This is a genomic window from Bacillus sp. FJAT-29814, from assembly GCF_001510715.1.
Lineage (GTDB): Bacteria > Bacillota > Bacilli > Bacillales > Cytobacillaceae > Neobacillus.
On record NZ_LMTJ01000004.1, the window covers coordinates 1 to 57,671 of the forward strand.

Here is a 57,671-nt window from a genome sequence, read left to right on the forward strand (position 1 = left end):
ACACCATTTATTAATAAATTTATTAATTGGTTGAAAAACATTATTGACACTTTTACACAAAAGAATGGACTTGACTCGTAGAGCTCTCCTACGTGACCGGTCGCTCTTTTTTTCGCACAAATTGGGCACGTAAAGCTCTCCTACGTGACCGGTTGCTCCTTTTTACAGCCAAATTGGGCACGTAGAACCCTCCTACGTGACCGGTTGCTTTCTTTTTTGCACAAATGGGGCACGTAGAACTCTCCTACGTGACCGGTTGCTTTTTTTAGTCATATTGGGAACCTATTAAAGAGAGCACCGGATAATATTTAATAATATGCGGGGGGCATTCCCCCGACTCTTGTCAAACCTGATAAAGGATAATGACACTAGCACTCTCTTAAAGTATCCTGATGCCCTCCCTTGCTTTTATTACCTCCAAAAAGCGTGCAGCATCTGGAACACCCACTTTTAACAAGTAGGTAAACCTTTTCGCTAATACTTTATGCACAGGAAATTATACTGCACCTCTATTTGAGGCACGAAAAGTATATCTCGATCCCTCCCTCTATGGAGATGGACCGAAATGGTATAATAGTACAAAATAACCACTAAACAGTGAGGTATGATAAATGAAGAAGTTGCGAATTCCTAATTGGGTCGTTTTTACTATCGTTGGTTCCATCATTTCCGTTGCCATTAGTTATGAAATCTACCATTTTAAAAGCACGACAAGTTTAGTAGAGTTTACCATCACGGTAGTGGGCCTCGTTGTTTCCTTTACGGCCTTCATTATTGCTATGAAAACCTATTTGTCCATTGATAGCGTCAATGTGCTAACCCAAATGGAAGGGAATGTGCTAGAAAACGAAAATTATGTTACCCCGTTTACCTATTTATTAAGGCAGTATGATATGGAAGATTCTAAAAGTGCCAGTGAAAAAGTGTACGAGCAATTAACAGAGCGGTTTGGAAGAAATTCAAAAACAGCGATTGAATTTGCTGCAAATTTACAATACTTTATCGATATCATCGTTTTCCTACCCTACCTATTTAACCAACGGGATGAAAACCGCGATGAAAATATTCAAAAAATGACCAAGCTGTTAAACTTAATTGATAAAAAAAGGGATGCACTTCTATCGATTAGTACAGGGAATTTACTTTTAATAGAGGAAACCGTCAAACTAATTAAGTCGATTGTTGACTATCAAAAACTGGAGCTGGCTGATACTTTCAACATCCTTGATGTACGGGGAACTTTGTTAAAAAACTCTGTTACGCAAACGGTCTATTTTAATTATTTAGGGTTATTTTACAACCAGAGAGCTTATTCCATTCTTCAGAAAAAGTTTGGGTTGGAGCAGACCGACTTCTTTTCCATAGAAGGAATTAAACAGGTAAAGCAGAAGCTTGATTTATTATCAAGCGAAGAAAAGGAATTATTTACGATGTATCTAAAGGAAGCCAAGGATTCTTTCAAAAAAGCAATGGAGCATAAGCATACTGACATGATGTGGGAAGGCTTTATCAAGTATAATGATGCCCGATCCACTTATTTATTGAAGCTTATATTAAAGAATGAAGAGATTGATTGGCTGTCGAATATGAATGAGGGCCTAATAGCCCGGAACCGATTGACGATCCTCGCCAAGGATATCCTGGCAAAAAAGGATTCGACCTATTTGCTAGAGGCTTTCACGTTCGAAAAATGTTTGGCCGGATTGGTTAAAATGAATCTCTTGATTGCAGAGGGCAAAGACATCACTGATAACTTTAATCAAATTAAGTACGAGGCCCCTTATTATAAAGGGATCCTTGAAGACCCTCTATTAAAAGAACCATACTCAGGCATATTTAACAAAGTCAATTCTTATCAAGAGGCAATCATCAACCATGTGACCTCAATTACTAGAGAAACAGCCTAGTCTAAAGGCATTGGCATTTTGCAAAAAAAGCACAGCTAGCAAGTTTGAGCTAGCTGTGCTTTGCTGTGACAGACGGGCTTCTGGTTTATCTCTCATGCCAGCGGAACCCTCGCCATGGTCTGTACCCTTCCCCCTTTGGTCCCGCCACCAAAATAGGCCCTCCTACCCTTTAAAACGCTTTCATAAATCTCTATAATATTCTGTAAATAATGTTTTACGCATGTTACTGATTCGATCAGGCAGGGCGGCACGTGTGAGAAGGACAGGCCTTTTCACTGTGTTCCCCCTGCCTTGTTGTTGTTGTTCCAGTTTTCACGAATCCCCACACTCCGCTTGAACAAGCTTTATGCTTTTTCAAAATACCTCACCTAGAACCTTGCACTCACGGAAAATGACTGAAAGGAGGCGTAAATAACCAATTCTATCTACTTATCAACTTCTATTGCAATGAAAAATTTAAAAAAGAGGTGGTATCCATGGCTAAAAAATTGTCTAAGGCTGTCCTGTCCGTATGTCTAGCAGCAGGTTTGGCCGCTCCCATCGATTTTCAAACAGCCAGTGCAGAGGAACCTGTAGTAAACTACAATCCTACCGTTTCCCCGATTCCGAAATACATGAAAACAACTGCACACGGCTTCCCGTTAAATCCGAAGGTGTCACTGGTCACCGAAAAAGGAACCGACCCAGCAGCAATCACCGAACTAAAGGAAGCATTAACAAAGGCCGGTGTCACCATGATTGTCGAGAGCGACATCACGAATCCATCACTGCAGGCACCGGTCATTATTTGGCTGGGCGAATTTTCCGATGAGGCAGAGGTCAAAACCATCACCGAGAAAACCGGCATCAAAGACCTCACTATAAACAATAAAGAAGGATATCTCATTACCTCCAAACAAGGCACCGAAGCAAAAAAGCATATTGTGATTTCCGGAAAAGATGATGCGGGCACCTATTACGGGACCCAGACCTTCCGGCAACTGATTGTGGAAAGACCTGGCACCGATTGGATTCCGGAGGTCGAGATCAAAGACTGGCCAACAATGCCAATCAGGGGAGCCATCGAGGGCTTTTACGGCGAGCCATGGTCACACGAGGATCGCCTCAGCCAATTGGAATTTTACGGGGACCATAAAATGAACAGCTATATTTATGCCCCGAAGGATGACCCGTACCACCGGGACAAGTGGCGCGATCCTTATCCTCAAGAGAAAATCGCTGAAATAGCAGAACTGGTGAAAACTGCCCATGATAACCACGTCACCTTTACGTTCGCCATATCACCGGGGAATACGATTACCTATTCCAGCGATAAGGACCTGCAGGCGTTAATCGACAAGGCTCAGGCGATGTGGGATGTCGGGGTCCGCTCGTTCGCTTTGTTCCTTGACGATATCGATCCGAATCTTCGCTCACCGGAAGACCGGGCAAAATTCGGAGGCGATGCTAACCCACCTGCCGCCGCCCAGGCTTACCTTTTGAATCGTTTTAATAGTGAATTTATTAAGAAGCACGAAGGGGCCGAACGGTTAATTACCGTGCCGACCGATTACTATCAAGCAGGCACCACCCCTTACCGGACAAGATTTGCCGCCCTCGTCCAGCCGGACATTGTCGTGCAATGGACAGGAATTGGCGTTGTCGCGCCGACGATCACAACCGCAGATGCAGATAGAATTCATGGCATTTTTAAGCATGACTTGTTAATCTGGGACAATTACCCGGTAAATGACTTTGACCGCAACCGCTTGTTCCTTGCACCGTTAACCGGAAGGGATGCAGGCCTGACACCGGAGCATGGCGTCATCGGGTTAACCGCCAATCCGATGAACGAGGCCGAGGCGTCGAAGATTCCGTTATTTACGGTTGCAGATTATACCTGGAATCCGGAAGCCTACAATCCAAATGATTCCATGCTTAGAGGGTTGAAGGAATTCGCCGGCGCCAAGGCGTTTGAACCATTAAAGGCGTTTGTTGACGCGTCTTATTCGACGAGTCTCAATGGCAACAAAGAGCCTTATTCGGAAAAATTGACCTCGCTAATCAAGGAGTTTTGGGCAACAACTGACAGCGGCGCAGGGCTGGAATCGGCCTCCGCCAACCTTTTACAAGAATTTCAGCAGCTGAAAAACATCCCGGCTGAGCTTCGCAAAACCGTGGATAATCAGAACTTTTTAGAAGAGGTCGACGGTTATTTACGAAAAATGGAACTGTATGGAGCTGCTGGTGAAAAAGCCGTCAACATGATTCTCGCTGAACAAAAACAGGATGAAGCGGCAGCTTCCGAGCTGAGAGCGGAGCTGAAAGCGACGATGAATCAGTTGAACCAGGTCCCGCAAAAACTAAGCTTGGGTGTTCTCAGCGCCTTCTTTGACCGGGCGCTCAATGGCGTTAATTTAGCGGAAGGGAAAATCGCAACAGCCTCCTCCTCTGAGGTAGACTGGCTGACACCTGATTTGGCGGTCGACGGGAACAACAATACCCGCTGGGCATCGCTTTACACGGACAATCAATGGCTCAGCGTCGACCTTGGGCAGACTTATACGATTAATAAAGTGGTTCTGAACTGGGAAGCTGCCTACGGAAAACAATATAAGATCCAAGTTTCACAGGACGGCAGCCAATGGACCGATGTCCATACGGAGTTAAATAGCAATGGCGGTACCGACGAAATCGACTTCCCAGCTACACAAGCCCGTCATGTCCGCATGCAAGGAATCAAACGGGCCACCAGCTGGGGCTACTCGCTATACGAAATGAAAGTATTTAACGTGCATCAATAAAAGGTGTCAAAGGGGCGGTTCCACTTCCACGAGAACCGGGAGGAATCCCTGGAAACTGCCTCATTAATCATTGATGAGGACAATACCGGCTGGGAGTCTCCATAAGGCGTTCAAGGAACAAAACCAGTTTGTATCCACGGAACCGCCTCCAAATGATAGAAAACCAAAACGCCGACTATAGCCGAGATCAAGATTGACAAGGAATAAGGAATGAAACAGGGAGCGGGACACTGCTTTGCAGGGACCCGTTCCTTTCTATTCCTTCTTAATCCCACCAAAAATACCAAACGGAACTAAAAATGATCCTATTTATTAATCATTGTAAACCTTGAATTAGAGCGGTCCGTGCCTTATCTTAACGGCAACTAAAAAAGGGAGGAGATTCTTATGAGTAAATGGAAAAGCAAATGGGGCTTGGCAGTTGCTTTAGCCGGGACCATCACAGTATCATCCGCTTTTGCGGCGCCTGCTTTCAAAGAGGCAGAAGAAACGAACCCGAATCCGGTCATTGCCCCGATTAAAACAGATGAACCTACCTCTTATCGAATCAATCAACTAGAAGATATCGCGATGTACTATTATTGGCATGGCGGCGACCTCAAGCAGGCGGAAGAAGAAATTTTTAAAGGGATTACCCTAAAAGGTAAATATGACGTGGTTGAGGCCGCGTATAATGAGGCCGTCAAACTGGACCCTCACGATGTCAATCTCAAATTCTCGCTGGCATCCACACAAATCATCCAGAAAAAAATCCCGGAAGCATTAGCAACCTACCAGCAAATTCTGAATTTGGACCCTGACAACTATAATGCACATCTGCTGTACGGAGTTTATTCAAAAGTAAATGGGGATGAGAAAGCGTATAAAACGGCCATCGCCAATTTAAAACGGCTCGACGCCCACAAAACCAATGAATACCTTGAAAAATTCGCCGCTACAGAATCGATTATGAAAACCACATTAAATACGGAAGTTCCAGAAAACCTGCCGCAGAGCAAGCATGCCATTGTGATTCTTGGATATGCACTAGCGGATGATGGAACGATGAGAGAGCCATTAATTGAACGTTTAAAGGTCGGTCTAGCCGCAGCCAACAAGTATCCAAATTCAAAAATCATTGTGACCGGCGGCGTGCCGAAGCAAGGCAATACTGAAGCAAAGTTAATGAAGGAGTGGCTCATTTCAAAGGGTATAGCGGAAGGAAGGATTTTGACAGAGGATAAATCAACAGACACCGTTGAAAATGCCCTCTTCTCTACAGCCATCCTTAAAAAAGAAGGTCTGAAGGATGTCACGCTGGTGACAAGCGCCAGCCATATGAGACGAGCACTTACCATCTTTACGGAAGCAAGCCAGTTTTACGATAAAATGAATGCAAAAAATAGCGACCGGTCATTCACGAATGTGGTTTACTTGGATTACTCATCGATCGAAGAAGCCCACAACGTAACCAAAGACGAAACTTTGGTCATTTACCGCGACTTAATGAGAGCCACCGGCGTTTGGCAATACCCGGACAAGCAGCGCTAAACCACTGATTATTCGGGTGATGATCATCTTTTAAAATGGAATAATCTTGTGTATAATGGATATATAGTAAAAAGAGAGAAGTGCTGTAACACTTCTCCCATGCAGCTTCTACCGTCAGGGTGGTAGTTGTCAGTGTTTAGTTTTTGTGCGAACCACCCTTTTGCTTGCGACGGCGTGAGGGTGGTTTCTTGTTTTCCAAGATGTTTTTCCGATAGAAAAATGCAGCAGTTTCCCGCACAATCCCCTTCAGAACTTCACGAATGAATTCAAGAACAGTTTCCATGATTATCACCTCCCTTCCCTAAAAATTTAGGAAAAGAAGATTGGACAACCAGGCCACCCTAACAATATTAAGCTGCAACTCTATTCTACCATTTATACATATCTTAAAATTCTATCAGTCTTCGACAAAATTTGAGTGGTGCTATAGGCACCGAGATACTCCTAGAACGGAGATTTTTTCAAGCACTGGGTCTAAAAAAAGCACAAGAAAACTATGAACCAATAACAAATTTAAAGACAAAAACAGAGAAGTGTGCAAACACTTTTCTGTTGCTGTCTCGACAATTGTTAAGCTTTCTCCCAAAACTCCCTAATCGCCTTTGTAATAATTTCTTGGTCATTTCGCAACATCCCATATAACTCATTCATTTTCTGAAGGATTTCTTCGGTATTCTTCCAGTCGTAGATTGGAAGTCTTTTGATAATAATCCTACCTACATTATTTGTATCTGTAGGATTATACTCGGTATTGTCTCTTAAAAATCTAACAAACTCTTTCCGCTGCTCTAAATGTTCATCTTTAAAGCGCCCGACTTCATACTTAAGGGAAATAGCCTCATCGTATCGGTCAAAGATTAGCGGGCACGGGTAATCAGAAAACCAATTTTCTAAGGTTAGGCCGTTAAAGTTTTGAATAAGATGATATTCTCTTGGATAACAAAACACCCCATTGATAACATCGTGCCGGTCTTTACGGTAAGTTAATTCGTGGTGCTGTTCAATAAACTGATAAAATGCCTTTTTAAAATAATCCACATCTCCATGCTGTTTGATATATTCAGAAATATCCTTATATTTTCGAACTAAATCATAAAGTTGTTTGCTTTCCGGTTCCTGCAAATCCATTTCTCTTTCCTTGCAGGAAACTATATAATCAATTTCTCTGCTATACTCACGATAAAGCTCTTCACATGCTACTTTATGGTCTGACTCTGTTACCGTCAACTCTCTTAAATTGCAAAGATAGTCATGGACAAAACTATATACCTTTTCACCCATTAGATCCTTTTTTAATGGGAGATAATCATCCAATAATTGATATAAATATAAATAGCTGTACGCAAAATAATAGTTTTCGGAAGGCTGATCTCCATTTAAAGTTAGATAAATAGGCAAGATTTCATAACCCGGAAAATCTCGAGTAATCGTCTCAAAATATATTTTTAATTGTTCTTCCCCCTCAGATGCGTTAATTTTATTTTCAATAATAACCACCATTTTATGGAGGTGCGAAATCAACACTAAATCAATGTATCTACCATCAATAGAATATTCCCTCTCTACCTCCAGATCATGAAAACTATTTAGAAAAATACTAGTTTCCGAAACATTAAACAGTTCTCTTCGATCAATATTTTCTTCGAGACTTAAAACTTCCAACACCATTTTCTTAAAAAGAAAATCCCCCAAATGATGATTTTCTTCAGGGTCCAACAGCCAGCCCAGCACATTGGAATGCCGAATCTCATAGTGTTTAAGTCTTAAAACCTTTAAAGGGTTAAACTCATTAATAGCAGCCCTCAGCTTTTCCAAGCGATAATTATTAATAACAAACCCCGTGATCATTCTCAAATCATCACTTATCAAATCTACTTCCCCACTTTCTGTTAATTTTAAAGATTATAAGCATTTTTTCCAAATACTCACAAATAAATCTTACCACATTTATCCACCTGATAATAATCTAAACTATTATTAATCTAGTACTATTTAAGCAATTCCCTAAGCTTAATCGGGACATGTTTCCGATAAACTTCCAGCGGACCATACTGCTTATCCAGTCCAGCTCCAGAAACAATCAAGACCTGTTTTACAAAACTCTGCAGCTCTTGAATATGCTCCATCATCCACTGCGTTCTTCTCTTCCCCTCAAACAGAGGAGGAGTAATAACAATCGGGATCATCTCTATATTTACAGCCTGAAGCTGTTGAACTAGGAGCAGTGCCAACTCTGCCTCCTCAATGGTATCAGGGCTGGTTTGCAACAGAACCTTTTCTACAGAGGCAAACTTTTCCCAAAAATCAATCGGATGAGTAATATTCTCCCCTGAAGTCACCGCCAAAACAGAATAATGGATATCATCAAGAATTGGTTCAAGGTAAGTTTGACACCTACTCCCCACTACCACCAAGAGCTTATCGCGATCCTTATCAACAGTTGTGATCTCGCATCTGCTAAGCATACGATTCAGTATTTCTTGAGTTGATAAAGGTTTACCTTCACCAACCATTTGCCGGCAACGGGGACATGGAACTTCCACTGGTGCGGGAAAAAACTCCCCCTCACTACCGCATTCATGGCACAGCATAGGATGAAGGGGATTTCCACTAGAATTGCAGACAACAAGTTGCTCGAAACCGGATTTACATTCAAAGCAGAAAAACATGCCGCTGCGGCAAGAAACTTCTTCAGGGACGACCTGGCCAAGCAACAGCTTTTGGTAGACAGAGCGCCAGGCTGCTCTGGGGTTCTGATGCTTCGCAGCAATTAATTCATCCTCGACTATTTCAACCAGCGACCTTTGTTTTCTGAGCCCGCCAGTTACCCATTCCCCGCACCAGCCACAAGCACATGGAAATGTCTTCTTTATTAACATGGGCTACTCTCTCCTTGTCTCTCCCGGCCCAATAAGCGATAACTCATAAAGTCCGTTTGCAAAGTTCTCAATCAACTCCAGCTGGACAATTTTTCCCCTCCAGACTGTTGGAATCGAGGAAATCCCATAATGAGCACCTGCCAATTGACCATAAATTGCTCCGGTCGTATCCGAGTCTTCCCCCAAATTTACGACCTTTAATAGTCCCTCTTTAAAATCATCCGTTAGATAAAAGGCCCAGAGTGCAGCCTCCAATGAACGTACGACATAACCGCTGCCAGTAATGATCGGTGGCTGCCGGTGCTTGAAGGAACCTTCTGCCACTTCTTTAATGTTAGGACTTAATGACCTTCCGATTTTACTTTCAACCAATTCTACAAATGTACGAGCTAGAAGGTGGTCTTTTTCCATTCCATTTGCCGCGCCAGCAATTAATGCCCCAAAGTAGAGGCAGGCATCTACCGCCTCCTCTGCTTGATGAGTGGTTTTTGAACTTTCTCCCGAATAGTAGATGGCTTGCTCCATATTGTCTGACCAAAGCAAAGGAACAGGCGCTAACCGCATGATCGACCCATTGCCAGCACTATAAGGATCCTTTGAACCGCTGTAGGGCTCCCCTGTCTTCAGAAACCTGGATAATGCATCCCTCGTTGCATTCCCAATATCAAAGCATTGATTTATACTGCTTAGATATCCCTCCGTAAACCAGCGAACATACCGCTGCATTTGGTCTTCCGGATTAAAACCTTTACCCGCGATTAAGCTATCGGCAAGACATAATGCCATCGAGGTGTCATCTGTCCATTCGCCCGGTTTTAAACGAAAGGGGCCGCCGCCATTCATATCAGTTACAGGTGCAAAGGTGCCGGGCGGGCTAAATTCCACAGCAGCGCCAACACAATCTCCTACAGCCAACCCGACAAGACTTCCTAAAAATCGGTCTCTTTTATTCATCTTGATCCCTCCATTAATTGTCCAGAAAATCTAACTCATCGTCTTCTTCTTCGACTTTAAATTCGTTTTCTAAACGTCTGCAAATCCTTGAAATATTTCCTCTTAGCACTAAATCAAAACGCTCCTCACTACTTACATCAGCGTTCAGGTAAACCACCCTTGAACCTTCCTTTTTGCATTCCAGCAATTGATTAAATGGGTACACCTGTAAGGACGTTCCAGCAACAATGATGAGGTCAGCCTTGCGAATAGCAGCATTCGCTCTGACCATACTCTTTACGGGGTCGCCAAAAAAGACAACATCCGGTCTGAGAATCCCGCCACACTCACATCGAGGAGCCTCCCCTTCTCTTAATACATGGACAAGAAGGTAGGATTTCCCGCATGCAGGACAATAGCATTCCCGTATATTCCCATGAAATTCGACTACATCGCTGCTCCCCGCTTTTTGATGCAAGCCATCCACATTTTGCGTGACGATAGTTACCTCCTTATCCAACTGCTCCAACCACCTGAAAAATCGGTGCCCCTGGTTGGGCTCAATTCCCTCAATCGCCGCCAGCAGGCTTTCGTGATTTTTAAAAGGCATGATTGAATTTAAGGTTTCTACTAATAGTTCATACATTCTTGCCCAGAACCGGACCGGATTGGCTTGAAATGCCAATTCATTGAGATCTTCTAATATGGAAGGGTCCTTTTCCCACATACCGGCAGCGGCCGTGCGGTAATCCGGTATTCCGCTCATCGTACTAATGCCGGCACCCGTCAGGACCGTTATTGCTTTCGCCTGTTCAATTAATTGTTTGAATATGTTTACCGAAGATTCGTCTATTTCACTATCTATCCGAATCTCTGATACAACATCTCTCGCCAGGCTTCTAACTGCATATTTTAATCCTTTTTTCAATTCGATCTTGGCTTGTTCCGACAATGGGGCATAAGGTGTTCCGTCTGGATGGTAGGCTGGAATTTTCCAAAAGTGACTGTCTAATGAGGGCAATTCGTCGATGGTATCGAGCAATCGGGTTGAAAAGTTTCCAGATTGACTTTTTGAGGCTATGGCATTCGTCGCTCCATTTTGAAAAATAAGGTTCCAGGCTTCATGGTAGGATACTCCTTTGATACCTTGTGTACGTGCATCTTTAATATAGTATCCGATTCCGCCCAATAGATTTCGGTAGCCTGGTGCGTCGATGACTCCTAAAATCTCATAGTAATTTTCAGAACTAGGGGCTACCCCAGCCACCCGCTGCCAGCCAGGTGTTGCTTGTTTTTCTTCCATGTATTCACATAAGATAAACTCGCCATATCGATTTTGATGCTTCATATCGATAATCTTGTATTTTCCTTCAAATCGCGAAACGATATCTCCTTCTCTTTTATAAAAATCTTCCTGCACCCATAATACTTTTCTTGGCATTTCATCACGCTCCTTTAGAAAAATCTTCCCCCTCAAAAAGGGGGATTAGCTTGCTTCTTCTATGTACCAGGCCAATGCTGACTTTTGAAAGTCAGTTAATGTATGGCTTAAATGATTTTCCTCTAAATAACGGTCCGTACATGACCTTAATTCATACTGAATGTCTTCAAATCTCCTACTAGTTGTTTGAATACCGACCAATTGAGCCTTATGTATCAGAGCAGGAAAGTACGCGATGGTGGTGAACATATCATTAAATAACATTAGCTCGAATCGGCTGGAATACAACCTTGGTCTAGGACTAAACCGATCTGGAGTTTTGTGAACATAATACTGTAAGCTGTTCCGTTTAATTTGCTTTAATAATTCAACAGTCCGTTCTTTATGGACAAGGGAAAAAAGATTTCTTAACCGTTTCTGTCCGCCCACTGTTCTTACTATACGTGTCAGATTATTCTCTATCCCCGGCAGCGGAATCGCCATTGGTGCGGCAAATGCATCTGGACCCTCACCAAATAAATAGTCGTGGACAAAACCAATGTTGCAATTTTCATCCTCGAGCGGCAGTTCCGCTATTTTTTGTTTTATAGAGTCCATCGTTGCAACTGCTTTATTTTCCAATTCTATTAATTTAGGTTCCTTTTGTAATTTTTGCGTATAAACCTGATAGGCTTTTTCAATCACTTCATAGTTATACATAATCATCCTCCATCTAAAGTCATGTTGTAGGTAATTTTTACTAAATATAATTATATATTACCATAAACTAGCAACCAATTTAGCGAAGTCTTTCCTCCGTTTTTCCACATCCTCAACGAAATCCCCCCTTGAAAACTTTATATAAAAATTATACTTACACCCAACGACCGAATAGGTCGTTCCAATTTTTTAAGATGAAATTAGTAAAAATAAGGAGGAATGTTATATGAGTTGTTGGGGGAAAAATCAACAAGTATGTGCAACCTGCAGATATTGGTGTGGAAGCCGTGATATCGACTTCACCGCCAGTCATTTTCATGCTTTACATTCTCAAGGGCTGTGCCAAGGACCTTTTGGCAGTTTTCGTGGAGTAGAAATGGGGGAAGGCTCCTCCTGCCAGGCTTGGGAGCCATTCCGTGATGATTCAACCACTCGCTATTAAGCAAGTGGTTGACTCTTCGCGTATAGTTCATACATCTTCGCTATCTTCTCGCTCACTCTTTGGCGCAATTCCAGAGGTGCCAGCACTTCCACATGCTCAGCTTGCTGTAGGATCCAAAACATGATTCCGTCATAGCCATTGACTTCAACCTCCACGTTCACCCAGCCTTCCCGTGACGAGGATGGCTGATGAAAGAGAGGAAAGGCGCGATACAAATATTCCAGAATCCCCTCTGCCACCTTTAGTTTTACAGTTTGAGGGGGGCCAGAAAACATCTGGAAAGAACGGTTAACTTGCCCCCCCACCTCTATATGCGGTTCCTCCAGCCGGAACCGCTGCGGGGTCACTTCCAAATCCTTGATTCGGTCAAACCTCCAGGGAACAGGCTCACTATACGGTGCATCCTTTTTCTTTGCCAGCAAATAAAAGAGTCCGTTATGAAAGGACAAACTGTAGGGAATCACTTCCCGGTGTTCTGATGTACCATGTTTTTCATAATGGAACGACAAGATCCGCTTGCGTAGAATCGCGTCATATACAGTTCTTATATAAGTAAGGCTTTCGTCCGTTGCAATTGGTTTATAATGAAAATGATAGCTGTGAAGAAACCTGCGGACCTGTCTTTGTTCCTCTTTAGATAGGAATGGAAGCAGCTTTTCTTCTATTGATTTGACTTCTTCTTTATTCAACCCCCTGGCAGCATATAAAATCAGCATAACGGCCAAAATCTCTGCTTTCGATAATGCTTCCCCCTCCAACGAGGAAAGTCGGTACACTTGATCAGCAGCGTCATAATCAACAGTTTGATCACTACTCGCAAAAAAGGTCCTCAGCTTTCTTATATCCCTGCCGATTTGTTCGTCTCCGATACGAAATTCCCTTGCTGCTTTTGATTTTACAATGTCTTCCCCCTGTAGAAGCCGTTTGTATAAAGAAAGCATTCGATGCTGGGGGTGGATTTTTCGATTTCTGGCTTCAATAATCATTTGGGTAAAACTTGGTTCGACATAGTCGGTATCGTAGGTGGTCCATCGATAGCTTTCCAACAATTTGATTGCACCTTCCCATTCCCGCTCTTCATCCGACTTTTCCAATAATGAACCATCCTGAAGATCATAAAGCTCTACCCAAAATACATCCGGGTCTGGGACACCTTTTAACACCATTTTTTCATTATCATTTTCCAATCTAATCAGAGTAACAGCCTTCATCACGTCACCTCATTTATTTTTATGGGAGGAAAAATATACTGATTTCCCTGTTAAACAACAGGGAAATCAGATTTTATAATTTTAGAATCTGATTTTTCAATTTCGAATGAAAATCTTGTTTTAAAACTGTTTCTGTATATTTCTGATTAATTTCCAAAACAATGAAATTTGGATGATCAACCGAAATAACGGTTGAAGATAAATAACCATATTTTTTTGGATCTAAATAACTTCTTTCAACAAAAAATTTCAAACCAACTACAACTTCAAATTTACTTTCATTCTTCATTTCTTTTAAACAATTAAACATATTTTTCCTCCTCATATATTTAATTTTTTACATAACAACACAAATAAGCCCGCCGGACACAGATTTCCTGTGTTCGACGGGCTTAATAACCAAAATGAAATTATAGTTAAATATTACACCATTTCCCTAATTTTGTAAATACCTTTTTCTTGAACTACCTATTCGGTTGCCCTTATCTTTTATACTACATTTATTAAATAAGTTAGGGGTTGAGCAAATGGATTATAAGATATTCTGGAAAGCAATCCAAAAAGGGCACATCGCGCTTGCACAACAGCTATTTCCTTATCTTACGTTTAGCGAAGCAGAAAAGGGGACCATTTTTCAAGCTGCCCTAAAGGACAACAATCATTTTTATATCTCCTTAATCGACCAACTGTGGGAGGAAGAGCTTACTCCCTATTTGCACAAAGCCATTGTAGCATCCCATGAAGAGGCCGTAGTGCTTCTTTTACAAAAAGGGGCTGACCCCAAAAAGCCAACTCCATACGGAGAAGTCCCATTAAACCTAGCCATCAAACCACATGGAACCAGCTTGAAAATACTCAATGATTTGATTGATTGTGGGGCTGACATGTTTCAAGAAAACAGACACAAGGGAACCCCTTTGTTAAAAGCAGCGAGTTTGGGATTGCTGGAGGTTTTGGACCTTTTCGTTCAAAAAGGGGGCAAACTGAATGAAGATGTATTATCCAGAGGAGCAAGCAACAATCATGTCAACGTGGTACAGTACTGCTTGGCGGGCGGGATTAAGGTGCCGCAAAAAGCCTATTATATGTCATTATTTTATGATCACGGTGATATGGTCAAGTACCTGGCAGAGGTCGATCGGCAGCGCTTTACAGCTAGTTGCCCCTATAACCCACTTGTGATTGCAGCCAGTAACGGCAGAAGAGAAATACTTGAGCTTTTTCTAAAGAAAAAACTTCCCGAAGAACGGAACGAGCGAGTAACCCTATGTTCAACAGCATTAATGGCTGCTGTTGAAGCTGGACACGGACACCTTGTCCAAATGCTACTGGGCGCCGGGGCGGACATCAATTATGTGGATGAGGGAGAATCAGTGGTCGATGTGGCACTGGATGCAGGGCATAAAGATATAGCTTCTTATTTAATTAGACGTGGCGGATGCAAACATAAAGGGGCATCTCATAAAAATGTACTTCAACTATAAATCAGGCTAAAAAGGGGTATTCGGGTTACTCAACCTTCGGATTCCCCCATTACTATATTTTTTTCAAAAATAGTGATTTCACGATGTATTTAAACAATTTGTTGCTTATAGGTAACCTAATTAAACGATTGTATAACAAGGTACCAAGTCCCGCCACCATTGGCTTTTTTATTTCAATATCACGAAAATACGTGTCGATCAGACAAACGTTTAAGTATAATGATTTGAAACGTTGAAATCTAAACGTTTCGTGATCATTTCCGGGGAAAAGTTTGGTGAATATTGCCGGATAATGGCGGCTAATTTTGTTTGGAACCAATTCAACCTCTGAACTCCGACCATTTCCTCCAATATCTTGCATCACTTCCCCCAATCAAACGTTTTAGGTGAATCCTCCTGAATCGTTGTGAATACAACATTTCCGTGCTAACATTCTTGTGAAAATCTTGGTTAAAACTCCCACATGCAGGAGATCTGGAAAACTTCCGGGAGGTGTCTCTCATTTATTTTTCTTTTGAACAAGTTATTAGCTCTAAACGAATGAACCTATTATGCCGTTATTAATAGTATATAAGCTTATTGAAGTCAATCTTCTTTAAGATCTCCCTTTAATTATATAGATACTGGATGCCCTCGAGGAATGTTTTCGAACAGACCCGGGGGCTATTTTTTTAATCAATATTTTTGAAAAAGGAACTCCGGGCGATCACGTGCAAAGGAATCAACCAAACCTTTTGCTGAAAAACTACAGAAGATATACAATTCCTATAAAAGGGGGTATATAGATGAAGGCGATTACGGTAAAACAACCCGGCGGTGCTGAACAATTACAGGTTGGGGAACATGAAAAACCAATCCCAAAGGATGGGGAATTATTAATTAAAGTAAAGGCAGCAGCTGTTAATCGAACAGATATCGTTACGAGGGAAAGCAGTTCGGGTTATTTGACCAATCCGATTTTAGGTGTCGAAGTGGCTGGAATTGTTGAAAAAGCTGGCGCAGGTGCTAAAACAGCAGTTGGCACGCGTGTTATGGGCCTTGTCAATGGCGGAGGTTACGCGGAATACGTCTTGATGCCGGATGACAGAGCGATGGTGATTCCAGAAAACCTTTCATTTGAAGAAGCTGCCGCGATTCCTGAAGTATTTTTAACTGCTTATCAAACTTTATTTTGGATTGGCCACTTACGTGCGGGAGAAACCGTGTTGATTCATGCTGGAGGTAGTGGTGTCGGAACTGCAGCGATTCAGCTTGCCAAACAAATCGGGCAAGCCAATGTCATTACAACAGCTGGATCCAAAGAGAAATTAGAGTTTTGCCGGTCATTAGGTGCAGATGTTTGTATAAACTATAAAGAACAAAATTTTGACGAGGAAGTATTAAAGGCGACCAAAAATCAAGGGGTCGATTTGATTCTTGATTTCATTGGTGCATCCTATTGGAGCAAAAATCTTGCCAGTATAAAAGTAGATGGACGATGGGTGTTAATCGGGATTTTAGGTGGGGCCGCAATAGAAAAATTCAATTTAATGGATGTCATGTCAAAACGGATCCAGCTGACTGGAACGCTGCTCACTCCAAGAAGCGATGAATACAAGACAGCACTCACAACTGAATTTTCCTCTAAAGCCTTGGAGCTTTTTCGTACTAACAAGCTCCGTCCCATTGTTGATCATGTATTTTCTCTTAATCATGTCCAACAAGCACATGAACATATGGAGAGCAACAGAAATATCGGAAAGATTATTTTAAAAGTAGATTAACAGTCAATCCTTGCTTACTGTGGTCGGTTGAAACATCGCTGATACGAAGTTTGCAAACTGGTTCCGACTTCTCCGTATCGATTTTTATGTTGTTTGAGAATTCAATAAGCGGAGAATTTCCGGTTATTGTATTTAGAGGTAGCTCAAGAGGCGGAAATAAGCGGAGATATTCCGGTTAATGGCTCTAAATAAGGTAAAATCCTAGGGTTTTGATAAAATAAGCGGAAAACCTCCCCTTATTTTTAAGGAAATATGGGTATTTCCCAATTTAGCCGGAAATTTTCCGTTTATTTTTCCTACGCAGTGAAATCAACATTCAATAAAAAAGGCTGTCCCTAAACGACCCGTTATCGATTTAGGGGCAGCTCTTTTTATAACATGCTCTCTTTTAATGCTTTTACGAATTTAACTGCTGCATTATAATCAACTAAGTTATAATCTTCTTGATGAGGGGGTTCTGCAAAAGCAAATGAAACGTTGCCGATTGTAGTAGGATCTCTCCTCCAATTCTTGCAAGAACTATGGTACTGAAGAATGCCGGTTTTATTCATTAAAGAGGAACTGTTGGTAGCATTGACGCCACCGCCGGCCAATATTTCGATTTTTTCGCCATATTTATGCTGTAACTCTGCCAACAAATCAATGCCTTCCATTGCCGTGGATTTCAAACCGCTAGTCAATACCCTTTTTACACCCATATCAATTAATTCTTCCATAGATTGATATGGGTCCTTTACGCAATCAAAGGCTCTATGAAATATGGCGTCCTTATTATATTTATGAATCATGTCTACTATTGCCTGATTCTTATCCTTGTCTATATTCCCGTCTTGATCCAGGCAACCAAATACAATCCCTTCAATATCAAAATCCGCTAAAGCCTCGATATCCGCCAATATGGTTCTAAATTCATCATCGTTATAAAAAAATCCACCCGGTCGCGGTCTCACCATTGCTACAATGGGAATATGGCAATTTTCAACGACTAACTTTACCGTTCCGATAGAAGGAGTAAGTCCATATAAAAACATGGCGTTATTAAGTTCTATACGGTCAGCTCCTGCTCTCTGTGCAGTTAAAGCATCTTCCAGACTACCGCAACATATTTCAGCCATTCTTTCCATTATTTTTCACCCAACCTCCAACCTTTTTAAAAACATATATGAAAATAGCCGAATTCAGCTATATGAATCCGACCACATGTCTTCGATAAAAACCAAGCTCAAAACCCTACCTCAACACACCAATTCTTCCCTGGTATTTTTCCACCAAACGGCGATTATGCTCATCAGCGCCATCAATATTTCCGCTTAGGAAAATCGGAGGCTCAAAACCTTTGTCTGCCATGATTTTCACCGCTTCAGCCAGAATCGCATTAAGAATGACCGCCCCCACTACAGTTGAGGTTGGGCCAAATGGCACGCTTACCTTTTCATAGGTTAGCGACGCATCTCCTTTTGCCGAGTAGTTATCAATCACTAAATCGACTGAATTATACAAGTGCTTGCCGCTATCATGTCTCGATGGCTGGCTCTGTGAATATTCCATAGACGTGATCCCGATGACAAATGCTCCTTTGGCTTTCGCTTCTTGTGCTACATCGACTGGAACAGGATTCCGCCCGGAAGTCGAAATGACAAACATCACATCTTCTTTTCGGATGTCTTGATCCTTCATAAATTCCTGAGCCAATCCATTCTGGCGTTCCAATTCCGAGGAGCGGAGCGCACCCTCGTGCAGCATTAATGGCTCATAAAGAATCGGGTTGATCGGCACGAGTCCCCCGGCACGATAGCAAACCTCTTCCGTTAAGATATGCGAGTGCCCACAGCCGAACAGCTGAATAATGCCGCCGGCCTGAATCGCTTCTGCTACTTTTTCTGCTGCTTCTCTAAGTTTGCCAGATTCATTTTTTTCAACAAGCTCAATTTTCTCTTTTGCCTTTTCGAAGTATTTCGTTAACATTAGCTTCATCCCCTCACCAAACGAACAATTTTTGCCACTTCTTCTGGAATCGTTCTTCCGGTATTTTTGTCAATCGTAGAGCCAAATATATGTGGCATGAAAACAGGAATTCCTGTTTCTCTCACCGCGTCCACAATCGCAACAATATTATCGGCTGAAATGCCGCCTGCAGGCTCAATGGAAACAATACCCTTCTCAGCCGCGACCCGACATAAATAAACTAATTCTTCTAGATGGGTAACCCCTTTTAAAGGCATGAATTTAATCGATTCCACTCCCATCGAGACGGCCAAATCCACTAAATCTTCTACCCTCATTTCCATGCCGGACAACTTTACATAGCCCACTTTCCTGGCCGGCGAAACAAGCCCGTTTACTGCTTGGTCAAGGCCTTTTGCCTTTAAAAAGCCCCTGGAATAACTTGATTTTTCAAAGGGCTGATTGATATGTCCCGGATTGGAGCCCGCGGCAATATCCAACACCTTATCCCAGTTTGCGGGATTTCCGTTATCCCCTAATCCGACACTGACAACGGGTGCCACTTCTTTTAATTCAGCGACTTTTTTTATGCCATCGGCAATCATCGCAAAATCCGAAGATACGATGCCCGGGACAACAAAACCCTGGCCCGCTTCTAAGATTTCCTCTGCATTTTCCCTGTCTTTTGCCAAAAAATTAAACAGCAAAAAATCGTCCAGCTTATTCAGCTTTCTTAAATCCATCCTTCGCACCCTCAATCAGCTTAACCATATTTTCAATCGCGACTTCAATAATTTTTTCCCCTTTTTCCTTTGTGGCAAGAGTTGCATTCCCTAAAACAGCTGTGGAGGTAAACTCTTCCCATGGGGTTGGAGTGACATCAGCACTCATCGGAATTTGCGGGTCCTCAGCAAGCGCTTTTGACATGTCCACGTATTCCTCAGCCAAATAAAGCATATAGGACGTTTCAATTTCGCAAGCATGGAAATAGCTTGAATGGGCCGACTTCGCATCCCTCACTTCCTCGGTCACCTTTTTCACGCCTGGGTAGAAGAGGTAGAGGATTTTAAAGTCGGGATATTGGGCGTAAAGCTTGCGAGCGGCCTCTTTCATCGCAACCGCATTGCCCAAATGGCCGTTGATCATCGCAAATACACGGAATCCCTGTTCATAAAGGCTGACCCCAATATCATAAATGAAGCTGATTAACGAATCGTTGCTGATATTGATGCTTCCCGGGAAGTTCTTTAAACTCCAAACCTGTCCATATGGCAAGGTTGGCAGCACAAAAGCTCCCGTTTTCTCGGCAACACGTTCAGAAAGCCGTTCCGCTAAATAGTTATCCGTTCCAAGCGGAAGGTGGGGGCCATGTGCTTCAACAGCCCCAATCGGCAAAATCGCCACTAGACTTTTTTCAATTTTTTCTTTGACTTCAAAGGAATTTTCAGTTTGAAAAATCATGCTGCAGCGCCCCTTTTATTTTTTAAATGCAAAGCAACGAGCCGGATTGTCGATAAAGAATTTGCGGATTAATTTCTCGCCGTCAAAGCCTTGTGAGTTCGCGTCATCAATAAAGCGCGGCACCCATTTGGCGATGATATATTCAAGACCTAGACCGTAATCATAGTGCTTATAATACGTTTTTCTTGCGGTATCGCCGCTGACCAAGATTTGATCCTCATACCCTTTTTTCACAAGTTCCAAAATACAGGCAATCCGCGTGCTTTCCGGAGCATATTTAATTTTGGCAATGCCATCAAAGCTTAAAAAAGCACCGGTTTTGGCAATTTGCTCGTGATAGTATGGATCCGGGTTGCGGTCCATGTGGCCGAAGCTCATATAAGAAAGGTCGACACCTTCACTTTTTAGCAATTCAATTTGCTCAAGTCCCATTGTACCTGCTTCGGTATGGGAGTGCATGGGAGCCTTCGTTTCGTGATGGGCACGGGCTACCGCACGCAATGTTTTCTCCTCCAGCGGCGTGATCCGGTTATAGCCTGTGCCAAACTTCACCTGTCCCGCTTTAAAAGGGGTGCCTTCCAATCCCTCTTCCACTTCACGAATTACGATGTCAGTCAATTCATTGATCGAGGCCGCATCAATCCACTCTGCATACGTATTGTAGTTACCAATAATCGGCTTTAATTCTTCTTTTATTTTCGCGTCCCAAAGGAAGCTCTTATTAAAGCCTGCTGTCCCAACAATATGAATATCCAGCTCGTCCGAGATTTCTTTAACAGCCTGCACATCACGGCCGTAATCGATGGCAGTGGCATCAACGATGGACCGCCCGCCATGATTTTTAAAATCAAGTACATCCAATTTTGATTTTTCTTTATCATCAAGCAAAAGATCATCTGCACCGCGCTCTGCCCAATAGGCAGGACGGCAAACGATATGTTCATGCGAATAAGTAAAGCCCAATTCTTCCGGTTTGATATCGCCTTTTAATGTACGTATGAAACTCATGTTGAGAACCTCCAATCAAGTAGTAAAAACGAATAAGTAAAGGGCCGTGACGCCCTTTACTCAAAAAAGTACTAGTTTAAAAGAATAATTGCGCCAGCATTTTTACAATTGGTCCAAGAACAAACATGTCATTATCAGCGGCCCACATAGCAGTATCAGGAATCGTATCTGAAACTAAGAAGTGAACCATGATATATTGACCCCATGCAACAACGGTCGAAGTGACAAATCCGCCGATCAATGCACCGCGCACCCCACCGGTTGAGTTACCGAATACCCCTGCAGTTGCGCCGTGGAAGAATAATACGATCATTGTCGGAACAAACACATAAGCTACTGTATTACCAATTACCACTAGCCAAATCAATGATCCGGCAAATGCACCCAAGAAACCAAGAATTACGGCATTTGGCGCGAATGTGAAGACAACTGGGCAGTCAAGTGCCGGAATCGCACCCGGAACTAGCTTTGTTGCAATCCCGTTAAACGCAGGGACTATTTCACCGATGAACATCTTAACGCCAAGCAAGACGACGGCAATACCACCGGCAAATGTAAATGACTGAATGATGGAATACATGATAAAGTTTTGTCCCGCTGCCCCTTTAATCAATTCTTGAGAGGCTGGGGTGCCTTTTAAGGTGATAATGATAGCGCCAATCAGGAATAATAACCCCATTGTTAAAGCAGTAATAACATTGGAATCCCTTAAGAATTCAAGACCTTTTGGCAATTTGATTTTTTCCGAGTCATTTTCCTTGTTACCAAGGACTTTTCCAAGTAACGCTGCTAGGATGGCAACGACTGCGGATGTATGCCCCAATGCAATGGCGTTGCCGCCAGTTACTTTTCTCATAAACGGCTGGACAAGGGCTGGTTGGAATGTCCAGTATAACCCCATGAAAATTGACAAGAAAGCGACTAACCCTATGAAGGATACGTTTTCTTTACCGACTGAGTTAACAATGATCCCCGCAAAGATTGTCGTTGTCCAGAACATCATATGCCCTGTTAGATAGATATATTTAAACTTGGTGAAACGGGCAAGCAATACGTTAATTAGGAATCCAAGGAACATCGCCAATGTGACAGCAGAACCAAATTCAATGTTAAATTGGGTTTGCCCCATGAATTTGCCTAAACTGCCGGCTTCAAGTCCAAATACTTCAGCCCACATCGGCTGAAAGATATTCAAAGCGCCGACGATGATTCCGGCACCAGCATTGATAATCAGGAATCCGATCATGGCTTTAAACGTTCCGCTAACTGTTTGGCTAGCTGTCTTTTTCTGCAATAATAAACCTAGTAGAACAATAAAACCGATTAAGAATGCAGGAACACCGAATATATTATTTGCAATCCAAGTAAGTATTTCCATACTTTTCCTCTCCCTTAATTATATTTATTGGTTAAAATGGCTTTCTAATGCTTGCTTGATCTCATTTAAATCAAAGTAGTTGTTGACGATGACAATTTTGGAAGAATGCCCTGACAGAGATTGAGCCAATTCATTGCTGGTAATAATCAAATCAGGTCTTTCACTCGAAGCGCTGGATACGTCCGTGTTATCCACATCAGCATTAATCCCCATTTGACGCAACACAGTATCCACATTCATTCGCAAAATCAAGCTTGTTCCTTGGCCCAATCCACATACACATAAAATTTTCATTATTCGTTCCTCCCAATCATTTGAGTTAATTCATTAATAGTAGTGATTTCTGATAACTTATTTACATTTTCCTGGCTGTTTAATAACTGCATTAATTTTTGCAATAACGTTAAATGTTCGTCACTGGATGAAGCCCCTAACGCGAAGACAAAATGCACTGGGTCATTGGTGGCACTGCCAAATTTCACAGCCTTTTTCAATCTGATGAATGAAACAGATGCTTCATTCACGCCGTCTTCCGGCCTTGCATGCGGAAGAGCAATTCTAGGCGCTAACACGAAGTATGGCCCATTTTTGTGATACGAATTGACCATCGCCTCAATATATCTTTCCTCCACAGCCCCTCCTTCCACTAGAAGTTGCCCAGCCGCCTTTATCGCTTCCTCTGGAGTGGACGCCTCGACGTCAAAAGCTACAAGACCTTCCTCCAAAAATTTCATTTTAAAACCCTCTCTCCTTTAGTTGTCTTTTCTTAGGATGATTTATTCTGAGTAAATCTTGATTTGTTCCGTTATTCTCATTAAAGATGGAGCTGTTAGCAATTTTTCCAATTGCCCCTTATCCGATAATAAATTGTTTAACTGTGAAACCGCCTTGATGTGCGAATCCCCATCAATGGCTGCCAGAACGATGAAAACTTGAACCTCTTTCCCCATTACCAATACCGGTTTCCCTAGCTTAAGCAAACTCATGCCCAGCTGATGGACGCCATCCTCCGGCTTAGCATGCGGAATCGCAATTTTTGGAGCAATAACGATATAAGGTCCCATCGTTTTGATATTTCTAATCATGGCTTCCACATATTCATCCGCAATGTATCCTTTACTTCGCAACGGCTCTGAAGCAATCTTGATCGCCTCTTCCCAATCACCAACATTCTCTTTAAAAAGAATATTTTCTTTTGTCAACAAGTCGCCCAAGGATGGCTTTGGCCGTTCCGCTTGAAAAGGAACTGATTTTGCGAGATGCTGCTTTAATTCCTTCAAAAGCCCTGATTCATTCCGTATGTCTGCATATTTATGAATAATGTCCATTAATGCCTCTACAGAAGCGGACTGTTTTTGATTTTCATCCAATTGGGAATTGATCTTTTTTAATAAGTTCTCCTTTTCGGCTTCTGTTAAAATGGGACTGACAATAAAGACTGGCCTGTCCTTTTCCTCGAGCGGAATCGTCGAGATGATGAAATCAGCATCAAAATGTTGATTTTCGTATTCTCTTAGTGAGACACAGCCAATGATATCAATGGTTGAAAATAGGCCCTCCAACTGATGCTGCAGCAATCTCGATGTGCCGATACCATTGGTGCACACAATCAATGCGGTTTTCCGGAGCGCCGGCTGGGCGCCGACCTTCTTCATCCAGCCGCCAAAGTGCATTGCAATTAAAGCGGTTTCATCATCGTTAACTTCTTTGCCAGTCAATTGCTCAAGATGATACATAACCTTGCGTGTAATGATAAAAATATCATGGTAATTCTCTTTAATCGCTTTGGTCATTTCATTTTCAAATTCAAGCCCGTATTTCACACGATAATAGGCCGGTTTCACATGAAGCAGCAAATTCCTTTCAATTTCCTGGCGATTTTCAAAAAAGACACAGGCGTATTTTTGGAAGTCACTGACCATATGGGCAACAGCCTTTTTCATGGAACCGTAGCTCTTAGTTGCCGACTCATCCGCAAACTGAATCCTAGAACCCAACAAGTGCTTCGTGATATACAAGATTTCATCCTCGGGAAAATCGGTTTGAAATAGTGCCGATAGCTTCGCTGCTATTTTTTGAGCAGCCTGAAACTGTCTGGTTTCCTGCAGAACCTCTTTTTCAACAGGGTCAATGCATACCTTTTTGCCCTTGGAAAGCCGCTTATAAAAGAACAGCAACTGGAGTGGGAAATGCTCGAGAAATTCATCCGTAAATTTGATATTCAGTTCCTTTTCGCTTTCCTCCACAATCATTTGAACCGCTTTCAGTTTCTCGAAATCAAATAAATCGAGATTTTCCCCCGTGTGATTCTGGAGAACATAGGGAATTTTCCTTAGTATCGTTTGCCAGCTTTGGTCTGGCAGAACCAGCTGAAGATAATGTGCAATCGCTTTACGTTTGTCATCTTCATTCCCAAGGATGATATATCCCTGTTTGCGGTCAAACTCAAGGATTAACTGAAATCGTCCTAGTTCTTCCTTTAATGCCTTTAAATCATCTATAGTGGTATTCCGACTAACACGGAGCTTTTCCATTAGATCCCCCAAAAACAATGGGGCATCCCGGGCCATTAAATAAATGGCCAGCCAACCCTTTCGCTCCTTGGCTGTATACTCGTAATGCCATTCCTTCAAAGTTCCAAGCTTCTCTGGTATTTGAACGGCCGCCTCCTCTTCCAAATAAAACCCTGCAGACCTAACGTGCTTAATTGGAGGCAGATCATTGTCCTTCAACCAGTCGCTAATCTTCTCGATATCGTAATAAATCGTCCTTCGAGAAATATGAAACCTTTCAGTCAACTCCTTAACAGGAACATAGGTTGACGCCTGAATTAAGTAATTCAAGATTGCTGTACTGCGCTGATCAAGTGCTACCTTCCCCACCCCCTTTGCACAGTTAATATGTGCAAAATAGTGCAAAATAGTACGAAAAGCTGATTAACCATTGCATACTTATACTCTACACCCTATTGCGGCAAATATGGAGACCAAATGCCGCCCCTTCCATTTGTGCAAAATTGGACTAAGGGATGGAATAAGCGTGTAAACATGAAGATTGTTAACATCGCACCACACTACCGGCGGAGAAAACGAAGGTATTTCTGAAAAGATGAATAAGCGAACGCGCCATAAGAAGTAGGGGATGAAGTGGTTAGAGGAAAAAACGAAGAGACCACATCATGAGAGGCGCGGCCATGTCACGTTTGGAATAAAAATGGTATAGTAACTTTGTAGGTCTAGCGGATGCAATGATATATTTTTTCATAAAATTTATCGAACATTTCGAGAAGGTTGACATGTTCACAATCCGGCTCTAACAAAGGAGATGAATTTCTGATGAATACCGTAAAAGAGAAATTGAAAATCGCACTTGAGGATTGGGAAATGATGAAGAAAGCATCAGAGGACGATAGTGAAGAATGCGCAGAACGGTTCGAGAGGCACTTTTATGAATTCATTGATGAATTAAAGGTCTGGTATCAGCATTTGGAACAGCCGCCAACCACTATAGAAGAGGCCGAAAATCTAATCGAAATAAGAGAAATCATGGAACTCCTCCCTTCGCCGCTTGAGCTCAACTTTTTAACAGAACTGGAACTCATTATCGAGGGTGAAGAACGAGTCCAGTATGATTAATCGCAGCTCGGGCTATTCCAGGTAATTATTCCTCTAAAAAATTTGTCATTCAACCAAACGTATCTCTGATTTTCCATAAAATATATACAATTAATTATATGAAAATAGTAAAACAACGGAGTTATGCAGCATAAAGACAGTCGTAAACGACGAGCAAAAGGTGTGGAAGTATGAGGTTAATTATGTATTGTGAGACAATCTATTCGGATGGCCCGCTTCCTTTGCCACTGGGCTTTTCCATTCGGGCGTTTCGACCAGGAGATGAAACGACTTGGGCAAAAATTGAAACACAAGCTGGGGAGTTTGCAACCGTAACGGAGGCTTTACAACGCTTCCACAATGAGTTTCACGGATGCGAATCCGACCTTCAGCAACGTTGTTTTTTTCTTCAAAACCCTGAGGGAGATGCGATTGGTACCATTATGGCCTGGTACGGGGAGTATGAAGGCCGCAGGATCGGACGAATTCACTGGGTGGGAATTGTCCCGAATTATCAAGGGAAAAAGCTAGCAAAACCGTTATTAACCTATGCCTTGGCTGAGATGAGCAAGTACCATCAAGAAGTCTATCTAACCACACAAAAACATAATGTGCCAGCCATTCGTCTATATGAGGCATACGGTTTTTATCCCATTGAAACCACCTGAGCAAGGTGGATTCAATGGGTTTTGCATTATAATTGATCTACAACCCGACCAGTTCCTACAAAAACCGTCCCCATGGTCACGAACTAAAAAAAGCGCAAGGACCTTTATTCAAATCCTTACGCTTATTGTTTATTACATATGCGACACGATCAATTCACATTCCCCGTCTAGGTTAAACGCCCCAAAGCCAACAGGGATAATCAGGTGCGTACCTTTCTTCAAGTCATACTGCTTTCCCTCATGAAGCAGCCTGCCATTCCCCTTGATGACACTCAATAGCAAATACCGATCATCAAATGAGAACGAAGCTTGCCCCTTAATCTCCCATTTATAAACTGTAAAAAACTCTGACTCTACAAAAGTGGTAACGACTGCATTTTCCCGTTCCTCCACCCTCGGCTCTCTCACATAATCCTGATGCGGAACAGTTGTAACATCAATCGCCTTCTTCAAGTGCAACTCACGCAAGTTCCCTTCAGCATCGCGGCGATCATAATCGTAGACACGGTAGGTGGTGTCTGAGCTTTGCTGGGTTTCCAATACGAGCGTGCCTTCGCACAACGCATGAATCGTGCCGCTTGGGACAAAGAAGAAGTCGCCCGGTTTGATTTTCACCCGGCGTAGCAGCCCGTTCCAGTTCCCTGCCTCGATTTGCGCTACCAACTCTTCCCTCGACCCGGCATTATGGCCAAAAATCATGTCCGCATCTTCCTTGCAATCGATAATATACCAGCACTCAGTCTTGCCCAATTCCCCATTTTCATGGACTTGGGCATAAGCATCATCGGGATGGACCTGAACCGACAAATCCATATTCGCGTCCAAAATCTTCGTCAATAACGGAAATACCGCTTCTTTGGGATGCCCAAACAATTCCGAATGCTCCTGCCACAGCTGGTCTAGCGTCATCCCTGCATACTCGCCGTTTTCAATCTCAGAAGGACCATTGGGATGGGCAGATATCGCCCAGCATTCCCCGGTATGCTCGTTAGGTATCTGATATCCAAATTCCCTTTCTAAGGCAGTTCCTCCCCAGATTCTCTCTTTAAAAACTGGTTTTAAAAATAATGGCTGCAAAATGAATACCTCCAAAAGATCTTTAACATTTCCTTAACTATTCCTATTTTTGAATAAGATTACTTTCCGCCAAATCCATCAACCAATCCCAAAACTCTTCCTAGCTGCTCCGCGGTTCTTCGCAAATTCCCGCTGGCAACCTCTGGGCTCATGGCTACATTCAAATCCACCGGGCCGCCGACCACTGTAAAATAAGCCGCGATTCCCGACTCATACAAGGAAGGTTTCCCTTCGGACACATCGCCCGCCAAGGCAATCACAGGGATCCCGTGTTTCTTAGCCATTTGGGCAATTCCCGCCGGAGCCTTCCCCATCGAAGTTTGTCCGTCAAGCTTGCCCTCACCCGTGATGACGAGGTTAACACCGTTAAGTTTCTCCTCTAAACGGGTCAGCCCCAGGATCAACTCAACGCCCGACTCTAACTCTGCCTGCAGGAACCCGGCAAATGCCGCTCCCAATCCGCCAGCTGCACCGGCACCCGAAATCCCCTGCAAATCGATGCCGAACTGCTCCAGCACGACATCCGCAAACCGCCGAAGGCCTTGATCCAATTCTTCCACCACTTCAGGAGTTGCTCCTTTTTGTGGTCCAAAAATATAAGCCGCCCCGTTTGTACCATATAACGGATTATGGACGTCACAGGCCACCCGGAACCTTGTCGCCCTCACCTTTTCTGGAACAGAACTAGCCTTAACCTTGTTAATATTCTTAAGCTCAACTCCGCCAAATCCAACAGAAAGAACTTCCTGATTGAAAAATTGGAACCCTAACGCCTGAAGCATTCCTACACCGGCATCATTGGTCGAACTTCCGCCAAGCCCAATAATAACCTCCTTGCATCCGTTGTCAATCGCATCCAATATCAACTCGCCAACACCATATGATGTAGTATAAAGAGGATTTCGCTGCTCTACACTTACTAACGGGAGGCCGCATGCTTCGGCAACCTCAACAACAGCCGCCGTTCCGCCGCCTAAAATTCCGTATCTCCCCTTAACCTTCTCGCCAAGCGGACCGGTAATCACTTTTTCCACAAACCTGCCCCCCGTAGCATATACTAACGCCTCGACGGTTCCCTCACCGCCATCAGCAACGGGTACCGTTTCAACAACAAAATCCATGCCTGTGCGGTCAAAACCTTCGGCTATGGATTGATTCGCTTCCATCGACGAAAGACTTCCCTTAAACGAATCCATCGCCACTAATACTTTCAACATATGAATCACTCCTCATTCCCTTGGTAAAAATCGTCAACTCTCTGCTATAATAAAAGGACTGAAAATTCCGGGGTGAATACAATGCGATTTGAAGATCGCTTACAAAAGTTTGAATATAAGTTAAATGACACAGATGACCAAATTATCGAATACATCCTACAAAACAAGCAGGACTTTGTTCGCCAATCCATTCAAAGTCTGGCGGCCCATTTATATACGGTCCCGAATACCATCACCAGACTATCCAAAAAGCTGGGTTACGATGGTTTTTCCCATCTTAAAAATAGTATTAAAGAAGAACTAGAATCGGCTATCATCGCAGAAGAGGACAGTTCCTACCATTATATCCAACGGACATTTGAGTTGATTGACAAGAACCGGATCGAAACCGCCGCTAAAATGATTCACGAAGCCAAGCGCACACTGTTATTTGGCGTCGGAGACATGGCGATATTCTGTGACCTGTTGGTCCGCAACTTACGTGTCGTAGGAAAAAAAGCTGAATTCTCCATTCATCGCCATGAAGTCATTCATATAGTAAATGAAATGAATCATCATGATGTTTTGGTGTTAATGAGCTTATCAGGAGAAACACCGCAAATTCTCGAAATGGCTAACATTGCCACGCAAAGGGGAATTCCGATTATATCGCTAACGCACTTTGATCGGAATTCATTGCAAGAAACAGCCTCAGTCAATCTATACTGCTTTGCCCCTAAAAAAGAAAAAAACGGCTACAACATCACCGACAGAACACCCGTGATGATTGTTTTGCAACTATTATCTCAATATTATTGGGACCACTTTTAAAATTGTGTAAAAATACACATGTATCCGCTTAATTGAATTCTATCTGTGTAAAAATAAGAAGAATCGCTCTTCTTATTTTTTTTTTGCTACGATAAAGACATCAAATGAAAACACTTTCAGCAATGATAGAGGAGGGAAACACGATGCAATTACAAGCACTTACCTCACCAAGCCTGATTAGTACCGGAAAGACCTTTCAATCAAAGAAAGCGGCGATTCAGTACCTAGTGAAACAGCTCGGTGAAGCGGGCAAACTGCATTCCGAACAAGATTTTTACCAAGCGGTTTTAGATAGAGAAAAACTGTCTGCGACAGGCTTTGAAGGCGGATTGGCAATACCGCACGGAAAGTCAGCAACCGTTAAGGAGGCGGCCTTCGCCATTGCCACCCTGCAAAAACCGTTAACTGATTGGGAGAGTATCGACCCCAATAATCAAGTTCAACTCATTATTTTATTGGCGATTCCAGAGACAGAAGCGGGTTCAACCCATCTTGCTTTACTTTCAGAATTTGTCAAGAGATTGTCAAACGCCGCCTATAAAAACAGGCTGATGAACGCAAAAACCAATTTAGAGTTATTCCAGCAGCTAGACAATACGGAAGCCCAGACTGAAACCAAAACAGTGAAAAAATCAAACAAAACCGTATTAGCGATCACCGCTTGCCCGGCCGGAATTGCCCATACCTATATGGCCGCTGAAGCATTGATCAAAGCCGGAAATGAACTTGGCGTGGATGTCTTTGTGGAAAAGCAAGGCGCTAACGGAATTGAGGACCGTCATACCACTGCTCTTTTGAACAAAGCAGATGTTATTATTTTTGCCAATGATGTGGCCATCAAGGACGAGGATCGATTCGCTCACTTGCCAAAAGTGAAAACTTCGGTGGCGGCGCCACTTAGAAACGCTGCAAGCCTCATTCAACAAGCATTGGAAAAGGCGGAAGCGACGCCAAAGAAAAAGTACAACCCATCGCAAGTTGCTGATTCTTCCTCTAATGAGGGCGGAGAGAAATCTTTTAAAACTGAAATTAAAGACTCCATCTTAACTGGTATTTCTTATATTATCCCGGTTATTGTGGCCGGCGGGATGACATTGGCGGCGGCCGTGTTAATCTCCCAAGCCTTTGGCCTGCAAGAGGTCTATGCACAAGAGGGCTCATGGTTATGGTTATTAAGGCAACTTGGCGGCGGACTCCTAGGACAATTGATGGTGCCAATTTTAGCCGCCTATATGGCCTACTCCATCGCGGATAAGCCGGCGCTTGGACCTGGTTTCGCTGCCGGTGTCGCCGCCAACCTGATTGGTTCCGGATTCCTCGGCGGGATGCTTGGCGGTTTCTTAGCCGGTTTCTTCTTAAAGTTTTTAAAGAAAAAAATCCAGCCAAAAGGCACATTTGCCGGATTCATCAGCTTCTGGCTCTATCCGGTTGTCGGAACACTTGTCGTTGGCTCCATCATGTTATTTGTCATCGGAAAGCCCCTTGCTTGGATCAACCAAGGGTTAATCGACTGGCTCGGCAGTTTGTCCGGTGCAAACGCACTTATATTAGGAGCGATTCTTGGCGCCATGGTATCCTTTGACCTCGGCGGTCCGGTAAACAAGGCGGCCTATACCTTCTGTATCGGTGCGATGGCCAGCGGAAACTTTATTCCTTACGCAGCATTTGCTTCCGTAAAAATGGTTTCAGCCTTTGGAGTAACAGGCGCAACCATCATCGGGAAAAAATACTTTACACAACAAGAACAAGAAGTCGGGAAACAAACATGGCTGCTTGGCCTGGCGGGAATCACGGAGGGGGCCATCCCATTCATGATTAACGACCCGCTGCGGGTAATCCCATCCTTAATTGCCGGTTCTGCTGTAACAGGTGCCATTGTTGCCTACTTTAACATTGGTCTGAACGTTCCAGGCGCAGGAATTTTCTCGCTTGCCCTTCTACAAGGCCAGCAAATGCTGCTTGCCGCCACTATTTGGTTAGGTGCCGCATTGCTTGGTGCTGCCATTTCGATGGCGCTATTAATTATCACTAGAAAAAACAAGCTTAAAAAAGAACAGAAACAGATTGCAGCGACACAAGAAGCCGCTTAAGAAATAGATAACAAAAAATAATATGGTACCTAGCGAATAACTCCTAGGTACCATAAATATTTGGAGGACATCATGAAAAAAGTTCATATTGTACCCCATATGCATTGGGATAGAGAGTGGTACTTTTCAACAGAAGAATCTCGAATTTTACTGGTAAACAACATGGAAGAAATCATGGAAATGCTCGAAAATAATCCGGATTACCCATACTACGTTTTAGATGGACAAACTGCCATCCTAGAAGACTATTTTGCCGTGAAACCGGAGAATAAAGAACGTGTAAAAAAACTAGTTCAACAGGGGAAATTGATTATCGGCCCTTGGTATACGCAAACGGACGAGATGGTCGTCGGGGGCGAATCGATTGTTCGGAATCTGTTATATGGATTAAAGGACACAGAAGAATTCGGCCAGCCGATGATGATTGGCTACCTTCCTGATTCTTTCGGACAGTCTTCGCAAATGCCGCAAATATTAAATGGGTTTGATATTAAGTACTCTATTTTTTGGCGTGGCACCTCTGAGCGCCATGGCACAGACAAAACCGAATTCTATTGGCAAAGTGATGATGGCTCAAAGGTTCTTGTGCAGTTGTTTCCACTAGGCTATGCGATTGGAAAATATTTACCGGAGGACGAAAAGAAACTGCAGGAACGGATCGATAAGTACTTTACCGTTCTCGATCGCGGCGCGACAACAGACAACATCATTCTTCCGAACGGGCACGACCAAATGCCGATCCAAAAGAATATCTTTACGATTATTGAAAAATTGCAGCGTTTGTACCCAGACCGTGAATTTTTCCTAAGTAAATACGAAAATGTATTTAATGAACTGGAACAAAATCAAACCTTGCCCACTATCCAAGGGGAATTTTTAGACGGTAAATACATGCGCGTCCATAGAAGCATCTATTCAACCAGAATGGATATTAAGGCAGCCAATACTCGGATTGAAAATAAACTCACGAATATCCTTGAGCCGTTAGCTTCGATTGCTTATTCATTAGGATTTGAATACCATCATGGCTTAATCGAGTTAATTTGGAAGGAAATCATGAAAAACCATGCCCATGACAGCATCGGCTGCTGCTGCTCTGATAAGGTTCATCGCGAGATCATGAACCGCTTCTTCCTGGCGGAGGAAAAGACTGATCAACTGATTGAATTCTACAAGCGGAAAATCACCGATTCCATTCGAACGGAACGGAAAGAAGATCGCCTAACAGCGTTTAATCTGCTTCCATATGAGCGGAAAGAGGTGATCACGACAACAGTCGTTACCAAGCTTGATTCATTCACATTAGTGGATGCTGACGGAACAACCATCCCATTTGAAGTATTGAAGAAAGAAATACTGGACCCAGGCTTAATTGACCGCCAAATCGTTCACTACGGAAACTATGATCCCTTCTATCAATATACGATTCAATTAAAGGATCCGATTCCGGCGATGGGGTATAAAACGTATTTTGTAGTTGGAAACGGCGATGAAACTCAAATGGCCCAAACCCTTATGGAAAAAGAAACGGTGGAAACCGACCATTATGTGGTATCCGTCAATCCAAATGGAACCTTAAAAATTTGGGATAAACAGCTTGAGAAGGAATTTAACGATGTTCTTCGGTTGGAAAACGGCGGCGATGATGGCGATGAATACGACTTCTCTCCACTGGCGAATGAACAATTAATCTATAGTGACAAGGCAGAAGCAGAGGTGAAAATCTCCCAAAATGCTTATGAGGCATTCATTGATATCCAATTACAGCTTGCTGTACCTGGAGATTTAGATAAGCGCAAAAACGGCAAGCTAGATCGGTTTGTTGGTGTCCATTGGAAGGTGCGCATCCCTAATCATCAGCCGATCATAAAGGTCGAGGCCGAGATTGAGAACCTGGCGAACGATCATCGTCTTCGTGTCTTGATTCCTACTGGCATTGCCTCAGCCTTCTCTGTATCGGACAATCAATTCGGATCTATTAAAAGGGATGTTTACGATGCGGCCATGGATGTGTGGGCTGACGAAAATTGGGATGAGCGCCCGGATTCGATTTATCCAATGCTATCCTTTGTAGGCTTATCAGATGAGAAACATGGAATTAGTGTGGTAACGAATAGCACAAGGGAATATGAAATTATTGGGGAGCACTACGATACGATCGCCATTACACTGTTCCGCAGTGTTGGGGTGTTGGGTAAAGAAGAAATGCTAAGAAGACCTGGGCGTCCGTCCGGTATTAAGCTGCCAACACCTGATTCACAAATGATTGGAAAACTACAGTTAGCCTTTGCCATCACAACACATAAAGGCTCAACCACGACCGCTAACGTAGCAAGAACGGCTAAGGAATATACAACACCGATCCAGACCTATAATAAAATTCCGTATAATGCCATGAAGTTGAACCCAAGCGGGCTGCAGACACCGACAAGCTTTAGTTTCCTTCAAGAAACGAACCCTAACGCTGTCCTAAGTACACTGAAAAAGGCAGAAAAAGAACCGAAGTTTGTTTTACGATTCTATAACCCAACTGCAACGGAACAACAAAGCTCGTTCACAGTTAACCGTTCCGTTAACGAAGTCTCGGAAGCAAATTTGAATGAGAAAGCAACTGTTCCATTAAAGTTGGAAAAAAATCAATTCACTGTCACCCTAAAGCAAAATGAAGTGAAATCAGTATTATTCTAAACCTATATTAACAAAGGCAAGGGACACTTCCCTTGCCTTTTGTCACTTATAAATGCAGGCAGCGTGTCGAGGATGATAAAGCCCTCAAACTACTCCCGTTCGGTTAATCCGTCATAAACTTATAACGTAAAATCGCCGCGAGGCCGGCACCATGTTTGAAATCCCCTTTAACCACCAGGTCCTTCAATTCTTGCATCGAAATCGTATGCAATTCGATTTGTTCACTGCTTTCCAGCTTCTGCTCGGTAGGAGTTAGGCCGGCTGCCGCATACAAATGAATTTCTTCCGTGGTTGAGCCCGGTGATGGAAAAAAGCTTCCCAAATCAAGCCAGTGCTCTGCGATGTAACCCGTCTCTTCCTCCAATTCCTTTTTCGCCGCTTCAATAGGCGAAGATCCCGACTCTATCATTCCGGCAGGCAGTTCCCATTGCCAATTTTTCAAGGCATGACGGTACTGTCTGATACAAACGACCTCATGATTTTTCGTAACTGGAAGGATACAGACACCCTTTGAAAAATTCAGATAGGAAAAAGTCTTTTCCTCCCCATTTGGAAGGACCACCTGATCAATGGAAACTTCAAAACGATCTACCTTCTGCTTATTCGAACGTGCAATTTTCCACATTATTAAATACACCTCATCCTGATCACTCGCTCCTCCTAGGATAATCCTTTTTGGAGATAGAATCAAAATGTATGGCCTATTTTGCCTGAACTAAATAACCTAACATAATGGGGTATCATTCCTAACAAAAAAAGAAATGCTCTACCCAAATTCCCTGTGTTTGAAAAATAAACGGAGAAATTCCGTTTAAATTGGGAAATACCTATATTTCCCTAAAAATAAAGGAAGTTTTTCCGCTTATATCATCTAAATCACTGGATTTTGTCTTATTTAAAGTAGATAAGCGGAAATTCTCCGCTTATTTCTACTTCTTAAGCCTCCCCTATATACATTAGACGGAAATTCTCCGTCTAAAAAAGCATGGCGAATTCCCTTAAGGATTACCATGCTTTTTCGTAAGTTATTTAACCTGTTTTTTCACTTTTAAACTTCAAAAGAAACCTTCAAACAGGCACTCAATCTATTACTGACCCATGGGTTTCTCTCGCCAACAGCAGGCTGCCCACAATTCCCGCATTGTCGCCTAATCCCGGGCTAACAAAATAGTCGTTCAACTCTGGCGTTTCCACATAATTGTTAAGCAACGCCGCGAACTCCGCCCGAATCAACGGGAATAATTGCGTTTGTTTCATGACGCCGCCACCAAGGATAATTTTTTCCGGACGTAAAACCAGTGTGTAGTTCACCAGTGCCTGAGCAATATAAGATGCCTCAATTTCCCACACTTTTCCATATCTTGCCAATTCGCGGCCGTTTACTCCATATCTTCCCTCAAGTGCTGGTCCAGCGGCAAGCCCTTCAAAACAGTCCTTATGATACGGGCAATGGCCTTCATACTGGTCCTCCGGGTGTTTACGGACGAGCAAATGGCCCATTTCCGGATGAGAAAATCCTTCTAAAATCTCCCCGCTCACAACAGCGCCGCCACCGATTCCTGTACCGATCGTCAAATATAGGCAGCTGCTTGACCCAACAGCACTGCCCTGTTTGAATTCACCATAGGCAGCTGCGTTTACATCCGTTGTGAACGCAACCGGAACATGATACCGGCTCTTGATAGCACCAACAAAGTTGAAGTAGTCCCATCCGGGTTTTGGAGTACTGGTAATATAGCCGTATGTTTTGGATTGCTTATTAATATCAATCGGACCGAACGAACCGATTCCAATCGAGGATAATTCATAGGAATCAAAAAACTCAAACACCACCTCCAAGGTTTCCGCTGGAGTAGTCGTTGGAATGCTGACCCTACTGATGATCTCTAATTGCTCGTTGCTGACGGCACAAACAAATTTAGTGCCCCCCGCTTCAATGGCTCCGAAGTACATCGTTTTTCCTCCTGATTCATAATAACGATGCGACCCTTAAGTAAGGGCCGCATTCACTCATAAATTAACCACGAAACGTCTCATACCGGACTTCTTTAAGCACCGCTCCACTGCCTGTAATCGATATATCCGTTCCTTTATTTTGGTCATAGGCGGTGAAACTCACAACCTTCTCATCTGCATTGACAAACAGTTCAACAGAATGAAGATCAAGATAAAACTCTAACGTTTTCTCGCTTCCGGGCGCTCCAAAGCAATTTTCCAACACAATCGGCTCTTTGCTGCCATAATCTGATAAGATAACTAGCTTGTTATTAGCGGCATCGACTTCTACCCGTGTAGATTTCGTTTCATTTTTATTCAGTTCGATGGTAAACTTCTGGGCATCATCCGCCAACGCGAGCTTTAAATAGCCCGCCTCTTTTCCGGGAATCTCCAGTTGCTCCTCGACCACCACATTTTCATGGAGTACTGATAGATCAAAGTTCGACCCGCGGTCAATAAATGGCCGCTGTTGCAAATCACCATTCTTAATGGTTAACTGCCTAGGAATAGACATCATGCCATTAAAGCCGTATTCTCTTGGCGGTGTGGTCTGGTGCCAGCGGTGCATCCAGGAAATTAATAAGCGTTCGCCGTTTTGTCCCTCTGTCGTTTGCGGGGCATAAAACGTCTGGCCATGGTCAAGCAGTTCCTTTTTCTCCGGCTTGAACACTCCCTTTTCAAAATCCATTTCCCCGATCACATAGGAAGTTTTGTTTTGGATTTGCTCGCTGAACTCAGGGTCACATGGCATTTCGGAGAAAATTAGGACATATTTGCCATCCAATTCAAAAAGGTCAGGGCATTCTAGTAAGGTATTATCCTCAAATTTGGTCTGAAAAATGGAAGAATGAAACTCCCAATCTAACAGATCCTTCGATTTAAACATAATGATTTCGCCGCGCCGCTCCGCATTTCTTACTGACAATACACAGTAATACGTGCCATCTACCTCCAACACCTTCGGATCGCGGAAATCACAAATCAAATACCCTTCCGGTAATTGCTTTTCCCCAATAACCGGGTTTAATGGATATTTTTCAAAATGGACACCATCGCTAGAGAAGGCAACACACTGACGTTCAGAAATTTCAGACTCATCCCGGTCAAAGCCGATGTTCGGGTCAATGTGGCCAGTATAAATCAGATACAGCTTTCCGTCTTTTTCAATCGCGCTGCCGGAAAAACAACCATGCGTATCGTAAGCCTTATCATTGGCCAGTGCGACAGGGAGGTATTCCCAGTTCACAAAATCCTTCGTTTTCGCATGGCCCCAATGCATGGAATCCCAGACAACATCATACGGATTATATTGATAGAATAAGTGATAATATCCTTGATAAAAGATAAAGCCATTCGGATCATTCATCCAACCAATTTCCGGAGAAAAATGGTAGTAAGGCCGGCTTGAGACTTTCGCTTTATTTTGCTGTATATACTCGTTTGCTTTTTGTAGTCTATTCATTGCGCACCTCTCTTATTTAATACCGCTACTCATCGACCCTTCGACGATATATTTTTGGAAGAAAATATACAGGATAACGATCGGAATCGTTACAATGGTCAACGCTGCCATCATATGGCTTGTAAAGATGTTATACGTATCACTGAAAACAGCATTTAATGCCACTTGAATTGGCATCAAATCCGAATTTGACAAGGCCATGACCGGCCATAGGAAGTCGTTCCATGAAGCCAGGAAGGTCAAAATGCCAACCGTGACGTACATATTCAAGCTGGAAGGGATGACAATTCGGAAGAAACAGCCAAGTTCGCTTAGCCCATCAATTTTTCCAGATTCAATCAATTCACCAGGGAAGGACAGGAAATGCTGCCGGAACAAGAAAATATTCATGACATTCACGATAAACGGGAGCAAATAGCCCGGAACGGTATTGATTAAGCCCATTTCGTTTACGACAAGGAATAATGGCAGGATGGTTGCTTCAATCGGAACAATCATCAACGCGATAATAAAAATGAGAATGCCGTCCTTAAACGGGAACTTAAACCTGGCCAAGGCATAACCTGCCAAAGAGTTAATCGTCAACCCGATGACAACCGTGACAGAGGCATAGATCAAACTATTTCCGACGTTTTTAAAAATATTATATAAACCTAGTAATTCCGTATAGGATTTTAAGGACAGGTCCGAAAACCTTGGAATAATTGCAAAAATGCCGCCAATATCTCTATAAATGACCTCGTCAATTTTAAATGAGGATAGAATCATCCAAAGGAGCGGAATCATGAATTGTAAAGCGACGGCGACAGCCAATACATAAAAGAGTGATTTCTTGACTAGTTTCATGCTGCCTTCTCCTCTCCAAACAGCCTTTTAATCCCAATAGAGACAATGATCAAAAAGACGGTAAACACTAACGTGATCGCGCTGGCATATCCAACATTCCGGTGGCGGAATCCGTACTCATAAATATATTGCAGGATGGTCATTGTAGAATAATCCGGACCCCCGCCCGTCATCACCATTGGTTGAACAATTAGTTTAAAGGCTTGAATGGTCGTTGTAATCACCAAAAACATCGTAATTGGCTTTAATGAAGGAATCGTAATATACAGGAATTTCTGCAGCCCATTCGCCCCATCAATCTCAGCGGCTTCATAGATTTGGTTGTCTATGTTCTTTAGCCCCGCCAAAAAGATCATCATCTGGTATCCACAGCCTGACCATGCAGAGATTACCACGATCGTGTACATGGCTTGAGAAGCGCTCGTGAGGAATGGTTGCTTCGAAATGCCGATATTCGCCAACATTTCATTAATTAAGCCCGATGTCGGATTTAACATAACGGTCCAAAGAATAGAGATGACAACTAACGATAAAACAGCCGGAGAAAAATACGCTGTCCGAAATAGGCCGACACCCTTAAATTTCTTATTGACGATCAAGGCTAGGCCAAGCGCCATCGCAAGCTGCAGCGGCACAACCAAGACGACGAATTTGATCGTGTTGAGGAAGCTTTGCCTTAATACGTCATCCGTCAGCATCCGCTTGAAGTTTTCCATACCAGTAAATTGTTTAGCGTCCGGCTTTAATAAATAATAATCAGTAAATCCATAGGTAAACGCTAGAATAATCGGAAGCACAATGAATAAAGTGGCAAGTACCAGTGCTGGAATTAGGAATCCATAGGCAGCGGCGACCTCACCTTTTTTATAGTGATTACTTTGCCGATAATGCTCCGTAGTATTTCTCACTTGCACGAACCGGCTTAATTTTAATTTTTTCATGGTTTCACATCCCCTCTATTAAATCAAAACTCGCCGATTGGCAAGTCCGTTAGGACGAAGACAGAGGCGTAGTTGAATTTATGCGTTCAGAATTTATGGATATAAATTCTGATTAGCTAAATCAAAACTCGCCGATGGCAGGCCTGATAGGACGAAGACAGTGGCGCAGTTGAATGATGTGTGAAAAAGAGGTGAGGTCATCCCCACCTCTTTATTTAAAAAACTACTTCCGATATTTTTCTAGTTCTTTATCGATTTTCTTTGCGGCATCGTCCACGTACTTCTTGATTGTCGCAGAATCCGTTGTTTTATTTTGTGCAATTTTCAATAGAACATCTTTTGCAAATGTTTCAGAAAGATATGGGTAACCCGGTGATACAGGACGAGCCTTATTGGTGTTTTCAACCTGGTACTTTAATACAGTCCATGCTTCATTGTGATAAAGGTTGTCCGTATTTGTATCGATTTCGGAAATAGAATTGATTCTTGTTGGAATCGATCCGTTTTTGTGATAGTACTCTTTTGCTGCCTCGTCGTTTGTCAGCCATTCCATGACTTCAACTACTTGCTTGATGCGTTTTTCATCTTTCTCCTGACCATTGCGGACGAATGCCCAGCTTCCGGATGGAGTATAGAGGCCATCATAGTTCTCGCTCATTTTTGGATAACGAACGGTTCTGAACTTTAGGTCAGGATAGTTGTTGATCAATTCATTGACATACCAGAATCCACTTACAGATAAAGCTGTTTTTCCAGAATGAAATGCTTTTTCAGACTCTGAAGCAGTAGCAAGGGCTGGCTCTTTAAATAATTGAGAATATTTCGTTAAAGCGTCTACAGATTTGCTGCTGTTTAAAACTCCATCAACGGTTAAACCGTCTTCATCCACGATATTGGCGCCATTGCCCCAAAGGATCGGTGTGTAAAAGTAGGTTCCAGTTTCATAGACACCATTTGAAACATCCGTTAATAACGTGCTGACTGCGGTTTCATACTTTGCAAATGCTGGGTCGTTTGATTTCTTAGCAAACTCGTCAATTTTTCGGGCAAGTGTCACAAACTGGTCCCAAGTCCAATCTTGATCCTTGCTAGGAATCAACGCCTTAATATCATCAGGCAATGCATTGATCATATCTTCGTTATACATGATGGCAACACCAGAATCAGAGTAGCCCATTCCGTATAATTTGCCATCCACTGTACCCTGGTCGATGATTGCTTGTGTAAAGCCTTTCTTAAAACCATCACTTAAATAAGGATCTACTTCACCAATAACGCCAGAATCTGCATAAGCCGCAATGTCCGGACCGTCAAGAGTGAAAATATCAGGCATGTCGCTTGCTGTAATCGCAGCATTCAGTTTATCAATGTAACCTGAGCCGGCTCCGGCACGGGTAATATTTTGAATTTCTACTTTTGGTCCATCTGGATGTTCTTCATTAAATGTCTTAACCCGATCAGCAAACATTTTTCCCTCTGGGTGATCAGCTGCTGCTTGTGTCCAAATCGTTATTTTACCGGCTTTGTCGCCATCCCCACCTTTAGAACTACATGCCGCTAGGGAAAGGGCTAGGACTAAAGCTGCCATTAACAAGAATATCTTTTTCATACTTTCTTTGAACCTCCCTGAATTGAATATTCCTTGAATACGTATTCACGTCTTACACTTAAAATGTTAACGCCTAAGGTTTCATCTGTCAATATTTTTTTAAAACGTTTACAAACCTTTCTTTTAAGGGTAAAATGTTAGTAGATTGAATGGATAGTTTGATTGAATTATGCGAATATCTCATGAATACGTATTCTCACCCTTCTAATTTCATGAATATGTAGGGAATACGTATTCAACGATGAAAGGATTTTTTATATATGAAAATAACGATGAAAGAGATCGCCAAGCTGGCAAATGTTTCTCAATCGACTGTATCGAGGGTCATTAATGGAAACAAAGGCGTCAACGAAGAGGCAGCCCAGCGGGTTATGGAAGTCATTGAAAAAGTTGGGTTTATTCCAAATAAAGCTGCGCAAACACTAAAAAGGAGCAAGTCTCACATTATCGGCGTGCTGCTTACAGAGACATACAACCCCTATTTCGTTGAATTAATTGATAAGCTAGAGGCAGAGTCCCGTAAGCGGGGGTACAATATCCTCTTGCATGTATCAAACCGCAATCCGATTGTGGAGTGGGAAAGTGTTCAAAATTTTATAGCCCGTCAAGTGGACGGGATGATCATTATTCCATCTGGAGAATACAACATCGAACGGATTAGCAAACTTTCGATCCCTTCTATCGTGATGACGCAAAATTGGAAGCCAATTGACAGTATTGGCCTTGACCACATACTGGCAGGAAAAATGGTGGCGGAAAAATTTGTCTTATCCGGACATAAAACGTTTGGGTTCGTTGGAACGGCCCCGGATGAAAAATTTCTTGGTTTCAGCAGCGGATTGCAGGAAAACGGCGTGGAATTTGCAGATAAAAATTATATCATTTTACAGGAAACTTCTACGAACAACTTTTTAATACGACGTGATATTGATGCGTATTTGGAGCAAGCTGGGGGAACAGTTGATTTTACTTGCTGCTTTGCAGCGAACGATATCATGGCCTTGGAGTTCCTGAGGGCCATTGAAGATAGAGGGATAAAGGTCCCCGAGGATATCTCGATTATCGGGTTTGACGATACGTATCTCGCTAAAATTATGGGGATATCCAGTGTTCATCAGCCGATTGAAGAAATGGTCAATACGACGCTTGAGCTTCTTTTAGACCGCGTAGAAAATGAAGTTACTTCTGAACCGGTGCAAATCAAGCTGAATCCTACTCTTGTTGAACGCAGTAGTTCGAATCTAAAGAAATGAAGCAGGGACGGGCGGTTTTGTGCCTCATATTTCTTGCTTACAATGATGCATAAAAACCTGCCCCTTTTTGCGTACCACGGCTACGGTTCTGTCTACACGGGATTTTTCCGTGTCACTGTCACTATCAGCCTTTCATATTGACCGGCAAGCCGATTTTTTCCTTATCTCGGTCACTTTGAGCCTTTCATATTGACCGACAAGCTGATTTTTTTCTTGTCACGGTCACTATAAGCCTTTCATATTGACCGGCAAGCTTATTTTTTCTTTGTCTCGGTCACTATGAGCCTTTCATATTGACCGGTAAGCGGATTTTTTCCTTGGCTCGGTCACTTTAAGCCTTTCATATTAACCGACTAGCTAATTTTTTCCTTGGCTCGGTCTCTTTGAGCCTTTCATATTGACCGGTAAGCTGATTTTTTCCTTGGCTCGGTCACTATGAGCCTTTCATATTGACCGGTAAGCTGATTTTTTCCTTGGCTCGGTCACTATAAGCCTTTCATATTGACCGGCAAGCTGATTTTTTCCTTGGCTCGGTCACTATGAGCCTTTCATATTGACCGACAAGCTGATTTTTTCCTTGGCTCGGTCACTATGAGCCTTTCATAATGATAGGAACACGAAATTTTATCCTTTTCCAAACCGCCCCCAACTTACGATAATATTCTACAAGCTGTTGCCCATGCGCAATCTAATTGGACGTTTGTTTAAACAGGTCCAAAGCCTTGATCCTAATCACTTTTTCTCTCCCATATCCCCCAATTGCTTGTCAGTCAGACAATCGTTTAAGTAGAGTGGGTTGAACATTTGAAAAATAAACGTTTCAGATGTATTTCACGCAAGAATAATGATGAACCTTGTTGGATAAGGGCCGCTTCATTCGGGCAGTTTCCATACGAATACAATCATTCGTCAGTCTCCAGCACCATCCATCACCGCTTCACCCAATCAAACGTTTGGATAAAAGCAGCAAGAATCTTACTATAGCCGGATTCTACAGCTTTTCGAGGGCAAAATGATGTCATTCATCCAAACGTTTGGTTAACATGCGCCACAACTATACTCACTACTGAATTTATATTTATTTTGGCAGCAGAAGAATGTCGAAATCTTATATTCAACAAATCAACAAAAAAGAGCCATGCCAAGGTTCCCATATTTACTGCAGACGCTGCCCTTATGGGAGCAATAAGATTTTACCCGTACTTTTTCGGCTTTCTAGATATCGGTGAGCTTCTTGTCCCTCTCTTAACGCAAAAGTGGTCGGCTCCGATACTTTTACTTTTCCTTCTTCTATCCATCTAAACAGCTCTTTTGATCGTGCCACTCTTTCTTCCCTAGACGTGAGAACATTCCAAAGGTCTCCCCCCGTTAGGGTTTTTGAGGTATCCATCAACATACGGGGATCAACTGGAGCCGGATCTCCGCCTGCCATCCCATAAAATACAACGGTACCACCGATGCGCGTAACAGCAAAACTGTCCATGAGTGTAGAGCCGATTGATTCATAAACAACATCTACCCCTTTGCCATTCGTGTCTTCCAGAACCTTCCGCTTCCAGTCATCGTTGTACTGGAGTACCAAATCCGCTCCCACTTTTTTTGCCGCTTCACCTTTTTCCTTAGAAGAGGTTAAGCCGATTACCTTACCACCAAGAAGCTTTACCATTTGAACAAGAAGCTGCCCGACACCTCCGGCTGCTGCGTGCACTAAGACAACATCATTATTTTTTACTGCATAGCTGTCCCTTGTAAGATAATGTGCAGTTAGTCCTTGAAGGAGTATAGATGCAGCCTCATTAAATGAAACGGATTCTGGCAGAGGTATTAATTTTTCATATGGAACAGCTACTAGCTCGGCATTGGCAAATGGAACATCAGCAAATGCAACACGGTCTCCGGTTCTTACGCCTTGCACTTCGGCTCCTACTTTTTCTACAATTCCGGCGCCTTCATAACCTAAAATATAGGGAGGCTTCCCGGAAAGATGATAATTTCCTTTCCTTCTATAAATATCTGCAAAATTTAGGCCAATCGCTTTCATCCTTACAAGAATTTCATCCGGACCGATGACAGGATCCATTACTTCGCCATATTCCAGTACTTCCGGGCCTCCAAATGTGTTAAAAACAAGTGCTTTCATATAAGTACCTCATCTCTAGTGTTAATTCATAATCACTTCTTTTATATGTTAGCATTAATAGGTCGGTATATATGCAAGGAGCGTTTAAATTTACATCATTGCAATTCGCAACTGAATTCGCTTTATTTCTTTAAGTCCATATAAAACCCAAACACACATTTTTACTTCGTTCTATTATATTTCCTAAACATGAAATAGGCGAGATCACCTTTAGATCATCTCGCCCGATTCTTGAATATCATTTTTCTTCAATTAAAAATAGATTCAGTATGCAAACTGGGTTAAACAAGGAAATAAATTCTGAAAGTACAAAAAACCGACAGCTGCCGGTTTTTTACATCATTTAAAGCTTTTTAAGCATTGATTGCTTCCCATTCTTCTTTGCTTGGACCATATACGCCAGGAACTTTCAAGCCAGCTTGTCTCATCAGCACAGTCAATTGTCCCCGATGATGAGCCTGATGTTGAATTAGCAGACGGAAAACAGCTTGAACTGGCATGTCCATTCCAAATAAATTCACGATTTTGTTCATTTCTTCATCCGAAACCTGTTCAGGAAATGCTTGTGTGAACCGCTGACTTACTGTTTTGTAGGTCTCGCTGATTTCAGCTGCTGATCTCGGTGTTTCTTTTTGAAGATCAGGTACCTCGAATGTTAATCCTACCTGTGAAGGAAAGTAAAAAACTGCTCCAGTAATGTGCCAAGCCAAGCTTCCTATGCTGTATAATCCTGGAGAAACTTCCTGATTCAACGATTCATCTGTCAGCACGTCCAACACTTTTTGGGTAACATCTGCTTCTCGTTTCCATTCGTTTAAGAAATCATTTACTGATGTAAACATTTCATTCCCTCCTCCAATTGGAAAATCCTTCATTTTTAAACAAGTTTTTCATATTCATTGTATCATGCTCAGCTAACTATTTGCTTCTCTCAAAAGACCTATTAACAATTACTTTTTATGATATAGTCACATTTTTCATTTTTCACTTTGATATCCATTCATATTGAATGTCAGGCAAATTTTCTTCATTTTCGTGTCCTCTGCCAATGATTTTAAATCCATTTTTTTCATAAAATCGTTGTGCATTTTCATTTACTTCAAATGTATATAATGTTAATCTCCCACTTGATTGTTCTTTTACCTTGTCAAGTAATGTTTGACCAATCCCCATTCCTTGATAACCAGTATGAATATACAGTTGGCTGATCTCCCTTTCATTATAGGCAATCATTCCAACTACATTGTCATCAATTAAAGCCAAATCTATTTGATACTGTTGGGGTAATATATTATTTAAATAATTTAGGTGATTTTCAAAACTATGATTTTCTTTCTGACCAATAGCCCGTTCCTTACTATCTCGCCACATTTCCACTGTCTGTTCAGCGTACTTAGGATTATACTGAGTTATTACGAATTTGTGTTTGTTCACTACAATCCCCCCTTAAGCTTTGTTTGTTGATTTAGCATCCGATCCTTTAACAACCTCCACGTTTTTAAGGTTGAGATTGACTCATTTATGTTCTTCTTTCTGATTGGAATTCCACGCTACAGCTCCAAATAGAGCTCCAATGATTAAGATTGTCCATTTTATTGCTCTTTTCATCTTCTGCACTCCTTTATTTACTCTTTTTTCTTAAGTCTAATCAAAACAAGTATTCTGTCGTGCAGCCCAAAATGCAGAATGAGGGACAGACTCTTTTTGCATTCATTATTGGCTACACTCGGTCAGAATCGCGAATACTAAAAGGAATCCTTATTAGGATATTTAATTTTTGCAAAATTGCATATGTTCAATTACTTTATTGTACTACATATTCAACCAAATGAAGAAAGTGAAGATGCTAGAGGAACAGCTAATTTTTAATTTGCGAATGATCTGGAGATGAATCGTGATGTCATGGAAATCATTCTTTACATACGAATTTATAAAAGAAGTTAGAATTTCACTAGGTATCTTGGTGCTGTTCTTACTTTTTAGGAAGATATTTGCCAAATATATCATTGTTCTGATATTAAAATGGAGTCGAAAAGAACATCATCCTTTTTTCTCTCACATGTTTTTATCATTCGAAAGACCAATTCAGTGGCTGCTCCTTGTATTTGGAATTTATTTAGCCGCTTGGAACCTCCCTTATTTTGATCATTCCCATCTGTTATTTGTGAAAATAGTAAAATCCGCAATTATCTTTATTGTCGGTTGGGGGTTGTTTAACTTATCATCTTCCTCTTCCCTTATTCTTGCAAAACTTAATGAAAGATTCGACTTTGAAATTGATCAAATACTGATCCCTTTTTTGTCTAAATTATTGCGAGTTATTATTGTGGTTGTCATCCTTAGTGGGATTGCAGCAGAATTTAATTATAATATTGTTGGTTTGGTGGGAGGTTTAGGATTAGGCGGGCTTGCATTTGCCCTAGCTGCTAAGGATGCAATCGGTAATTTATTTGGAGGCGTCATTATCATTACAGAAAAACCTTTTACCATTGGAGATTGGATTTTAACATCGAGCGTAGAAGGTACAGTGGAGACGATTACGTTTAGAAGTACAAAGATCCGAACTTTTGCACAAGCACTCGTAACCGTACCAAATGCAAAATTAGCAAATGAAACGATAACAAACTGGAGTAAAATGGGGAAAAGGCGGATTGTGTTCAATGTAAGTGTAACGTATGATACACCCAAAGAAAAGTTAGAAGCTGTTATTAAAAAGGTGGAGCAGATGCTGAAAACTCACCCTGGCATCCACCAAGACACAATCGTAACCAAGTTTGATAAATATGGAGCAGATGGGTTAGATATTTACATTTATTTTTTCACAAAAACAACCGTCTGGATCGAGTTCTTACAAGTAAAAGAAGAAATCAACTATAACATAATGGATATCCTTGATCATGAAGGGGTTTCCCTTGCAATCCCTAATAGAAGGATATATGTAGATTCAAAATCTGAAGGTAATGGGAAAGTTAGATGGGAGTTTTTAAAGTGAAGTATCTACATTCTAACTAGGATTCATATCTTGATCCCGTTTTAACAAGCTGAAGAGAGTGTCCTAAAAGTATAACTTTTGGGAGCACCTCTTTTTGTTTTTTTTCGAACCATAAAATTAATTATTCCTTCCTTAACTTAAGTACCCGTGCAAAAAAAAGCATCCTGAAAGTCTTGCCTTCTTGAACACAAATCCCTTTAATAAAAAAGAAGGTCTCTTCATCTCGAAGAAACGAAGTTATTTTTTCTTCGTCATTTCCCAACAAACCTATTGCAGCAGCTACACCAATGCCGAGACCAAACCAAGCAGCAATACTCAATACATTTATATATTTTAACAAATGTTTACTTTTAAGTATTTTAAGACTTAAAGAAACTAAAGTTTCACTAACCACACCCCAAACTGTTTCTGGCATTTAATTGATGTATGTTTCAGCAGTATGTTTATTATTCTTTATGAGTTTTTTCTCATTTAAAAATTGTGGCTCTGTCTTAGTGAAGATTCTATTTTGTAGTTCAACTAACGAATGCGATAGTCTTAGAAGGATTATTGCTAATTTTTGTTGAAGTTATTAAGCTAACGGACAGGTTAACTCAAGAAGCATTTAATAGTTTTTGATTTGTTATGGAGTTGAGAAAATGGACGTATTAATTTACACATTGATTTTGTTTGTTATCCCGTTTATTTACCAAAACAAAATTACAGTATATTTTTATATGAAAAGTAATTCTTTATTGGCGGCAGTATTTCTCACTAGTTTAGTTAACTTAATTCTTTACTCTGGCGGCATTATAGGATGGACGTATTATAGTTTTAACGCCGATATAGGATGGGATATTGAAACTTTAATATTGAGTGGGGTAGTATTTACAATCCTTGTTTTTATAACAAATTTATTTATCATGGTTATTTATTTTAATGTAAAAAAAAGCACTTAATTAACCGTTCAGGCTTCTTGAAATAACAGGGAGGATAATTGAATAAAGAAGATTGAAAGGAAAGTAATTCACAAAAAAGGGAGGTATAAAAGGTGGACTTATTACTATGGATAACTATTGGTTTCATAATAATTGGATTTGTTGTTCTCACTTCTATGAAAAAAGGTATGGAAAGTAAGCTCGCTTTTATAACAGCAAATATGGAAGAAGAGGAAAGTTCAAAAAAAGCTAAATCCATAATTTGGTGGATAGCGAGTGCCACAGCTTGGGGAATAGTGAGTATGATTCTTATTATTTGGTGGTTTCATAATCACTTTGGATAACTGTTGGTTTCAAATGTACTTAAACAAACAGAGTGGTTACTTTAAGATCCGTCTGCCATTACGGCCATTTTTTATTGAACTAAAGGGCATTTAACGAGTAATACGTGTTAAAATTTAAGCAAATATAAATCAAGGGGTGTTAAATATGTCTAAAGATGTTATTGCCATAGTAGCCATAGTTTCTTTTGTAATATGGATTGCGGTTTCCCGAGAAGCTGTAAAACCTTCAAAAGAGATAAATTGGCGAAAAATGATAACCTTACTGTTTGCGGGAACTTTATCGGCATTAGTTATAACCATTTCGCTTTTTCAAAGCCTGCCCTTTTAGTTCCGAACGGGGGCTTATGTTTAATAAAGGGTCGCTGCTGCGGCTTTTTTTGTTGTTCTACGAACGGTTAATTGAATAAACATTGTTTGTTCAGATGGGAAGGGAGTAGATATTAAGGGTCCTTTACTAATGTTTTGTTCGTTGTTTTATCATTAGTTCTGTCTTTGAAATAGCGTTTGATTCTTTATAAGAAAGAACGATAAATTATATAAAAGTTTGATAAAATGTTATTAATAAATTGAGATGGTGAACTATAAATGATCAGGTTGGAGATTTAATGAAAAACAATTATAATATTTATAATATTGTCGTGCATGTTATCAATTTAATCCTATTGGGAACTATCGGTTTTCTCGCGTTTTTCTCTGTGGTAAATATTAGCCCAGCCCAAGACCCCATCTCTGACATGTTTAAATTCGGTCTTATTGCTTTTCTGCTCGTCATGTGGGCAGTTAATTACTGGTTCCAATACAAGAGGCAAAAATGGATTCTACCAATAGCCGGAACCGTCCTTTACGTCGCCATCGCTTTGTTTGTCATGGGGGTTGTTATGCCATTTCTACACTACATTGCTTATTAAATAAACCCGCAGCCATGCCGAATAACAATTAAACAGAGTTATCACGTTTGGTAAGCTGGCTAATAGAAGCTCAGTTCTTATTGCAATAATGGATGCTTTAACACAATAAGAAATAAAATAAATGAGCTTGAAATATGCAAGTTTTTATGCACTACTTGCGTATTTAAGGCTCTTTTTACATTCATAAAAGATACTGCGTGTTTATTGCATTTCTTAATTGCCAAATTCACCCCAAACCAAAAAACAAAGGAAGCAGTGTCCCCTGCTTCCTATTTGTATGGATCTGTATTTAATAAGGTGGCTGCATCGACGATTTCAAATCCCCTGGCTTTTAATTGTTTAATAATGGTCGGGACAGCCTTGGCTGTTTCCGTTTTATCATCGTCGCTGTGCATCAGGATGATGTCCCCGTTCCGAACGTTGTCCAGGACGTTTTTTTTGATATTTGCTTGCTCCTTCTGTGACCAATCCAGGGTATCGATGGACCAAATGAGAATAATGGAATCTTGCTCTTTTGCTACGCTGATTACCTTATCATTCATATCCCCATAAGGCGGCCTGAGCAGTGCCGGTGATTGGCCGATCACCGCACGGATTGCTTCGGATGACTTCAATAAATCTTCCCGCAGCTCTGCCTCCGTCTCCTTTGTTAACTCGCGATGATAAAAACTGTGGCTTCCAATGATATTTCCGTTATCGTACGCCGCTTTGACAATATCGGGATTTTGCTGGACCTTTTGACCAATAAAGAAAAAAGTTCCCCTCACATTTTCCTCTCTCAAAGCGTCAATGATTTTGGGCGTATTGATCCGGTCGGGACCATCGTCAAAGGTAAGGGCGACCCTCTTTTTATCAGGACCATTCACATATACATCATCGGGAAACCTCTTCGGGAAGTCGAGGATTTCCTTTCGCCATTGCCTCATTTTTTCCCATGCTGAGGCTGAAAGATTTTTGGAATTTCCCTTGATGGAAAGAAGATAAGCCTCATCTGTAATGGTTTGTTCAGTCAGGCTGTATACGGCTAAATGATCCACTTTCCCTGATTGATTGGATAGGATCCACTTTAATTGATAGTCCTCATTCAGTTTATACATGATGATTTTTTCGTTTCCATTAGTGGTAACCCTTGTTGGGTCTTCCATATATTGTTTTATCTCTGTGAAAGTAAACACTTGGATGGATGGGTCGTAGGAACGGACATCCTCAATTTGTCCATCTTCGGTATAACCAAAAACCGCATGCTTAGCGGGATAGGTCGCGTAATACCGATTTTCAACCTGATCAACTTGTTCAGGCTCCCCCCACGCATTTTTCACTTGTAAAATGGTGGATTGATGGGCTGCAAATGGGTTGTTCACCACGTGCCCGGTTTTAGCTAAAGAAACAATTTCTTGAACTGTCAGAGACAGGTGCTCTTTTCCAGTATTGCTTTGGTCACCTTGATTCTCTTCCTGTGCTGGCGGATGAACTGCTTGATTTTTAGACGGCGTCCTGTCCTCAGAATGGCTGCAGCCTATCAAGGCAACAACACACAGCAGAATTGATAAGTATAGCTTCATATAAATCCACCTGCCCATTTTTTGACTGTGATGCCCTTCCACTCATATCGTATTCTGCACAATCGTCTTTTCTCCTATATATTTAATGCCAATGGAAAAACTAAAAACTATTATAAAAGATTCGTTGATTACTCACCGATTGCCCAAATTCATCAGTATTTCAGTGAACATATCCATTTTTTTAAAAAATCATTTTCCTCCTGTAACAATCCATAACCGCCAGACGTTTTTATTATTGTACAACAATCAGCCGTAGGGAAAGGAAGGTGCCAAACACATGCCCGGAAAAGAGAATCAGCAAAAGGATGGTGTCCTTAAGTCCGTGGAACAGATATGCGAGGAAACTTGGGAATCGGTCTACAAATTCATCTACTATAAAGTACAAACTCGCGAGGAAGCAGAGGATATCACACAGGAAACCTATCTGACACTCTGCACGCGTAAATGCGGCAGGTTCTTTTATCCAAGCTTCTTCTTATCTCTCCCTAGCGCTATTCGGAGGAATACCTGGTACAACAATAAGACACTCACTTAGTTCAAAGAAACTTTATTGAACAAACAACCCAGGGCTGTTTAACGTTCTGTAGGTAGGTCACACCTTGATTTTATCTGTTAATTAACTTTTAATTCCCATACTAGAAATAGAAGGTTTCATCAGTTTTAAACGTTGTATTTCTAAATCATGTTTTACAATGAAATTCCTAAATGTATGATCACATAAAGTTTTATCAATTTTCTCTAGACTCTCATGACTATTTTTAATTAAAAAAGCGGAATATAAGTCTCGCTGTACCAAATAATTACCTACCTGACTCCATCGCTGGTGGAGTTTTTTCTTTTCATACTCTTCTGATTCATGGTTGTATTGACTAGCCTTTGATGTCCAGGTGTTAATCTTATTAAATTTTGCATGTAAATAGTTACACTTATATTCCAAAATAGAAACAAATAATGCGGGGGCTTTGTTTGCTATGGACTTTCCAAATCTCTTCTTTCGTTGAAACTTACCAGTTTTTTCACTGATTTTGGTTTCTTTTGCCCGTTTTTGAAGTCCTTGGTAATGCATAGTTTCAATGAAGAATTCATCACCAGTACGTAGAATAACGTTTGCTAATCTGCAATGGGATTGTTTTCGTTTTGCGGCTTGTTTTCTGTGGATATCTTGTAGTTTACTTCGCAGTTTAATGTAGTTAGTAGAAAATAACCATTTATCTTTATTTCCAACTTTATAGGTTCCGCCAGGATTAAATTTATTTGGATTGGTGGTGCGTTTCGAACGGTCCATCTTCCGTAAAATGATTCGCTTTTCTCTTTCAAGGGAATCTACATCGGGTGCAAGTTCCCTTAATAAGACTACATGATCTGAGACGATTGCCATTGTTTGTGTACCTGGGTCGATACCAGTTCTGCCTTTACCTAAACGTACTTTGAATAAACCGGTATTCTTGTCCCGTTTTGCAGGTGGAATACCTCTAATAATCAATTGAACGAAATATCGCATTTTGCCCCGAATCATTTTGCGTATGATTCGACAGAATTTGATGTTCTCTTTGTACAATAATGCTTCCCTAGCGTAAATGTCCATTTCTTTTACTTGAACCCGTACCTTTGTTCCTATTACATTTACAACATATTGACCATCCACTTCACGAAAAGTAATTCCTGATTTATTCGTTTTACCTTCAATTGAAGTCATCGTCCCGTATTTTTTGAAGCATATATTTCTAGCATTGCCATAGCGTTTCTTTTCAAATGCTTTCCAGGCGCGGCTGGCCATTTTTTGGGCTGTATTAATATCTAATACTCCCTGAAAATGACGTTTCATTGGGGCTACAAAATCATGAATGGCATATTCGCTTAATCCAAATTGACGCTCAATTTTGTTTTGTTGATTGTATAAAGAACAAAGCTCTTGTTCTAAAGCCCTTGTCTCTTTATTATTTTTAGACTTTTGAATTTTATTTTTGACAGCGTTGATACACCGTACATTTTTACAGTATTGTTTGTTATTTTTGACTAACCTTTCTCGTTTTAATATTTCACCTAAACAAGCATTTTGAATTTTTCGAGAAACTTCAAAAACTAAATCAAAACGAAAAAGGTCTAGATGTGTTGTATTCAAAGGAAGTGTTAATACAAAACTGGCTTCATTTTTCTTTGACATATCTCACACCCCTTAAGAACACTTGTTCTAATATAAATATATCAAGATACTCTTAAAAAGTCTATTAAAACTACCCAAAAAATAAAAACCGAATTCCTCCCCATACTTAAATGTAGGGGCTTCCTTGGGTTTCATTCATTTGGTGAAGTCCATGCCAATATACGCAATGGAAGCATATAGCCCGAAAAATATGGAGCTTATTTAAAAACGGTCGCTTTCAATTTGCTCCATGATTTATGGCGAAAAAACAATCGCAGGGGCAGCAAAGTCCACATCGAAGCCTTGGATCCCAAGAATGTCGCGCTCGGAGACCACTCCGAATCCAGCACACAGAGGCTGCTCATTGAAAATGCCCTCCTGCAGCTGAACAAAGAACAGCGCACAGTGATTGAACTTCGAATTCTGAAGGGATACTCCGTCGCCGAAACGGCCCAGATGATGAACAAAAAGGAAGGAGCCATCCGTGTCATGCAGCATCGGGCATTATTGTCTCTGAACACGCTCTTAAACACAAATCATTAGGATTGGGGGAACCATGTATGGACAATATCGAAAAGAAAGTATCCGATTATATCGACCAACTGAATGCGGAGAGAAAGCCCGATGAACACGAAGCCCCGGCTCATTCGGAAGAAATGGAACAGCTGTTTCAAACCGTCAGGATGGTCCGCAGCCTAAAGGAGCCGGCCATGCCGGAGGGCGATTTTTCAAAAAAGCTGGCTCAGGCCGATAAAGCAAAGGAGCCGCAGAAAAAACAGCGCACAAGAACTAAATGGACATGGGCCGCCGCTGTCGCCAGCATCGCCGCCGTCTTTGTCCTGGCAATGAATTTCTTGCCGTTTGGAGAAACAAACATCGTCAATGCCATGGAGGAAGCTTACCGCCAGCTGGACGGATACCACGGGACATTGGAAATGGTGGAAACCAACGCTGATGGCACCTCGGCCGTCCAAGGGAAATGGGAGGTATGGGCCGACAAAGACGGCCATTATGTGACGAAGGGGTTGGAAGGATCCCAAAAGGATGTGACCACCGCCAATAACGGCGAGAAAAAGTGGCAGATCCGCCCTTCAGAAAAACAAGTCCATGTATTTCCAGCGTTCCCGGATACCTACCGATTTACCTTTGAACTAGGAACTGAAATACAAGCCGTAAAAAACGCCCTGTCTACAAAAGTAGTCGGAGAATCTACGATCGCCGACAGAAAAACAACGGTTGTCGAGGTCACACCAAAAGGAGGCAGCCCTTACCAAATTTGGATCGACAACGAAACAAAGCTTCCACTGCAAAAACAAACGCCGATGCACAATGGCATTCAATATAAAGTAACCTATACAAAAATGGAAGCCGCCAAGTCCATCCCTGAGGAGCTTACCGCTTACGATGTACCCGCAGGTTTCAAAGAAATCAATACCAATCCTGAACAAATCGTTTCTAGCCTCGAGGAAGCCGCCAAGGCGGTCGGATTTATGCCGGTCGCACCAACGACGCTCCCTAGCGGTTATGTTTTAGCGAAAGTGGCCATTATTCCAAATAAGAATTTGGTAAAAACCTATTACTCAGCCAATAACAACCATGTGGTGTTGCTTCAAGGAAAGGACCTCAGCGAATTCAAGCTGGCCTCCACTGCCATCCTTGGGAAAATCAATGGGAATCCTGCCGAGATTCAGGATCCTGTTCAGGAAGATTCGGGCATTCTCAGCGGTGGTGGCGCTTATGCAGGAGAGACCAACCTTGCATCCATCCGCTGGCAGCAAGATGGATCACAATATGCCGTTGTCGGCGATATTCCAGTAACGGAACTGGCCGGTTTCATAAATGCATTCTTCGATGCCAACCTTGAAATCCCTTCCCTTGATCAAAGCCATCCTCAAGTGAAGGTGCCATATGACTTGGCAGTAGAAGAAAATGACCAGAAAAGCGTTGATGCCGGAAGTTCTCCATGGAAGCTAGATCCTGCTTTTGTTGCCCAGGTTTTTGTCAGCCTGAAGATTTCTCCTGAAGGGATCACCGGGGATTACCCAATTAAGACGGAGGAGCTGAAAGTCGTGCAAAACAACGGGAAAGATGCCATCATCGAGGTAAGTAGTCCACTTTCGCCGATTAAACGAGTTTACTTACAACGTCTTGTCAGACAAGACTCCACAGGAATCTGGACGGTTGTCGGCTACGACTCGGCAGATCAATAAGAAGAAAAGACAATGGGCAACGGTCCATTGTCTTTTTTGTAACTGGATGCCCTCGAGGATTATTTTCGGACAGACTTGGGGGTTTTTTTTATTTAATATTTTTGAAATTAGTTAGCATATTGATATTTTTCTTTCATTTAAACTCTATGCCAATGCTCCCGAACCCTTTCCCAATGGCCTAAAACCATCCACCTGCCTCAAATTCCTTCCAAAAACAGAAGCAGAGAAATACTCTTCTCTGCCTCTCCATCACACTCTCTTTCCATATCCAAACGCGCCATATTTTTCACATGTCTTCCCTGCAGAAATAGCAGCATTCCGCAAGGCAATTTTAACATCATTGGTATTGAAATAAGAGGTTAGAAAGCCCGCGATAAAAGAATCTCCCGCTCCCATCGTGTCAACAATCTCTGTTTCAACCGGTGATTGCAAGTACCTCTTCTCACCATCAGAACAAATAGCCGGGTCCCCCCCTTTTGTTACAACTACAATTTTTACACCAAAAGTATGGACATACGACATTAAGGAATCAATCTCATCTTGACTCATACCGCTTCCGGAAAAAAAAGCAAATTGTATAAACGGACAAACTTTTTGGAGATACTCATTATTCCATTTGTTTTTGGTAGAAAAATCAAAGGATATCGGTTTAAAACTTAATCTTTGCAACTCATGCTCAATATTAGAATTGATACTCGTATGAATCACGTCAAACTCCTTCAAATAGATTAAGTCTTCGTTCGTAAATTGTAGGGTGGCTTTTGATTGTACCCTAGATTCCCGGTTAGTCTTCTTAAAAACACGGTCTCCGTTTTCATCCAAAGCAACATAAGCTTTTCCATTTGAACCATACATTTTACGAATTTTTGAGGTATCAATTTCTTCATGACAAAGTGCTTCTAAAACATGCCTTGCTTCTAAATCATCACCAATAATTCCAATATATCCGTTCTTCTCTGCACCATTCCTTTTGCTTATAACCGTAACATTCAAGGCATTGCCTCCAGGATAAATAGTACTTTGATCTTCATAATAATCAACGACATTATCACCTATTCCAACTAACTTCATAAACCTCTTCACTCCATGATAAAAATCTAGCGTTACAAATTAATTGCAATTATCTTATAATCCTATAAAACATACGGTTAGTTTATGTACTACTATTAAAATGAAGCAGGAGAACCTATCCCCCTGCCCCACTTAAAAAAATCCATCGTGAACAACTAGCTATTAATCTTCAATATACGTTTCTTCTAAAGTTACACCAGATTGGAAAGATAGGAAGCCGTCAAGGTTTTCAAAACCGTTGACATTCT

At 41.8% G+C, this 57,671-nt stretch carries 51 protein-coding genes and 1 pseudogene (1 of these 52 running past the window's edge); 19 read left to right on the forward strand and 33 right to left on the reverse strand.

Annotated features, from left to right (window positions below):
- Positions 1 to 611: 611 nt before the first annotated feature.
- The 3 genes from AR334_RS10310 (at position 612) to AR334_RS10320 (ending at position 6,220) form a co-directional block, all read left to right on the forward strand.
- Positions 612 to 1,907, forward strand: a complete 1,296-nt coding sequence (locus AR334_RS10310) for a hypothetical protein (RefSeq protein WP_066309447.1) — start codon at positions 612 to 614, stop codon at positions 1,905 to 1,907.
- 476 nt (positions 1,908 to 2,383) lie between these two features.
- Complete coding sequence (locus AR334_RS10315; RefSeq protein WP_066309448.1) at positions 2,384 to 4,690, forward strand: beta-N-acetylglucosaminidase domain-containing protein; 2,307 nt, start codon at positions 2,384 to 2,386, stop codon at positions 4,688 to 4,690.
- 387 nt (positions 4,691 to 5,077) lie between these two features.
- Positions 5,078 to 6,220 carry a YdcF family protein gene (locus AR334_RS10320; protein ID WP_066309451.1) on the forward strand — a complete coding sequence of 381 codons (1,143 nt, stop codon included), beginning with the start codon at positions 5,078 to 5,080 and terminating at the stop codon, positions 6,218 to 6,220.
- A gap of 136 nt (positions 6,221 to 6,356) precedes the next feature.
- Here the strand turns inward: AR334_RS10320 and AR334_RS29905 are convergent, their stop codons facing one another.
- The 6 genes from AR334_RS29905 to AR334_RS10345 form a co-directional block, all read right to left on the reverse strand.
- On the reverse strand, positions 6,357 to 6,503 hold the full coding sequence (locus AR334_RS29905; RefSeq protein ID WP_172799206.1) for a hypothetical protein: 147 nt from the start codon (positions 6,501 to 6,503) through the stop codon (positions 6,357 to 6,359).
- Positions 6,504 to 6,790: 287 nt separating this feature from the next.
- Positions 6,791 to 8,089, reverse strand: coding sequence for a PD-(D/E)XK nuclease family protein (locus tag AR334_RS10325; RefSeq protein WP_066309457.1), 1,299 nt, complete (start codon positions 8,087 to 8,089; stop codon positions 6,791 to 6,793).
- Between the two features lie 119 nt (positions 8,090 to 8,208).
- On the reverse strand, positions 8,209 to 9,099 hold the full coding sequence (locus AR334_RS10330) for a hypothetical protein (RefSeq protein WP_066309459.1): 891 nt from the start codon (positions 9,097 to 9,099) through the stop codon (positions 8,209 to 8,211).
- 3 nt (positions 9,100 to 9,102) lie between these two features.
- Positions 9,103 to 10,053: an ADP-ribosylglycohydrolase family protein gene (locus AR334_RS10335; RefSeq protein WP_066309462.1), complete on the reverse strand. Its 951-nt coding sequence runs from the start codon at positions 10,051 to 10,053 to the stop codon at positions 9,103 to 9,105.
- 13 nt (positions 10,054 to 10,066) lie between these two features.
- Positions 10,067 to 11,473 (reverse strand): Sir2 family NAD-dependent protein deacetylase, encoded by a 1,407-nt coding sequence (locus tag AR334_RS10340; protein WP_066309465.1) that lies wholly within the window; start codon positions 11,471 to 11,473, stop codon positions 10,067 to 10,069.
- Between the two features lie 45 nt (positions 11,474 to 11,518).
- Complete coding sequence (locus tag AR334_RS10345) at positions 11,519 to 12,172, reverse strand: hypothetical protein (protein WP_066309468.1); 654 nt, start codon at positions 12,170 to 12,172, stop codon at positions 11,519 to 11,521.
- Between the two features lie 226 nt (positions 12,173 to 12,398).
- Here AR334_RS10345 and AR334_RS10350 point away from each other — a divergent pair, with 226 nt between their 5' ends.
- Positions 12,399 to 12,614 carry a hypothetical protein gene (locus tag AR334_RS10350; RefSeq protein WP_066309472.1) on the forward strand — a complete coding sequence of 72 codons (216 nt, stop codon included), beginning with the start codon at positions 12,399 to 12,401 and terminating at the stop codon, positions 12,612 to 12,614.
- Here the strand turns inward: AR334_RS10350 and AR334_RS10355 are convergent.
- Both AR334_RS10355 and AR334_RS10360 read right to left on the reverse strand, forming a co-directional pair.
- Complete coding sequence (locus AR334_RS10355; RefSeq protein ID WP_066309477.1) at positions 12,611 to 13,825, reverse strand: YafY family protein; 1,215 nt, start codon at positions 13,823 to 13,825, stop codon at positions 12,611 to 12,613. The genes AR334_RS10350 and AR334_RS10355 overlap by 4 nt on opposite strands.
- Positions 13,826 to 13,898: 73 nt before the next feature.
- Positions 13,899 to 14,135 (reverse strand): hypothetical protein, encoded by a 237-nt coding sequence (locus tag AR334_RS10360; RefSeq protein WP_066309480.1) that lies wholly within the window; start codon positions 14,133 to 14,135, stop codon positions 13,899 to 13,901.
- Between the two features lie 217 nt (positions 14,136 to 14,352).
- On the opposite strand from AR334_RS10360, the gene AR334_RS10365 reads away from it, so the two are divergent.
- Positions 14,353 to 15,309 (forward strand): ankyrin repeat domain-containing protein, encoded by a 957-nt coding sequence (locus tag AR334_RS10365; protein ID WP_066309482.1) that lies wholly within the window; start codon positions 14,353 to 14,355, stop codon positions 15,307 to 15,309.
- Between the two features lie 785 nt (positions 15,310 to 16,094).
- On the forward strand, positions 16,095 to 17,072 hold the full coding sequence (locus AR334_RS10375) for an NAD(P)H-quinone oxidoreductase (RefSeq protein ID WP_066309486.1): 978 nt from the start codon (positions 16,095 to 16,097) through the stop codon (positions 17,070 to 17,072).
- A gap of 371 nt (positions 17,073 to 17,443) precedes the next feature.
- Here the strand turns inward: AR334_RS10375 and AR334_RS10380 are convergent, their stop codons facing one another.
- The 9 genes from AR334_RS10380 to AR334_RS10420 form a co-directional block, all read right to left on the reverse strand.
- The gene (locus tag AR334_RS10380; RefSeq protein WP_082692890.1) at positions 17,444 to 18,196 is read right to left on the reverse strand and encodes a copper homeostasis protein CutC; all 753 of its coding nucleotides are present in this window, start codon (positions 18,194 to 18,196) and stop codon (positions 17,444 to 17,446) included.
- Positions 18,197 to 18,302: 106 nt separating this feature from the next.
- Positions 18,303 to 19,037: an SIS domain-containing protein gene (locus tag AR334_RS10385; protein WP_066309488.1), complete on the reverse strand. Its 735-nt coding sequence runs from the start codon at positions 19,035 to 19,037 to the stop codon at positions 18,303 to 18,305.
- A gap of 5 nt (positions 19,038 to 19,042) precedes the next feature.
- Positions 19,043 to 19,759 (reverse strand): KDGP aldolase, encoded by a 717-nt coding sequence (locus AR334_RS10390; protein WP_066309491.1) that lies wholly within the window; start codon positions 19,757 to 19,759, stop codon positions 19,043 to 19,045.
- A complete protein-coding gene (locus tag AR334_RS10395; RefSeq protein WP_066309494.1) occupies positions 19,737 to 20,477 on the reverse strand; it encodes a creatininase family protein in 741 nt (246 codons plus the stop codon). Before AR334_RS10395 ends, AR334_RS10390 begins: the two co-directional genes overlap by 23 nt.
- 15 nt (positions 20,478 to 20,492) lie before the next feature.
- The gene (locus AR334_RS10400; RefSeq protein WP_066309498.1) at positions 20,493 to 21,485 is read right to left on the reverse strand and encodes a phosphotriesterase; all 993 of its coding nucleotides are present in this window, start codon (positions 21,483 to 21,485) and stop codon (positions 20,493 to 20,495) included.
- 76 nt (positions 21,486 to 21,561) lie between these two features.
- Positions 21,562 to 22,863 (reverse strand): PTS ascorbate transporter subunit IIC, encoded by a 1,302-nt coding sequence (locus tag AR334_RS10405; RefSeq protein WP_066309501.1) that lies wholly within the window; start codon positions 22,861 to 22,863, stop codon positions 21,562 to 21,564.
- Between the two features lie 24 nt (positions 22,864 to 22,887).
- Positions 22,888 to 23,157: a PTS sugar transporter subunit IIB gene (locus AR334_RS10410; protein WP_066309503.1), complete on the reverse strand. Its 270-nt coding sequence runs from the start codon at positions 23,155 to 23,157 to the stop codon at positions 22,888 to 22,890.
- On the reverse strand, positions 23,157 to 23,597 hold the full coding sequence (locus AR334_RS10415) for a PTS sugar transporter subunit IIA (protein WP_066309505.1): 441 nt from the start codon (positions 23,595 to 23,597) through the stop codon (positions 23,157 to 23,159). The genes AR334_RS10410 and AR334_RS10415 overlap by 1 nt, the downstream gene beginning before the upstream one ends.
- Positions 23,598 to 23,639: 42 nt before the next feature.
- The gene (locus AR334_RS10420) at positions 23,640 to 25,745 is read right to left on the reverse strand and encodes a BglG family transcription antiterminator (protein WP_066309507.1); all 2,106 of its coding nucleotides are present in this window, start codon (positions 25,743 to 25,745) and stop codon (positions 23,640 to 23,642) included.
- Between the two features lie 453 nt (positions 25,746 to 26,198).
- Here AR334_RS10420 and AR334_RS10425 point away from each other — a divergent pair, with 453 nt between their 5' ends.
- On the forward strand, positions 26,199 to 26,498 hold the full coding sequence (locus AR334_RS10425; RefSeq protein WP_253701272.1) for a hypothetical protein: 300 nt from the start codon (positions 26,199 to 26,201) through the stop codon (positions 26,496 to 26,498).
- Between the two features lie 170 nt (positions 26,499 to 26,668).
- Entirely contained in the window at positions 26,669 to 27,145 is a 477-nt protein-coding gene (locus tag AR334_RS10430; RefSeq protein WP_066309509.1) for an N-acetyltransferase, read from the forward strand.
- A gap of 132 nt (positions 27,146 to 27,277) precedes the next feature.
- Here AR334_RS10430 and manA read toward each other — a convergent pair whose 3' ends face one another.
- Both manA and AR334_RS10440 read right to left on the reverse strand, forming a co-directional pair.
- A complete protein-coding gene (manA, locus tag AR334_RS10435) occupies positions 27,278 to 28,225 on the reverse strand; it encodes a mannose-6-phosphate isomerase, class I (RefSeq protein ID WP_066310738.1) in 948 nt (315 codons plus the stop codon).
- A 56-nt stretch (positions 28,226 to 28,281) separates the two neighbouring features.
- Entirely contained in the window at positions 28,282 to 29,439 is a 1,158-nt protein-coding gene (locus tag AR334_RS10440; RefSeq protein WP_367576357.1) for a glycerate kinase, read from the reverse strand.
- 81 nt (positions 29,440 to 29,520) lie between these two features.
- On the opposite strand from AR334_RS10440, the gene AR334_RS10445 reads away from it, so the two are divergent.
- The 3 genes from AR334_RS10445 to mngB all read left to right on the forward strand — a co-directional run bounded on the left by AR334_RS10445 (position 29,521) and on the right by mngB (position 35,027).
- Positions 29,521 to 30,249, forward strand: coding sequence for a MurR/RpiR family transcriptional regulator (locus AR334_RS10445; RefSeq protein ID WP_066309512.1), 729 nt, complete (start codon positions 29,521 to 29,523; stop codon positions 30,247 to 30,249).
- A 143-nt stretch (positions 30,250 to 30,392) separates the two neighbouring features.
- Positions 30,393 to 32,339 (forward strand): PTS 2-O-a-mannosyl-D-glycerate transporter subunit IIABC, encoded by a 1,947-nt coding sequence (gene mngA, locus AR334_RS10450; RefSeq protein ID WP_066309518.1) that lies wholly within the window; start codon positions 30,393 to 30,395, stop codon positions 32,337 to 32,339.
- Positions 32,340 to 32,411: 72 nt separating this feature from the next.
- Complete coding sequence (mngB, locus tag AR334_RS10455) at positions 32,412 to 35,027, forward strand: mannosylglycerate hydrolase (RefSeq protein WP_066309521.1); 2,616 nt, start codon at positions 32,412 to 32,414, stop codon at positions 35,025 to 35,027.
- Positions 35,028 to 35,130: 103 nt separating this feature from the next.
- Here the strand turns inward: mngB and AR334_RS10460 are convergent, their stop codons facing one another.
- The 6 genes from AR334_RS10460 to AR334_RS10485 form a co-directional block, all read right to left on the reverse strand.
- On the reverse strand, positions 35,131 to 35,652 hold the full coding sequence (locus AR334_RS10460) for an NUDIX hydrolase (protein ID WP_253701274.1): 522 nt from the start codon (positions 35,650 to 35,652) through the stop codon (positions 35,131 to 35,133).
- 455 nt (positions 35,653 to 36,107) lie between these two features.
- Positions 36,108 to 36,980, reverse strand: a complete 873-nt coding sequence (locus AR334_RS10465; RefSeq protein WP_066309524.1) for an ROK family protein — start codon at positions 36,978 to 36,980, stop codon at positions 36,108 to 36,110.
- A gap of 64 nt (positions 36,981 to 37,044) precedes the next feature.
- Positions 37,045 to 38,487: a glycoside hydrolase family 32 protein gene (locus AR334_RS10470; protein ID WP_066309527.1), complete on the reverse strand. Its 1,443-nt coding sequence runs from the start codon at positions 38,485 to 38,487 to the stop codon at positions 37,045 to 37,047.
- Positions 38,488 to 38,499: 12 nt separating this feature from the next.
- Positions 38,500 to 39,333 carry a carbohydrate ABC transporter permease gene (locus tag AR334_RS10475; protein ID WP_066309531.1) on the reverse strand — a complete coding sequence of 278 codons (834 nt, stop codon included), beginning with the start codon at positions 39,331 to 39,333 and terminating at the stop codon, positions 38,500 to 38,502.
- A complete protein-coding gene (locus AR334_RS10480; RefSeq protein WP_082692892.1) occupies positions 39,330 to 40,274 on the reverse strand; it encodes a carbohydrate ABC transporter permease in 945 nt (314 codons plus the stop codon). The genes AR334_RS10475 and AR334_RS10480 overlap by 4 nt, the downstream gene beginning before the upstream one ends.
- Positions 40,275 to 40,497: 223 nt before the next feature.
- Positions 40,498 to 41,883, reverse strand: coding sequence for a sugar ABC transporter substrate-binding protein (locus AR334_RS10485; protein WP_066309533.1), 1,386 nt, complete (start codon positions 41,881 to 41,883; stop codon positions 40,498 to 40,500).
- Between the two features lie 260 nt (positions 41,884 to 42,143).
- Here AR334_RS10485 and AR334_RS10490 point away from each other — a divergent pair, with 260 nt between their 5' ends.
- Complete coding sequence (locus tag AR334_RS10490; protein WP_066309535.1) at positions 42,144 to 43,136, forward strand: LacI family DNA-binding transcriptional regulator; 993 nt, start codon at positions 42,144 to 42,146, stop codon at positions 43,134 to 43,136.
- A 1,174-nt stretch (positions 43,137 to 44,310) separates the two neighbouring features.
- Here the strand turns inward: AR334_RS10490 and AR334_RS10495 are convergent.
- The 3 genes from AR334_RS10495 to AR334_RS10505 form a co-directional block, all read right to left on the reverse strand.
- A complete protein-coding gene (locus AR334_RS10495) occupies positions 44,311 to 45,276 on the reverse strand; it encodes a quinone oxidoreductase (protein ID WP_066309537.1) in 966 nt (321 codons plus the stop codon).
- 353 nt (positions 45,277 to 45,629) lie between these two features.
- Entirely contained in the window at positions 45,630 to 46,118 is a 489-nt protein-coding gene (locus AR334_RS10500; RefSeq protein WP_066309542.1) for a DinB family protein, read from the reverse strand.
- Between the two features lie 142 nt (positions 46,119 to 46,260).
- Positions 46,261 to 46,710 carry a GNAT family N-acetyltransferase gene (locus tag AR334_RS10505; protein ID WP_066309545.1) on the reverse strand — a complete coding sequence of 150 codons (450 nt, stop codon included), beginning with the start codon at positions 46,708 to 46,710 and terminating at the stop codon, positions 46,261 to 46,263.
- 463 nt (positions 46,711 to 47,173) lie between these two features.
- Between AR334_RS10505 and AR334_RS10510 the strand changes: the two genes are divergently transcribed.
- On the forward strand, positions 47,174 to 48,268 hold the full coding sequence (locus AR334_RS10510) for a mechanosensitive ion channel family protein (RefSeq protein ID WP_066309548.1): 1,095 nt from the start codon (positions 47,174 to 47,176) through the stop codon (positions 48,266 to 48,268).
- Between the two features lie 121 nt (positions 48,269 to 48,389).
- Here AR334_RS10510 and AR334_RS10515 read toward each other — a convergent pair whose 3' ends face one another.
- Positions 48,390 to 48,683: a hypothetical protein gene (locus tag AR334_RS10515; RefSeq protein ID WP_066309551.1), complete on the reverse strand. Its 294-nt coding sequence runs from the start codon at positions 48,681 to 48,683 to the stop codon at positions 48,390 to 48,392.
- Positions 48,684 to 48,906: 223 nt separating this feature from the next.
- Between AR334_RS10515 and AR334_RS10520 the strand changes: the two genes are divergently transcribed.
- From AR334_RS10520 to AR334_RS10535, 4 genes are all read left to right on the forward strand, one after another.
- The gene (locus tag AR334_RS10520) at positions 48,907 to 49,206 is read left to right on the forward strand and encodes a hypothetical protein (RefSeq protein WP_066309554.1); all 300 of its coding nucleotides are present in this window, start codon (positions 48,907 to 48,909) and stop codon (positions 49,204 to 49,206) included.
- A 92-nt stretch (positions 49,207 to 49,298) separates the two neighbouring features.
- Positions 49,299 to 49,529, forward strand: coding sequence for a hypothetical protein (locus AR334_RS10525; RefSeq protein ID WP_066309557.1), 231 nt, complete (start codon positions 49,299 to 49,301; stop codon positions 49,527 to 49,529).
- Positions 49,530 to 49,674: 145 nt separating this feature from the next.
- Positions 49,675 to 49,857 (forward strand): hypothetical protein, encoded by a 183-nt coding sequence (locus AR334_RS10530; protein WP_066309558.1) that lies wholly within the window; start codon positions 49,675 to 49,677, stop codon positions 49,855 to 49,857.
- A gap of 277 nt (positions 49,858 to 50,134) precedes the next feature.
- Positions 50,135 to 50,437: a hypothetical protein gene (locus tag AR334_RS10535; RefSeq protein WP_066309561.1), complete on the forward strand. Its 303-nt coding sequence runs from the start codon at positions 50,135 to 50,137 to the stop codon at positions 50,435 to 50,437.
- A 269-nt stretch (positions 50,438 to 50,706) separates the two neighbouring features.
- On the opposite strand, the gene AR334_RS10540 is transcribed toward AR334_RS10535, so the two are convergent.
- Both AR334_RS10540 and AR334_RS10550 read right to left on the reverse strand, forming a co-directional pair.
- Positions 50,707 to 51,999, reverse strand: a complete 1,293-nt coding sequence (locus AR334_RS10540; RefSeq protein ID WP_066309563.1) for a polysaccharide deacetylase family protein — start codon at positions 51,997 to 51,999, stop codon at positions 50,707 to 50,709.
- A gap of 616 nt (positions 52,000 to 52,615) precedes the next feature.
- Positions 52,616 to 54,163 (reverse strand): hypothetical protein, encoded by a 1,548-nt coding sequence (locus AR334_RS10550; protein ID WP_066309568.1) that lies wholly within the window; start codon positions 54,161 to 54,163, stop codon positions 52,616 to 52,618.
- Positions 54,164 to 54,367: 204 nt separating this feature from the next.
- Here AR334_RS10550 and AR334_RS30340 point away from each other — a divergent pair.
- Together AR334_RS30340 and AR334_RS10560 are read left to right on the forward strand one after the other, a co-directional pair.
- Positions 54,368 to 54,685 (forward strand): annotated as a pseudogene (locus AR334_RS30340) (RNA polymerase sigma factor); the annotation flags it as partial.
- 17 nt (positions 54,686 to 54,702) lie between these two features.
- Positions 54,703 to 56,352, forward strand: coding sequence for a sigma-E factor regulatory protein RseB domain-containing protein (locus AR334_RS10560; RefSeq protein ID WP_066309574.1), 1,650 nt, complete (start codon positions 54,703 to 54,705; stop codon positions 56,350 to 56,352).
- 249 nt (positions 56,353 to 56,601) lie between these two features.
- Here AR334_RS10560 and AR334_RS10565 read toward each other — a convergent pair whose 3' ends face one another.
- The gene (locus AR334_RS10565; protein WP_066309576.1) at positions 56,602 to 57,423 is read right to left on the reverse strand and encodes a PfkB family carbohydrate kinase; all 822 of its coding nucleotides are present in this window, start codon (positions 57,421 to 57,423) and stop codon (positions 56,602 to 56,604) included.
- A gap of 162 nt (positions 57,424 to 57,585) precedes the next feature.
- A protein-coding gene (locus AR334_RS10570) for an ABC transporter substrate-binding protein (protein ID WP_066309578.1) crosses the window boundary here: on the reverse strand, positions 57,586 to 57,671 show its 3' portion. The gene runs 1,495 nt beyond the window's last position; 86 of the gene's 1,581 nt are visible here — the last part of the coding sequence; its start codon lies beyond the right edge, outside the window — the gene reads right to left on this strand; its stop codon occupies positions 57,586 to 57,588.

Coding starts and splice junctions, on each gene's coding strand:
- AR334_RS10400 (WP_066309498.1), bottom strand. CDS start 21,485: ATGAGTTTCATACGTACATTAAAAGGCGATATCAAACCGGAAGAATTG.
- AR334_RS10395 (WP_066309494.1), bottom strand. CDS start 20,477: ATGATTTTTCAAACTGAAAATTCCTTTGAAGTCAAAGAAAAAATTGAA.
- AR334_RS10360 (WP_066309480.1), bottom strand. CDS start 14,135: ATGTTTAATTGTTTAAAAGAAATGAAGAATGAAAGTAAATTTGAAGTT.
- AR334_RS10380 (WP_082692890.1), bottom strand. CDS start 18,196: ATGGAAAGAATGGCTGAAATATGTTGCGGTAGTCTGGAAGATGCTTTA.
- AR334_RS10500 (WP_066309542.1), bottom strand. CDS start 46,118: ATGTTTACATCAGTAAATGATTTCTTAAACGAATGGAAACGAGAAGCA.
- AR334_RS10470 (WP_066309527.1), bottom strand. CDS start 38,487: ATGAATAGACTACAAAAAGCAAACGAGTATATACAGCAAAATAAAGCG.
- AR334_RS10330 (WP_066309459.1), bottom strand. CDS start 9,099: ATGTTAATAAAGAAGACATTTCCATGTGCTTGTGGCTGGTGCGGGGAA.
- AR334_RS10465 (WP_066309524.1), bottom strand. CDS start 36,980: ATGTACTTCGGAGCCATTGAAGCGGGGGGCACTAAATTTGTTTGTGCC.
- AR334_RS10385 (WP_066309488.1), bottom strand. CDS start 19,037: ATGTTAACGAAATACTTCGAAAAGGCAAAAGAGAAAATTGAGCTTGTT.
- AR334_RS10445 (WP_066309512.1), top strand. CDS start 29,521: ATGCGATTTGAAGATCGCTTACAAAAGTTTGAATATAAGTTAAATGAC.
- AR334_RS10440 (WP_367576357.1), bottom strand. CDS start 29,439: ATGTTGAAAGTATTAGTGGCGATGGATTCGTTTAAGGGAAGTCTTTCG.
- AR334_RS10510 (WP_066309548.1), top strand. CDS start 47,174: ATGTCATGGAAATCATTCTTTACATACGAATTTATAAAAGAAGTTAGA.
- mngA (WP_066309518.1), top strand. CDS start 30,393: ATGCAATTACAAGCACTTACCTCACCAAGCCTGATTAGTACCGGAAAG.
- AR334_RS10535 (WP_066309561.1), top strand. CDS start 50,135: ATGAAAAACAATTATAATATTTATAATATTGTCGTGCATGTTATCAAT.
- AR334_RS10520 (WP_066309554.1), top strand. CDS start 48,907: ATGGACGTATTAATTTACACATTGATTTTGTTTGTTATCCCGTTTATT.
- AR334_RS10485 (WP_066309533.1), bottom strand. CDS start 41,883: ATGAAAAAGATATTCTTGTTAATGGCAGCTTTAGTCCTAGCCCTTTCC.
- AR334_RS10550 (WP_066309568.1), bottom strand. CDS start 54,163: ATGTCAAAGAAAAATGAAGCCAGTTTTGTATTAACACTTCCTTTGAAT.
- AR334_RS10355 (WP_066309477.1), bottom strand. CDS start 13,825: ATGAAGGCTGTTACTCTGATTAGATTGGAAAATGATAATGAAAAAATG.
- AR334_RS10350 (WP_066309472.1), top strand. CDS start 12,399: ATGAGTTGTTGGGGGAAAAATCAACAAGTATGTGCAACCTGCAGATAT.
- AR334_RS10475 (WP_066309531.1), bottom strand. CDS start 39,333: ATGAAACTAGTCAAGAAATCACTCTTTTATGTATTGGCTGTCGCCGTC.
- AR334_RS10425 (WP_253701272.1), top strand. CDS start 26,199: ATGAATACCGTAAAAGAGAAATTGAAAATCGCACTTGAGGATTGGGAA.
- AR334_RS10430 (WP_066309509.1), top strand. CDS start 26,669: ATGAGGTTAATTATGTATTGTGAGACAATCTATTCGGATGGCCCGCTT.
- AR334_RS10345 (WP_066309468.1), bottom strand. CDS start 12,172: ATGTATAACTATGAAGTGATTGAAAAAGCCTATCAGGTTTATACGCAA.
- AR334_RS10375 (WP_066309486.1), top strand. CDS start 16,095: ATGAAGGCGATTACGGTAAAACAACCCGGCGGTGCTGAACAATTACAG.
- AR334_RS10320 (WP_066309451.1), top strand. CDS start 5,078: ATGAGTAAATGGAAAAGCAAATGGGGCTTGGCAGTTGCTTTAGCCGGG.
- AR334_RS10480 (WP_082692892.1), bottom strand. CDS start 40,274: ATGAAAAAATTAAAATTAAGCCGGTTCGTGCAAGTGAGAAATACTACG.
- mngB (WP_066309521.1), top strand. CDS start 32,412: ATGAAAAAAGTTCATATTGTACCCCATATGCATTGGGATAGAGAGTGG.
- AR334_RS29905 (WP_172799206.1), bottom strand. CDS start 6,503: ATGGAAACTGTTCTTGAATTCATTCGTGAAGTTCTGAAGGGGATTGTG.
- AR334_RS10460 (WP_253701274.1), bottom strand. CDS start 35,652: ATGTGGAAAATTGCACGTTCGAATAAGCAGAAGGTAGATCGTTTTGAA.
- AR334_RS10490 (WP_066309535.1), top strand. CDS start 42,144: ATGAAAATAACGATGAAAGAGATCGCCAAGCTGGCAAATGTTTCTCAA.
- AR334_RS10540 (WP_066309563.1), bottom strand. CDS start 51,999: ATGAAGCTATACTTATCAATTCTGCTGTGTGTTGTTGCCTTGATAGGC.
- AR334_RS10405 (WP_066309501.1), bottom strand. CDS start 22,863: ATGGAAATACTTACTTGGATTGCAAATAATATATTCGGTGTTCCTGCA.
- AR334_RS10530 (WP_066309558.1), top strand. CDS start 49,675: ATGTCTAAAGATGTTATTGCCATAGTAGCCATAGTTTCTTTTGTAATA.
- AR334_RS10495 (WP_066309537.1), bottom strand. CDS start 45,276: ATGAAAGCACTTGTTTTTAACACATTTGGAGGCCCGGAAGTACTGGAA.
- AR334_RS10560 (WP_066309574.1), top strand. CDS start 54,703: ATGGACAATATCGAAAAGAAAGTATCCGATTATATCGACCAACTGAAT.
- AR334_RS10390 (WP_066309491.1), bottom strand. CDS start 19,759: ATGGATTTAAGAAAGCTGAATAAGCTGGACGATTTTTTGCTGTTTAAT.
- AR334_RS10565 (WP_066309576.1), bottom strand. CDS start 57,423: ATGAAGTTAGTTGGAATAGGTGATAATGTCGTTGATTATTATGAAGAT.
- AR334_RS10310 (WP_066309447.1), top strand. CDS start 612: ATGAAGAAGTTGCGAATTCCTAATTGGGTCGTTTTTACTATCGTTGGT.
- AR334_RS10335 (WP_066309462.1), bottom strand. CDS start 10,053: ATGAATAAAAGAGACCGATTTTTAGGAAGTCTTGTCGGGTTGGCTGTA.
- AR334_RS10365 (WP_066309482.1), top strand. CDS start 14,353: ATGGATTATAAGATATTCTGGAAAGCAATCCAAAAAGGGCACATCGCG.
- AR334_RS10315 (WP_066309448.1), top strand. CDS start 2,384: ATGGCTAAAAAATTGTCTAAGGCTGTCCTGTCCGTATGTCTAGCAGCA.
- AR334_RS10340 (WP_066309465.1), bottom strand. CDS start 11,473: ATGCCAAGAAAAGTATTATGGGTGCAGGAAGATTTTTATAAAAGAGAA.
- AR334_RS10515 (WP_066309551.1), bottom strand. CDS start 48,683: ATGCCAGAAACAGTTTGGGGTGTGGTTAGTGAAACTTTAGTTTCTTTA.
- AR334_RS10410 (WP_066309503.1), bottom strand. CDS start 23,157: ATGAAAATTTTATGTGTATGTGGATTGGGCCAAGGAACAAGCTTGATT.
- AR334_RS10415 (WP_066309505.1), bottom strand. CDS start 23,597: ATGAAATTTTTGGAGGAAGGTCTTGTAGCTTTTGACGTCGAGGCGTCC.